Consider the following 56,145-nt stretch of genomic DNA (forward strand, 5'->3'; position numbering starts at 1 on the left):
GCCACCCGCTGCCTCCTGTAACGATTACTTCAGAGAAGATCATATCTGAAATGACTGTTACCGAGCAACGGGCGGGTTAGCTTAACGGGGTGGATCAGCGTGTGGTGCTGGTGGTGGGGTACGACGGTGTCGAACTGCTGGACATCGCCTGTGTGACGTCGTGTCTGGACATCGCCAACCGGATCGGCGCGAGTCCGCCGTACCAGGCTGTGCTGCTGACGCTGGGCGGGCAGGCGGTCACGTGTGACTCGGGTCTGCGGCTGCAGGCCGACGCGGCGCTCGAGCGGTTCAAGGAACCCTTCGACACGCTGCTCGTGTCAGGTGGGCTCGGGCACGAGAAGGCCGCGGCGGATCGGCGCCTGGTCGGGCACGTACGGCGTCTCGCCGCCCTGGCCCGTCGGGTGTCGTCAGCCTGCACCGGCGCGACCGTGCTGGCCGAAGCCGGTCTGCTGACCGGCCGCCGAGCGACGACGCACTGGATGTACGCCGACCAGCTCGCCGCGAACTACCCGGAGGTCCAGGTCGACGCCGACCCGATCTACGTCCGGGACGGGCACGTCGCGACGTCCGGCGGGGTCACGAGTGCGCTGGACCTGACGCTGGCGTTCATCGAGGAGGACCACGGCGAAGCGCTCGCCCGCGGGGTCGCAATGGGCACCGTCGCGTACCTCCAGCGGCCGGGCGGGCAGTCGCAGATGAGCATGTTCGTCGCGACGCGGCTGACCGGGGACCTGCTGGTACGGCGGATCCGGGACCACATCGTCAGCCACCTCGGCAGCGACCTGAGCACGCCGGCGCTGGCCCGCTTCGCCGGTGTCAGCGAGCGGCACCTGTCCCGGCTGTTCCTCACCCACGTGGAGCAGACGCCGGCGCAGTACGTGCGCGGCGTCCGGACCGAGGCGGCCGCGCAGCTCGTGGTGTCGGCCGAGCTCCCACTCGCGGCGGTCGCACGGCAGTGCGGGTTCGGGTCGACCGAGTCGTTGCGCCAGGCGTTCATCGACCGGTACGGCGTACCTCCGTCGACGTACCGGCGGGAGCGAGCCGGCTGACCGCAGGAATCCGGTCCGTTTCCGCAGGGATCCGGACCGGATCAGTGCGTGCCGGACGCCAGGACCGGCGGTGTTCCGGAGGATCGGGCCATGACGAACAGGGGGCTGACGGCCAGGTGGCCGACCGCGCTGGCTCTGGTGACCATCGCCGGCGCACTCGTGCTGATCATCTCGACGGATCGGGAGGCGGAATTCTTCGGACCGGCGGTCGCGACCATGGCCGGGATCTACCTGTTCGCGTACGCGATCGGGCGTCCGTGGACCGCCTGGGTCGCGTTCGCCGTACTGAGTGTGGTGGCGTCGGTCTTCCACACGCTGGACCGGTTGGACGTGTGGCCGGTCGCCCCCGGTGTCGGCATGACAGCCGTGCTGGTCTTGCTGTGGGTATGGGCGATCGTACGGCGCAGCTACGCTGAGCCGACCTTCACGCTCGAGACCGCCGGCATGCTCTTCTTCGGCGCGATGACGATCCTCACTGTCGCCACCGGCTCGGTCGCGCTGGCCGGCCTCGGCTGGCTCTGCCACGGCGCCTGGGACGCGTACCACTTCCGCATCAACAAGGTCGTCAACCGCCCCTGGTCCGAGTACTGCGGCGTCATCGACCTGGCCGTCGGCGCCTCCCTCCTCATCGTCGCCGCCACCTCATGACCGACACCGAGGAACGCAACGTCAAAGCAGCGGCCGGTCGCCGAACTCGGTGAGTGGCGGCAGACCGAGCGCGGTCGCCGCACGCAACCGATCCCAGCCGACAGCACCGAACGGCTCCACGGAATCAGTGAGCTGCTGGAGAAGCCTCAGAGCTGTTCGTACGGCGGCTTCGCGCTCGGCGTCGTCGATGAGACCCGCGCCATGGGCCGCGGCCAGGTCGTCCCAGTCGCGGATGCCGACGGTTCCGCTCGGCCGGCGGAACGGGTCGAGTTCGAGGTCGACGTACACCCACTCGTTGTCGATCAGCCTCGGCGGCGTGCTCACGTCGACGACCAGCCGCCCGCTCTCCAGCCAGGTCGCGAACCACCAGCCGTCCGGCGGCGCGAGGTGGAGTGCATGTTGACCTGGGCCGCCCGGACGCGTCTCCGCGACCTCGCAGAAGGCGCCGTCGTCGCCGCGGTGCGGCGTGTGCTGCGGGGTGAAGAGCCAGGTGCCGTGCGCGTCGGCCTCCAACTGGTACGTCGGCCAGAGTCCCGAGCCTGTGGGTCGTTTGCGCTTGCGGACGTAGGTCACAGGAGTTCGCTGACCGTGTGGATGATCAGGCCGACCAAGGCGCCGACCACGGTGCCGTTGATGCGGATGAACTGGAGGTCGCGGCCGACGTGGAGCTCGATGCGGGCGGCGGCCTCGCGGCCGTCCCAGCGTTCGATGGTGTCGGAGATGACCGAGACGATCTCGCTGCCGTAGGTGCGGATCACGTACCCGACCGCCTCGGCCGCGCGGGCGTCCACCTTCGACCGCAGTCCCTCGTCCTCCTGGAGCCGCTCGCCCAGGTCCTGCAGGGCCTTGGTGCCACGGACCCGCAACGTGCTGGCCGGATCCGCGATCGAGTCGATCAGCGCGGTCCGTACGGCGTCCCACACAGCCGTCAGGCTGGACCCCATGTCCGGATGGGTCAGCATCCGGGCCTTGAACGCCTCGAAGCGACCCATCACCTCCGGATCGTTCTGCAGGTCGTCGGCAAGCTGGCCGAGCAGCCGGTCGATCGCCTTCCGCGCCGCGTGCGACTGGTCGTCCCGGACGTCGGCCAGCCACGCCACCGCCTCGCGGTGGATCCGGTCGATCACCAGCCGGTCGACCCACTGCGGCGACCAGCGCGGCGCCCGCGGACCGACCACCTCGGCCAGCAGGTCCCGGTTGTCGCGCAGCCAGTCGTGCGCCTCGACGATCAGCAGGTCGAACAGCGCGTGGTGGGCGCCGTCGTCGACGACCGACTGCAGGAAGTGGCCGGCGATCGGGCTCAGCGGCTCCTTCACGAACCGCGGCAGCAACGACCCCTGGACGAACGCGGTCACATCCTCGTCACCCAGCCTCGGCAGCGCCGCGCCGATCGTCCGCGCCCCCTCGGCCACGACCCGCTCGGCATGGTTGCCGGAGGCAAGCCACTCACCGGCGCGGCGGCTCACCTCGGCGGTGCGCATCTTCTCCGCCACCACCTCCTCGGACAGGAAGTTCTCGGTGACGAACTGCTCCAGGCTCTCGGCCAGGCTGTCCTTGCGGGTCGGCACGATCGCGGTGTGCGGGATCGGCAGCCCGAGCGGCCGGCGGAACAGCGCGGTGACCGCGAACCAGTCCGCCAGCGCACCCACCATCGCGGCCTCGGCGGCCGCGTTCACGTAGCCCCAGCCGCCGTCGCGGTGCAGCGTGACCAAATAGATCACCGCGGCCAGCACCAGCAACGACAACGCCACCGACCGCATCTGCCGAAGTCCGCGCCGCCGTACCTCGTCGGCCGCGCTCAACGCCAAGGTCGCCATACCCCGATTCAACCAAGTCGCTGGTGATCAGGCCCTCAGGCGACTCCCTTGCCGATCCATGAGACCGGAGATCAGGGCGAGGACGAGGCCGGCCAGGGCGAGGGCCGCGCCCAGGCGGCTGGGCCACTCGTAGCCGTAGCCGGCGGCCAGTACGACGCTGCCGAGCCAGGCACCGAGCGCGTTCGCGATGTTCAGGGTCGAGTGGTTGAGCGAGGCGGCCAGCGACTGGCCTTCGTGCGCGACGTCCATCAGCCGGGTCTGCAGCGCGGGGACCAGGATGCTCGCCGAGAACCCCATCGCGAACACCCCGGCGAGCGCGCCCGGCTTGGTCTGCGCGAGCCAGCCGAAGGTGCCCAGCACGACCATGATCGCGATCAGGCCGCCGTACAGGCTCGGCATCAGCGCCCGGTCGGCGAGCCGGCCGCCGACGACCGTGCCGCACGTCATGCCGACGCCGTACACGGCCAGCACGATGGTGACCGCGGCCTCGGAGAAACCGGCCAGTTCCGTCATCGTCGGGGTGATGTAGGAGTACGTCGCGAACATGCCGCCGAATCCGACCATGCCGACCAGCAGCGCCATCCACACCTGCGGCCGGGACAGCGCGCTGAGCTCGCTGCGGATGTTGACGTCGCTGCCGACCGGCTGCGGCGCCACCCAGAACCACACCGCCGCCAGCGTCAGCAACCCGAGCACACCGACGGCCAGAAAGGGCGCCTGCCAGCCGAGCTTCTGTCCCATCAGCGTGGTCACCGGGACGCCGATGATGTTCGACACCGGCAGGCCGACCATGGTCATCGAGACCGCCCAGGCGCGCCGCGTGGGCACCAGCGAGGCGCCGACCACCGCGCCGATCCCGAAGAACGCGCCGTGCGGCACCCCGGTCAGGAACCGCGCAGCCATCAGGAACTCGTAGCTGGAGGCAACGGCCGACAGCACGTTGCCGAGCACGAAGACCGCCATCAGCCCGAGCAGCAGCCGCTTCCGCCCGGTCCGCGCGCCCAGCGCCGCGATCACCGGCGCCCCGACCACGACCCCGAGCGCGTACGCCGAGATGACGTGCCCGGCGGTCGGGATCGAGATGTTCACCCCGTCGGCGATCTGCGGCAGCAGGCCCATCGTGACGAACTCGGTGGTCCCGATCGCGAACCCACCGGTCGCCAGCGCGAACAACGCCAGCCCGACGTGCCGCGAGGTGGTCCGGGTGTCAGGGGTCACTGTAGCTGTCACACCTGATTGTCGCATGGGGGCCGGACCGCCAGGCCATCACAATTCGCCGGCGCCGGCGGCTGCCCGCGGGTGGCGGCACGGTTCGCGCGGTTGTGATGGCCTGGCGGTCCGCACCATGCAAGGATCCGGCATGGGCAACTTCGGAGACCACCAGTTGGGCATCTACCTGCAGGGCATGCTGCAAGGCATCACGCCGGAGATCACCACCGACCTGGCCCGGCTGGAGTCCCAGGCCGCCGGGAAACTGTCCGCCGAGGCGATGGGGTACATCGTGCCGAGCGCGGGCAGCGGCGCGACCGCGCGGGCGAACCAGGCCGCGTTCGACCGCTGGCGACTGGTGCCGCGGATGCTCCGCGGCAGCACCGAACGCGACCTGTCCTGCACCATCCTCGGTACGCCGATGCCGGCGCCGGTGCTGATCGCGCCGATCGGCATACAGACGCTCGCCCACCCGGACGGCGAGCTCGCGACCGCGCGAGCCGCCGACGCCCTCGGGCTCACCTACACGCACTCGACGCAGGCGAGTCACGCGTTCGAGCAGATCGAGGCGAGCAGCAAGTGGTACCAGCTCTACTGGCCGACCGACCGCGACGTCTGCCTGAGCTTCCTGGAGCGCGCGAAGGCCAGCGGGTACGGCGTACTGGTCGTCACCCTGGACACCGGGACACTCGGCTGGCGTCCCGCCGACCTGGACCGCGGGTTCCTGCCCTTCCTCAAGGGTGAGGGGCTGGCGAACTACTTCAGCGACCCGGCGTTCCAGGCCAAGCTGGTGAAGCCGGTCACCGAGGACCCGGCCGCGGCGGTCATGCACTGGGCCCAGATGTTCCCGAACGTCGGCCTGAGCTGGGACGAGCTGTCGTTCCTGCGCGACAACTGGGACGGCCCGATCGTGCTCAAGGGCATCACCGCGGTCGAGGACGCCAAGCTCGCGGCCGAGAACGGCGTCGACGGCATCGTGGTGTCGAACCACGGCGGCCGCCAGGTCGACGGCGCGATCGCTTCGCTGGACGCGCTGCCCGCGATCGCCGAGGCGGTGGGCGAGCAGCTGACCGTGCTGTTCGACTCAGGTGTCCGCACCGGCGCCGATGCTGCGAAGGCACTCGCCCTCGGCGCGAAGGCGGTGCTGCTCGGGCGACCACTGCTGTACGGGCTCGCGCTCGCCGGGCAGGCCGGCGTCGAGCATGTCCTGCGATGCTTCCTGGCCGAGCTCGATCTCACGCTGGCCCTGTCCGGGTACGCGAACCACCGCGAACTCAACCGCGACTCCCTGGTCCGGGCATGAAGGCGGTCGTCTTCGACCTCGACAACACGCTGTTCGACCACACCGCCTCGACCACGGCGGCGCTCCACGGCTGGGTTCCCGAGCTCGGCGGCACGCCCTCGGACGAGCTGGTCGCGCAGTGGTTCGTCGTCGAGGAACGCAACTTCAACCAATGGCTGAGCGGGGAAGTCAGCCACCAAGGGCAGCGCCGCGGGCGGCTGCGCGACTTCCTGCCGCTGCTCGGGCACCCGGTCCCGGAACTCGACGACGAGCTGGACCTGATCTACTCCGGTTACCTGCGCCACTACCAGGCGAGCTGGACCGCCTTCCCGGATGCCGAGCCCGCACTGGAAGTTGCCCGCAGCAACGGATTCCGGATCGGGGTGCTGACGAACGGGTCGACGAAGCAGCAGAACGCGAAGCTGGCCGCGATCGGGCTGGCCCACCTCGTCGACGTCGTCTGCACGTCGGAGAGCCTCGGGGTCAGCAAGCCCCATCCGCAGGCCTACCTCCAGACCTGCCGGGCGCTGGGCGTCGAGCCCGCCGACACCGTGATGATCGGCGACAACCTCGAGCTAGACGTGCTGGCGGCCCGGCAGGCGGGGCTGGCTGCGCACCACCTGGACCGGGCCGCCGGGATCTCACTGCTCGACCTGCTCAGACTCCGCAGTTAGGCGCGTCCCACACGTTGCTCGTCCTGATGTCGACGTGCGTGTGGTCGTTGTGGCCCGGGTAGCCGGGGCCGAAGATGCCGCCGAAGCCGTGGTTGCGGGCCTGCCTGGCCAGCGTGCAGAGCGAATGTGAACCGACCAGGTCGGCCGACCGGCCGTACAGGTGCTGGCTGTTGCTCGCGCCGCCGACCGCGCTGTTGCACGGGATGCTGCGGAAGCCGCTGGTGACGTTCAGCGGCGCGTCGCCGAGCGCGTGCCGCATAGCCTCCAACTGCCACATGGTCTGCAACGCGTTGGCCTTGGTCGCCGCCTCGCTCAGCGGACCACCGTCGAACCCGGACCCGCCGCAGCCGTCGTCCAGCTCGGCGTAGGTGAAGTGGATCGGTGTGCAGTCGTCGTCCTGCAACGAGTAGATCTTGCTGAACGTGGCCGGCCCGGCGATCCCGTCCGCACCCAGCCCGTACGCCGACTGGAACCGCTGCACGGCCGCCTTCGTGGCCGGCCCGAAAGCACCGTCCGTCGCCAGATGACCGCCGTACCCGGGCCAGCCGGCCACCCGGATCTGCAGCTGACGCACGTCCTCACCACTCATCCCCTGCGACAACGTGCGACCCCACGTGTAACAACCGTCCGCATGGGCCTTGGTGGCGGTCACCACCTGGGTCGTGACCGTCGCGGCCAGCATCGCCGCGAACAACATCAGGATCGCCGCAATGCGCGGCAGGGGTTTGCTGAAGAATCGGGACATCGGACACCTCCGGGGCGGTGAAGGAACCTGTCGCGCCCAGCATTACGGCACAATCCACCCCTTGACCACCCCTCAGCGAAACTTTCTGACAATCGCAGCCAACCAAAGGGCGGTATTAGATCCAGGAGTGCAGGTCCGCTGCGTCTTTGGCCAGGCGGTCCGGGGAGTCGTCGGCGACGAACTCCAGCAGGGCGTTGATCTCCCGGTCCTCGGCGGCCAGGCGGCTGAGGACCGGGCGCCACAGGGACTCGCGGCCGGACAGCGGGAGGCGGGTGTTGGACGGCCACCAGGAGAAGACGTGGACGGTGGTCAGCCACGGCATGAGTGCCTCGAGCTGCGCGAGGCACTCGGCGTCGGACAGGTCGACCGGCGGCTGCCAGTAGGTCTTGAGGTTCGGCGCCCCGACGTCGAGCAGCAGCGTGATGGTCGAGTCGACCTCGTCGGTCAGCGTGTTGCGGTGGAACTCCATCGCGATCTCGATCCCGGAGCCGGCCGCCATGTCGGCGAGCTCGGCCAGGCCGCGGGTCACCGCCATCCGGTCCCCGACCCCGGCGTCCGCCGTACCGACGTTGCCGGCCCAGACCCGGATCCGGGGCGCGCCGAGCGCCTCGGCCGTGGCGACGGCCGACCGCATCTCTTCGCGGTCGACGCTGCCGGCCCGCAGGTAGGAGCCGTACGCCGCGATCGCGAGCCCACGGTCGTCACACAGCGCCTTCACCCGCCGGGCGGAGCCCAGGTTCCCGAGCGGCACGTGCACGTCGCCACCCCACTCGACTGCCGCCAGCCCGGCGCCGGCTGCGACCTCCACCACCTCGGCGGCCGGCAACTGGCGGAACGTCACCGAGACCAGACCGGTCCTCACACCCACGCGTGCCTCCTCGTGTTCACCTCTCTATCCAACCCCATCACGCCAGCCGGTCCGCGGAGACGGCGGCCGATGGCGGTCACCCCGTCTCACGTCATGAGCAAAGCCTTTGGATGCCACTGACTCCAGGCATAGGGTGTAGCACGTGCCAGAGCAGCGGAGAGGGTTCGTCTACGGCCTCACCGCCTATCTGGTCTGGGGCCTGTTCCCGCTGTACTGGAAGCTGCTGGGCAACTCCGGCGCCATCGAGGTGCTCTCCCACCGCGTGCTCTGGTCGATGGTGACCATCGCGCTGCTGGTCGCCGTACTGCGGAAGTTCGGCCAGGTGAGGGCGTTGCTGCGGGAGCCGCGGCGACGGTGGCCGTTGATCGGGGCGGCGGTGCTGATCTCGATCAACTGGGGCACCTACATCTGGGGTGTGCACAACGACCGGATCGTGGAGACGTCCCTCGGGTACTTCATCACTCCGCTGTTCACCGTGCTGCTGGGCGTCCTGGTGCTGAAGGAGAAACTGCGCGGGTGGCAGTGGACCGCGCTCGCGATCGCCTTCCTGGCGGTCATCGGGCTGACCATCGAGAACGGGCGCCCGCCGTGGGTGGCGATCATCCTGACGTTCTCGTTCGGCCTGTACGGGCTGGCGAAGAAGCAGGCCGGCGCGGGAGCGATCGAGGGGATGGCGATCGAGACCGCGACCGTCGCACCGGTCGCGCTGGGGGCGATCGTCGTACTGGGTCTGCAGGGGCAGTCGACAGTGGCGGACCACGGCGCCTGGTACCTGATCGTGGTGCTGCTGGCCGGGCCGATCACCTCGATCCCGCTGATGCTCTTCGGGGCGGCCTCGACCCGGGTGTCGATGACGACGCTCGGGTTGCTGAACTACATCACCCCGAGCATGCAGTTCGCGCTCGCGGTGCTGCTGTACCACGAGGCGATGTCGCCGATGCGCTGGGCCGGGTTCGGGCTGGTCTGGTTCGCGCTGGCGCTGTTCACCTGGGACAGCATGATGCACCGGCGCCGGATCCAGTCGCTGGAGCGGACCGCGCTGACCGCTTCCGCAGTGTGACTGTTCGGCTTCTCCTTGCTACTGAGGGCAACCTAAGCCTTGCGACGTTCATCTGACCTTCACTCAGTCACCGCCTGACCTCCCTAGGGTCCCGGGCGTGACCAAGTTCCTGCCGCTGATCAGCCAGATCGGCACCCGCCACGGTTCCCGAAGCTTCCGCACCTGCGAGCTCAAGTGCGCCAACCAGTGTGACCACCCGGAGCCGAACACCTCCGGCAACGAGCACATCCAGAGCGTGATGCGGTCGGCGTTCTCCCGCCGCAACGTCCTCAAGGTCGGAGCCGCCGGAGTCGCGGCCGCCGGGGTCGGCACGCTCGCGGCCAACCTGACCCCCGCCGCCGCCGACCAGCCCGCCGGCGCCGGCTACGGCGGTGAGCAGGGCAACGGCGCGTTCCCCGGCTTCGGCAAGCCCGGCGCGCTGACGCACGGCGTCGTACCGCCGAACCGCAAGGACGAGATCGTCATCCCGCGCGGCTACGACCAGTCCGTGATCATCGGCTGGGGCGACCCGGTCGAGGCCGGCGCGCCGAAGTTCGACGCCTACAAGCAGACCCCCGAGGCGCAGGCCAAGCAGTTCGGCTACAACAACGACTACACGATGATCGTGCCGCTCCGCGACGACCGGAAGGCGCTGCTCGTGTGCAACCACGAGTACACCGACGAGAACCTGATGTTCCCGACCGGCAAGTACGACCAGAAGACGATCGCGAAGATCGGCCTGGCCGCGCACGGGATGACCGTGGTCCAGATCGAGCGGGTCGGCCGCAGCGGCGAGTGGCGCCGGGACAAGCAGGGCTCGAAGTACAACCGCCGGATCACCGCCACCACCAAGTTCGAGGTCACCGGCCCGGCCGCCGCCGACCCGCGCGTCGGGAAGGTTGCCTACGGCACCTTCGGCAACTGCGCCGGCGGCGTCACCCCGTGGGGCACGATCCTGTCCGGCGAGGAGAACTTCAACGGCTACTACGACGTGACCGGGACCGTCCCGGCGCAGTACGTGGACAGCTACAAGCGGTACGGCGTCCCGACCACGGTGACCAAGTCCGCCCGCGAGTGGAGCACCGTGGACCCGCGGTTCGACCTGACCAAGACGCCGACCGAGGTGTTCCGGTCCGGCTGGATCGTCGAGGTGGACCCGTACGACCCGAAGTCGACGCCGAAGAAGCGCACCATGCTCGGCCGGATGAAGCACGAGGGCGCGACCATCACGATCACCGCCGACGGGCGGGTCGCGGCGTACCTCGGCGACGACGAGAAGGGCGAGTACATCTACAAGTTCGTCTCGTCCGGCAAGTACGACGAGGCCAACCGGGCGAAGAACTTCGGCCTGCTCGACGAGGGCACCCTGTACGTCGCCAAGTTCACCGGTGACGGCGCCGCCGACGGCCTGTACGACGGCACCGGCCAGTGGATCCCGCTGACCACGGACAAGAAGTCGTTCATCGACGGCATGAGCGTGGCCGACGTGCTGATCGACATCCGGACCGCGGCCGACAAGGTCGCGGCGACCCGGATGGACCGGCCCGAGGACATCGAGCGCAACCCGCGCAACGGCCGGATCTACGCCGCGCTGACGAACAACGACAACCGCGGCGCGAAGTTCCCCGCCGACGAGGCGAACCCGATCGTGAAGTCGCACACCCGCGACACCCTGGGCGGGCCGCTGATCGAGAAGGCCGGCAACCGCAACGGCTACATCCTGGAGCTCAGCGAGGAGGGTGACGACGCGGCCAAGACCGGCTTCTTCTGGACCCTGTTCCTGGTCTGCGGCGACCCGGCCGCGCAGGAGACGTACTTCGGCGGGTTCGACAAGACCAAGGTCAGCCCGATCTCCTGCCCGGACAACGTGACCTTCGACGGCTCCGGCAACCTGTGGATCTCCACCGACGGCAACGTGCTCGGCTCCAACGACGGCATCTTCACCGTCCCGGTGGCCGGCCCGAACCGCGGCCAGGTCAAGCAGTTCCTGTCCGTGCCGTTCGCCTCCGAGGCCTGCGGACCGCTGGTGTCTGAGGACGACAAGACCGCGTTCGTCGCCGTCCAGCACCCGGGCGAGACCGACGACGCGACCTTCGAGAAGCCGACCTCGACCTGGCCGCACACGCACAAGTACCCGCGCCCGGCGATCGCCTGCGTGTGGCGTCGCGACGGCGGCCGCGTGGGTAGCTAGCTTCACCCCGGAGGCCCGGCGTCCCGGCGCCGGGCCTCTTGACTCCAGCTATTCAGGACATCTAATATCCAGGATATGAAGATGAACGAGGGCGTCGAGTGGGCGATGCACAGCTGCATCAACCTCAGCTGGCTACCGGGCCAACCCGTCACCGCCAAGCATCTCGCCGCCTTCTACGACCTTCCCACGGCGTACCTGAACAAGCAGCTCCAGGCGCTCACCCGGGCCGGCATCCTGACCTCGGTCTCCGGACCGAAGGGCGGCTTCCAGCTCGCCCGCGACCCGCGCAACATCTCGCTGCTCGACATCGTCGTCGCCATCGACGGGCCGGACGAAGCCTTCCGGTGCATGCAGATCCTCAAAGCAGGCCCGGGCGCCGATGCGAAGGCCGACTACACGAAGGTCTGCCTGGTGTCCCAGGCGATGCGGTCCGCCGAGTTGGCCTACCGCCGCGAGCTGGCCAGCCAGAGCATCGCGGACATCGCCGACCGGGTGGTGAGCCAGAGCCCCGAGGCCCCCGGGAACGCCCGCTCGCGCTTCGCCAACCTCAAGGCCTGAACTCTTCCTTGCCACCGTCAACCGTTTCCGCCGGAGTTGATTCTGGATGTCTGATATCCAAAATAAGGCCTTCGTGCTGGCGCTGCTCGCGTTCGCGCAGCTGATCATCGCGATCGACTACACCATCGTGTTCGTCGCCGTCCCCGACATCGGCCGGGAGCTCGGCTTCGCCGCGCACAGCCTGCAGTGGGTGGTCAGCGGGTACGCGGTCGCGTTCGGCGGCTTCCTGCTGCTCGGCGGCCGGATGTCCGACCTGCTCGGCCGCCGCCGGATGTTCATCCTCGGCCTCTCCCTGTACGGCGTCTCGTCGCTGGCCGGCGGTTTCGCGGCGGAACCCGGGGTGCTGATCGCGGCCCGCGCGATCCAGGGCTTCGGCGGTGCGATTCTGGCCCCCGCCGTACTGTCGCTGATCGGGACGCTCTTCGCCGAGGGGCGGGAACGCAACCGGGCCTTCTCGATCTGGGGCGCCGCCGGGGGCAGCGGGATGGCGCTCGGCTCGCTGTTGGGCGGTGTGCTGACGCAGTCCTTCGGGTGGCCGGCCGTGTTCTTCGTCAACGTGCCGCTGGCCGCGATGGGCGTGGTCGCCGCGTTCGTCCTGCTTCCCGCTGACGTTTCGCTGCGCAGTGGGCGTCGGTTCGACGTACCGGGTGCGGTGACTGCGACAGCGGGGATCACGGCAGTCGTGTTCGCCCTGGTTCAGGGTCCGGCCACGGGATGGGACGTCGTCAGCGTGTTCGCCGCTGCGGTCGGCGCCGTACTGCTCGCGGCGTTCGTCGTGATCGAGTTGCGGTCGCCGGATCCCCTGCTGCCGTTGGGATTGCTGAAGGTGCGGAACCTGCGCACCGGCGTCCTGGTGATCACGATGTTCGCCGCGACGCTTGGTCCGCTGCTGTACTTCGAGACCGTCTACTTCCAGGACATCCACGGCTACAGCGCGCTCGAGACCGGGCTCGCGTACCTTGTCCCCACCGTCGCGATCTTCGTCGGCGCCAACCTCGGTGGCCGGCTGGCGACCCGGTTCGGCCTGCATCGCACGCTCGCCGTCAGTTTCGCGGTCGCGGGCGCCGGCACAGCCTTCCTCGGCCTGGTCGTCTCCACCACGGCGTCGTACGGCGTCCTGGTGCCGGCGCTGTTGATCCTCGGGCTCGGCCAGGGCAGCGCGTTCACCACGATGTACGCCGCCGCGTCGACCGGGGTGGCCGCCGAGCACCAGGGCATCGGGTCCGGGATCGCGTCGACCGGTCAGCAGGTGGGCAACGCGGTCGGCCTCGCCGTCCTGGTGGCCATCGCCAACCGCGGCATCGACGGTCTCACCGGTGACGCCCTGCGTACGGCGACCACGCACGGCCTGCGCGTCGCCGTACTGATCGCTGCCGCCGGCATCGTCCTGACCGCCTTCCTCGCTCTGTCCGCCCGCAAGACCCCGGCACCGGCGCACGCCGATGCCGTCAGCAACTAACTCGTAGGAGAACATCATGAAGCCTGTCCTGATCCGCGCCGCCGAGGCCGAGGTTCTGTCCGCCAGCGGTGTCACGCTCTTCGCCGACGTCCCCGACACGAACGGCCACCTGACCAGCCACCGGTCGGTCTTCAAGCCCGGCAAGGAGGGTGCTCCCCCGCACCTGCACAAGGAGGCCGCCGAGCTGTTCTTCGTGCTGGCCGGCTCGCTCCGGGTGCTCACCGGCGAGGACGTGATCACGCTGGCACAGGGCGACTTCCTCGTCGTACCGCCGAACACACCGCACGCCTTCGAGGCGGCCGGGTCCGAGGACGCCGAGGTCCTCTTCGTCCTCACCCACGCCAAGCCGCGCTTCGACTACTACCGCCTGCTGGAGTCGGTCTACCGCGGCGAGACCGCGCCCGCCGAGCTGGCCAAGACCAGTGACCTCTACGACAACCACTACGTCGACAGCCCCAACTGGCAGAACCGCTAACGGCTGGGGCGCCGGTTCTCGACCTCGCGGGTCAGGTTGGTCGCCAGCGTCTCCAGGCGAGCGCGGTCGGGGAGTCCGAGCGCTTGCGCCTGGTCGGCATCGGCTCGGAGTACGACGTTGTCGATGCGGACCAAGTAGCTGTAGCCGTCCAGGTCCTCGGGCGCACTGGCATCGTCGTCGGTCGTGCGAACGGCGTCGTCGCCGAGTTGCAGGTCGGCGGTGGTGTCGCCGTCGCGACCTGCGTCCTCGCGCTCGGCCTGCAGCCGGGCGGCGGCTGCGCGGGAGTCGTCGTACTTCTTGACGCTGACGTAGAGCGCGGCGGCGTTGCCGTACTCACCTTCGTCGTCGTTGCGCTGCCACTGGCAGGAGATTTCGCTGGAGTAGGCGTTCTTGACCGGGTCCGGAGGGTCCTCGATGAACTCGGCGACGCGGTCCTCCGACAGGATGTCCGACCCGCAGACGTCCGGTACGGCGGTGAAGTCGTCCCTGCTGTCGAGGTAGCGCGACGTGGCGTGGAAGCCGGCGAAGACCGGGAGGACGAGCGCAACGAGGAAGGTCGCGATCGGCGCCCACCGCTTCGCCTGGGGGTTGGGCACGGACCGGATGGCGGGAATCCCCAGCAGCCCGGCGACCAGCACCGCGACGCCGGCGCTGATCAGGAGCGGGGTGATGTAGTCGCCTCCGGCGGTGCTCAGGTGACGCGTCTCCACCAGCACGAAGTACGTGGTCGCGGCGGCGGCGCCGAGCAGCAGTCCGGCGAACCCGGTCACCCGGAAGGTCGTGGTCACCCGGCGGAGGTGCTTCTCCGGCACGATGCGCCCGCGCACCATGCGGGACAGTCGGTGCCAGATCGCGAACGACACCAAGGCGATTGCGGACAGCACGGTGGCCGGGATCGGCTGCTGCGGGTCCACCACCACGCCGGTGGTGACGATCGACTCGCCCATCAGCACCGCGCTTCCGGCCAGCGCCACCGGAAGCCCGAGCCACCGGCCGAGCCCCGGCGCCAACCAGGCACCAAGCCCCGCGCCGGCGGTGATCGCAACAGCCAGAGCCCCGGCAATCCAGAGCGGCATCCCATCGGACAAGGCGTAGACGATCAGAGCCAGCAAAGCCCCGATCGCCAGATTCAGCACCACCGTCAGCCCGACCAGAACACGCAAGACCCGATGACCCCAAACGCCGACCGCAGCCCGGTCCGGCGCGAGAGCGCGGCCCGGCGGGGCATCGTGGTCCGCTCCGCCCGGACGATAGCCCGGGTCCACGCGCGTGCGGCCGTCCGGAAGCGGCTTGGTGGCTCCGGCGTGGCTCTCGGTGGGCTTGTCGGTGTCGGGCAGCTGTTGGGTCGGGTTTTCGAAGGTGGGGTAGCCGCCGGCGATCGCGAGCAGTTGTTGCTTGGCGGTCGCGGCATCCAGGCGCTTGGCCGGATCGCGCTCCATCAGTCCGGCGATGACCGGCGCGAGCGGCCCGGCGTGCTTCGGTGGGTTGGGATCCCGCGTCAGTACGGCGGCGATCATCGCGGGCAGGTCGTCGTAGTCGTACGCGTGCTGTCCTTCGACAGCGAAGTACAGCGTCGCCCCAACAGCCCACAGATCCGCCGCGGGGCCGGGCTCGCCACCGGACAGCCGTTCCGGCGCGATGTAGCCGAGGGTGCCGGTCACGATCCCGGTGCCGGTGAGGGTGCGCGTGGCGCCGGCCACCGAGGCGATGCCGAAGTCGGTCAGCATCCAGCGGCCGTCGCTGCCCAGCATCACGTTCTGCGGCTTCACGTCGCGGTGCAGCACGCCCTTGGCATGCGCGGCCGCGAGCGCCTCGACCAGCCGCACCCCGAGCTCGGCCGCACCGCGCGGGCTCAGGGCCCCGTTGGCCCGCACCCCCTGATCAAGCGACCGGCCAGGCAGCAGCCGCATCACGATCCACGGCCGTCCGCCTTCGTCGATCACGTCGTGAATCGTGACGATCCCCGGATGGTCCAGCCCGGCCGCGGCCCGCGCCTCCCGCAGCGCCCGAGCCCGCAGCTTCTCGCGCTCCTCCGGGTTCAGCCCTTCCGGAATCCGCAGCTCCTTGACCGCAACCTCCCGGTGCAGAACGCGATCGAACGCCTTCCACACCGTCCCCATCCCACCCACGCCAAGCGGCCGATCACTCAGCAAATACCGGCCACCGGCCAGGGTGCGCTCACTCACCCACCAGACCCTAGCCGCGCGCAGGTTCCACAACCCGCCGTTCGCGTGTCGGTCAGACCGAGCGGGTGGCTACCAGGTCGCAGAGGGAGTCGAGGGCTTCGCGGGCGGGGCCTTCGGGGAGGGGGGAGAGGAGTTTGCGGGCGTCGGCCGCGCGGCGGCGGACGTCGTCCTCGGCCTGGCGGAACGCCGGGTGGGCGCGGAGCAGCTCGAGGGTCTCGGCCAGGCGGGCGTCGTCGGACAGGTCCGAGTCGAGGAGCTCGAGCAGGCGGGCGTCGGTGGGGTTGGACGGGTCCGCCTGGGCGCGGAAGATCAGCACCGGCAGGGTCGGCACCCCCTCACGCAGGTCGGTGCCGGGAGTCTTGCCGGACTGGCCGGATTCCGACGCGATGTCGAGGATGTCGTCGGCCAGCTGGAACGCGACGCCGATCTCCTCGCCGAAGGCCCGCAGCGACTCCTGGACCTCGTCGGGCGCACCGGCGTACCGGGCGCCGAAGAGCGCGGACGTCGCGATCAGCGAGCCGGTCTTGTCGGCGACGACGGACAGGTAGTGCGCCAGCGGGTCCTGGCCCTCGCCGACGCCGAGGGTCTCCCGGATCTGGCCCTCGACCAGCCGGCCGAAGGTGCGGGCCTGGATCCGGACCGCCTCCGGGCCGAGGTCGGCGACCAGGTCGGAGGCCCGGGCGAACAGCCAGTCGCCGGACAGGATCGCGACCGAGTTGTCCCAGGCCGCGTTCGCGGTGGACGAGCCACGCCGCAGCGCCGCCTCGTCCATCACGTCGTCGTGGTGCAGTGTCGCGACGTGGGTCAGCTCGACCACGACGGCCGCCTTCACCACGTCGTCAGCAGCCGGCGACGGCCCGAACTCGGCCGCCAGCAGCACCAGCAGCGGCCGGAACCGCTTGCCGCCGGCAACCATGACGTGCTGCGCGGCCGCGGTGACGAACGGCGCCTCGGACTGGGTCGAGTCGCGCAGCGCCTGCTCGACCGACTCCAGCCCGGCACGAACCCGGGCTTCGAGCGCCTCGTCGGCGAATGCGAAGCCCAGGCTCTCGGCCGGCAGCGGTTTCGGACTCAACGGATGAACTCACCCGCGCGGGCCGCCAGCTCGAGCACCGGTCCGGGAACCAGGCCGAGAACCACCGTGGCGGCGAGACCGAGGGCGACTGCGGTCGTGGTCTGCCACCCGGGCAGGGCCACGTCCGGCGCGTCCGCCGGGAGGTCGGAGAAGAACATCAGCACGATCACCCGGACGTAGAAGAACGCGGCGACCAGGCTGCACAGTACGGCGACCACGACCAGCGGCCACGCGTCACCGGACCAGGCCGCGCTGAACACGGCCCACTTCCCGGTGAAGCCGGCGGTCAGCGGGATCCCGGCGAAGGACAGCAGGAAGAACGCGAAGATGCCGGCCAGCAGCGGCGACTTCTTGCCCAGCCCGGCCCACCGGGACAGGTGCGTCGCCTCGCCGCCGGCGTCCCGCACCAGCGTGACGACGGCGAACGCGCCGACCGTGGAGAAGCCGTAGGTGACCAGGTAGAACAGCACCGCCTGGGTCGAGGTGATCCCGCTGGTGACGCCGTTCCCGGCCTGCGCCAGGCCGACGAACGCGGTCAGCAGGAAGCCCGCGTGCGCGATCGACGAGTAGGCCAGCATCCGCTTCACGTCGGTCTGGGTGATCGCGACGATCGAGCCGACCACCATGGTGAGGATCGCGACGATCCACATCATCGGCGCCCAGTCCCAGCGGGTGCCGCCGAGGGCGACGTAGAAGACCCGCATCAGCCCGATGAACGCGGCGATCTTGGTGCAGGCCGCCATGAAGCCGGTGACCGGCGTCGGGGCGCCCTGGTAGACGTCCGGGGTCCAGGAGTGGAACGGCACCGCGCCGACCTTGAACAGCAGGCCGACACCGAGCAGGCCGGTCCCGGCCAGCAGGATCGCGTCGCCACCGGTCTGGGCGGCCAGCGCGTCCGAGATGCCGCCGAGCGACATCGTCCCCGCGTACCCGTAGAGCAGCGCGATCCCGAACAGCAGGAACGCCGACGCGAACGCGCCGAGCAGGAAGTACTTCATCGCCGCTTCCTGCGAGATCAGCCGGCGGCGCCGGGCCAGCCCGCAGAGCAGGTACAGCGGCAGCGAGAACACCTCGAGCGCGACGAACATCAGCAGCAGGTCGTTGGCCGCCGCGAACAGCATCATGCCGCCGACCGCGAACAGCGTCAGCGGGAAGACCTCGGTGTGCTCGACCTTCGCCGCCGTACCCTCACGCTCGGCCTCGGACCCCGGTACGGCGGCCGCCTGGCCGGCGAACGCGGACAGTCCGCCGTCGACCGACCGCTCGGCGAACAGCAGCACGCTGATCAGCGTCAGCGCCAGCAGGACGACCCAGGTGAACAGCGCCGGGCCGTCGACCGCGATCGCGTCCTGCGCCGCCAGCAGCTCCTTGTTGTCGGCCATCAGGATCGCGGTCAGCACCCCGGCCACGACGATCGACACGATCGTGATCGCCAGCTGGACCAGGTGCCGCAGCGGCCGGGGCAGGAACGCCTCGGCGACCACCCCGAGGCAGGCCGCGCCGAACACGACGAACAGTGGCATCAGCTCGCCGTACTCGATCTTCGGCGCGGTGAAGTCCGCCAGCGGCAGCACGTGCGCGATCACTTCTGTCCCTCCGTCACGGGGATCTCCGGAGCCGGGTCAGTGACGCCCACGTGCTGCATCGTCGACTCCACCGCCGGCTTGATGATGTCCACCACCGGCTTCGGGAAGATTCCCAGGCCGATGATCAGTACGGCGAGCGGCGCGATCGCGACCACTTCGCGCACGTTCAGGTCCTTGAGCTTCTCGATCCCGTCGCGGACCGGCCCGGTCATCAGGCGTTGGTACATGATCAGGATGTAGAGCGCGGCCAGCACGATACCGATTACCGCGATCACCGCGAGCGCCTTGTGCCGGCTGAACGTCCCGGCCAGCACCATGAACTCGGAGATGAACGGCGACAGGCCGGGCAGCGCCAGGCTGGACAGGCCGGCGAACAGGAACGTGCCGGCCAGCACCGGCGCCACCTTCTCGACACCGCCGTAGTCGGCGATCCGGGCCGACCCGCGCCGGGAGATCAGGTACCCGGCGACCAGGAACAGCGCCGCCGTGGACAGGCCGTGGTTGAACATGTAGAGCGTCGACCCGGTCAGGCCCTGCGACGTCAGCGCGAAGATGCCCATCACGATGAAGCCGAAGTGCGAGATCGAGGTGTAGGCGATCAGCCGCTTGATGTCGGTCTGGCCGATCGCCACCAGGGCGCCGTACAGGACCGAGATCAGCGCGAGCACCAGCACCACCGGGGTGGCCCACTCGGACGCGTTCGGGAACAGGCTCAGGCAGAACCGGATCATCCCGAAGGTGCCGATCTTGTCCAGGATGCCGACCAGCAGCACCGAGGTACCCGGCGTCGCCTCGGCAGCAGCGTCCGGCAGCCAGGTGTGGAACGGCACCATCGGCGCCTTGACCGCGAAGGCGAAGAAGAAGCCGAGGAACAGCCACCGCTCGGTGTTCTGGCTGATGTCGAGCTTCATCAGGTCGGTCAGCAGGTACGACGGGTCGCCGGCCCGGGCCGACAGCACGTACAGGCCGACCACCGAGGCCAGCATCAGCAGACCGCCGAGCAGCGAGTACAGCAGGAACTTCACCGCGGCGTACGACCGCTGCGCGCCGCCGAACCCGCCGATCAGGAAGTACATCGGGATCAGCGTGGCCTCGAACAGCACGTAGAACAGGAACACGTCGGTGGCGGCGAACACGCCGAGCGACAGCGCCTCCAGGCCGAGGATCCAGGCGAAGAAGGACTTCTCCGACCAGCGGCCGTCCTGCGCGTCGTTCCAGGACGCGATGATCACGATCGGGGTGAGCAGCGCGGTCAGCACCACCAGGACGACACCGACACCGTCGAGGCCGAGCGCGAAGTGCGCGCCGAACGGCTCGATCCAGGTGTGCGTCTCGGCGTAGTCCTCGGCGCCGTTGCGCTGGTAGCCGATCGCGATGATCGCGGTCAGCACCAGCGTGACCAGCGAGAACGCGAGCGCGACCTGCTTGGCCAGCAGCGCCTTCGCCGTCGGCACCAGCATTGTCGCCAGGGCCCCGACGAACGGCAGGAGCAGTAACAGGGTCAGCCAACCGATGTTCACGACAACCTCACCGCGAGGAGGGCGACGACCACGAATGCGGCGCCGAAGACCATGCTGAGTGCGTAGGAACGGACGAAGCCTGTCTGGAACCGGCGGAGCCGGCCGGACATCCCGCCGAACAACGCGGCCAGCCCGTTGACCAGGCCGTCCACGCCGCGGTTGTCCAGCCAGACCAGCGTCCGGGTGAGGTACTGGCCCGGACGCATCAGGACCGCCTCGTTCAGCGCGTCGCCGTACAGGTCACGGCGGGCGAAGGTGGTGACCGGCGAGCCGGCCGGCGCCTCGCGCGGGATGTCCCGGCGGTACATCAGCACCGCGATGGTCAAGCCGACGGCCACCACCGCGAGGGTGATCAGCGTCATCACCAGCGCGCTGACCGGCGGGTGGTGCTCATCCATCCCGACCACCGGCTCCAGCCAGTCGACGATCCAGTGGCCCGCGAAGTACAGCGCACCGCCGGCCAGCGACAGCGCCGCCAGGATGATCAGCGGCCAGGTCATCACCTTGGGCGACTCGTGCGGATGCACGTCGTCGGCCCAGCGCTTCTTGCCGAAGAACGTCATCAGCATCACCCGCGTCATGTAGAACGCGGTGATGCCGGCGCCGAGCAGCGCGCACAGACCGATCACCGTGTTGTCCGCGAACGCGGCCTCGATGATCTTGTCCTTGCTGAAGAAGCCGGCGAACGGCGGGATGCCGAGGATCGCCAGGTAGCCGAACGCGAAGGTGACGAAGGTGATCTTCATCGGCGTCCGGAGGGCTCCGTAGTGCCGCATGTTCACGTCGTCGTTCATGCCGTGCATCACCGAGCCGGCGCCGAGGAACATGTTGGCCTTGAAGAAGCCGTGGGTGAGCAGGTGGAAGATCGCGAACACGTACCCGGCCGGGCCGAGGCCGGCGGCCAGCATCATGTAGCCGATCTGGCTCATGGTCGAACCGGCCAGCGCCTTCTTGATGTCGTCCTTGGCGCAACCGATGATCGCACCGGCCAGCGCGGTCACCGTGCCGACGATCACGACGGCGGTGGAGGCGGCCTCGGTGTGCTCGTAGATCGCGCTCGAGCGGACCACCAGGTAGACGCCGGCGGTGACCATCGTCGCCGCGTGGATCAGCGCCGACACCGGGGTCGGGCCTTCCATCGCGTCCAGCAGCCAGGACTGCAGCGGGACCTGCGCGGACTTGCCACAGGCTGCCAGCAGCAGCATCAGGCCGAGCAGCGTGGCCCAGGTGCTCGACAGTCCCTCGGCGCCCGCGTCGACGGTGACGAACGCGGACGAGCCGAACAGCGCCCACATGCTCATCACCGCGAGCGAGAGGCCGATGTCACCGACCCGGTTCACCACGAACGCCTTCTTCGCGGCGACCGCGGCCGAGTCCTTGTGCTGCCAGAACCCGATCAGCAGGTACGACGCCAGGCCGACACCCTCCCAGCCGACGAACACCAGCAGGTAGTCGGCGGCGAGCACCAGCAGCAGCATCGCCGCGATGAACAGGTTCAGGTACCCGAAGAAGCGGCGCCGTCGCGGGTCGTGCTCCATGTAGCCGATCGAGTAGATGTGGATCAGCGAACCCACACCGGTGATCAGCAGCACGAACAGGATCGACAGCGGGTCGATCAGCAGCGAGAAGTCCACCTTGATGCTGCCGACCGAGAACCACTCGAACAGCCGGACCGTCTCGGACCGCTCCTCGCTGCCCAGGCCGCGCATCTGGAAGAACAGCACAACGCCGAAGGCGAACGAGACCAGCGGCGCCAGCGTCCCCAGCAGGTGACCCCACGCGTTGGTGGCCTTGCCACCGAGCAGCAGGATCGCCGCGGACACGGCCGGGACCGCGACCAGCAGCCACGTCAGCTCATGACTCATCGGTGATTACCTCAGTACTTGAGCAGGTTGGCGTCGTCGACCGAGGCCGAGCGACGGGTGCGGAAGATGGCCATGATGATCGCCAGCCCGATGACCACCTCGGCCGCGGCCACCACCATCACGAAGAAGGCGGCGATCTGGCCGTCGAGGTTGCCGTGCTGGCGGGCGAAGCTGACGAACGCCAGGTTGCAGGCGTTCAGCATCAGCTCGACACACATGAAGACGACGATGGCGTTACGGCGCACCAGCACGCCGAGCGCGCCGATGCTGAACAGGATCGCCGCGAGCACGATGTACGGCTCAGTCGTCACAGCTTGTCTCCTTCGCCGTATCCGGAAAGGTCTGTGCTCTCGGGCCCCGACGGCACCTCGTCACCGACCTCACCCGCGTTGAGCTTGCGGACCTCGTCGACGTCCGCCCGCTCCGCGCTTTCGGGGAACACGGTGCCACGGGCCTGCAGCACCCGCGAAACCGAGGTCGGCGCGATCGACCCGTCCGGCAGCAGCGCCGGCGTGTCGACGGCGTTGTGCCGGGCCAGCACACCGGGAGTCGGCAGCGGACCGGGGTGCACACCGGACTCGGCGTACTTGCGGATCCGCTCCTCGGCGTGGTCGCGCTGGGTGCGCTTCTTGGTCAGCCGCTCGCGGTGCGCCAGCATCATCGCGCCGAGCGCCGCGGTGATCAGCAGCGCCGAGGTCACCTCGAAGGCGAACACGTACTTGCCGAACAGCAGCTGCGCGATCCCCTTCGGGTTGCCGTCCGGCTGCGCGTCGGCCAGCCCGGTCGGGTTGCCGTACACCGCGTTGCCGACCGCCGCGACCAGCAGCGCCCCGAAGCCGAGGAACGCCAGCCCGGCCAGCAGCCGCTGCCCACGGATCGTCTCCACCAGGGAGTCGCTCGCGTCGACACCGACCAGCATCAGCACGAACAGGAACAGCATCAGGATCGCGCCGGTGTAGACGATGATCTGCACGGCGAACAGGAACGGCGCGTCCTGCGCGGCGTACTGCGCGGCCAGGCAGACCATCACGGTGGCCAGCAGCAGCGCGGAGTGCACCGCCTTGCGGACCAGCACCATCCCGATCGCGGCGAGCACCATGATCGGCGCCAGCGTCCAGAACGCCACCTGGGCGCCGGTGACGAGGCCGATCATTTGGCGTCACCGCCCTCGGCCGGCGCGGCGGCGCCGGTCAGCCCGAGGTAGTAGTCCTTCTCGGTGCTGCCGAGCTGCATCTCGTGCGGCGGCTCCTGCATCCCCGGCAGCAGCGGCGCCAGCAGGTCCTTCTTCTCGTAGATGAGGGACTCGCGGGTGCGGTCGGCCAGTTCGTACTCGTTGGTCATGGTGAGCGCCCGGGTCGGGCAGGCCTCGATGCACAGACCGCAGAGGATGCAACGCAGGTAGTTGATCTGGTAGACGCGGCCGTAGCGCTCGCCCGGGGAGAAGCGGCCGCCCTCGGTGTTGTCCGCGCCCTCGACGTAGATCGCGTCCGCCGGGCAGGCCCACGCGCACAGCTCGCAGCCGACGCACTTCTCCAGACCGTCCGGCCAGCGGTTCAGCTGGTGGCGGCCGTGGAAGCGGGGCGCGGTCGGCTTCTTCTCGAACGGGTACTGCTCGGTGAACACCTTCCGGAACATCGTCCGGAAGGTGACCCCGAACCCGGCTACCGGATCCCAGAGGGACTCTTTGACACTAGCCACGGCTGTCTGCCTTCGATTTCGGCTCGGAGGGTTGACTGAGGAGCGGTGGAGGCACCGGGTAGCCACCGGCGAAGGCGTCGAAGTCCTTCGCGCGGTCGTCCTCGGTGAGCTTCTCGGGCTTGGGCTTCTGCGGGATGAACATCGTGATCACCGCGATCACCAGGACCACGGCGGCCGCGACCAGCAGCGTCGTACGGCTGAAGGTGGTCTCCCGGCCGACCGCGCGGACGGTGGCGACCAGCAGGATCCAGCCCAGCGAGACCGGGATCAGGATCTTCCAGCCCAGCTTCATGAACTGGTCGTAGCGCAGCCGCGGCAGCGTTCCGCGCAGCCAGATGTAGAAGAAGATGAAGCACATCATCTTGCCGACGAACCACAGCACCGGCCAGTAGCCGGAGTTCGCGCCGTCCCAGATCGAGATCGGCCACGGCGCCCGCCAGCCGCCCAGGAACAGCGTGGTCGCCAGCGCCGACACGGTCGCCATGTTGATGTACTCGGCCAGGAAGAACATCGCGTACTTCATCGACGAGTACTCGGTCAGGAAGCCGGCCACCAGCTCGCCCTCGGCCTCCGGCAGGTCGAACGGCGCCCGGTTCGTCTCGCCGACCATCGAGATCACGTAGATCACGAACGACGGGAACAGCAGGAACGCGTACCAGCCCGGGATCGGGATGTCCGCCCCGAACAGGTTGATCGACTGGTTCGACCCCTGCGCCGCGACGATGTCCGAGGTGGACATCGAGCCGGCGAACAGGAACACCGTGACCAGCGCGAGGCCCATGCCGACCTCGTAGGAGATCATCTGGGCGCTGGAGCGCAGACCGCCGAGCAGCGAGTACGTCGAGTTGGACGACCAGCCGCCGAGCACGATGCCGTAGATGCCGATCGAGGCGACCGCCATCACGTACAGCACCGAGACCGGCAGGTCGGTGATCTGCAGCCGGGTGTAGGTGTCGGTGAACGGGATCTTCACCGTCGGGCCGAACGGGATCACCGCGAAGGTCAGGAAGGCCGGGATCGACACGATCACCGGGGCGGCGACGAAGACCAGCCTGTCGACGCCCTTCGGCATCAGGTCTTCCTTGAACATCAGCTTCATGCCGTCGGCGAGCGACTGCAGCAGACCGGCCGGGCCGTGCACGTTCGGGCCGATCCGGTGCTGCATCCGGGCCACCACCCGGCGCTCCCACCAGATGTTGAACAGCGTCAGCACGACCAGGAAGACGAAGACCAGCAGCACCTTCAGGCCGATGACCCACCACGGGTCGTTGCCGACACCTGCGTCCGGCGTCGTCGCAAGCGGGATCAAGCTCATCGACGTCCTCGCTTCGCTCCGGGCGCCGATGAGGCACGGTTCGGGCTGTGCTTGATGATGAACTCGCTGCGCTCGTTCATGCGTTCCCTCCGGCGATCGTCACGATCGAGCCATGGTCGGCGTGCAGTGACCGGCGCACGTGCGAGTCGGCCGAGTTGGTCGGCAGCCACACCACGTTGTCGGTCATCGGGCTGATCAGCACCGGCAGCCGGATCGACCCGGCGTCGGTGCTGACCACCAGCTCGTCACCGTCGGCGACACCGACCCGGTGCGCCGTGGTCAGCGAGATCCGGGCCACCGGCTTGCGGGCCGTCGCGGTCAGGTGCGGCTCGCCGTCGTTCGCGCGGCTGTCGTCGATCAGCATCCGCCAGGTCGCCAGCCGGGTGGAGTCGAAGGCGCCGAGCGACGGACCTGCCTGGTACGTCGGCTCCTGCGCGCGGTCGCCGTCCCAGCGGCCGAGCTCGTCGAACTCCTTCTTCGCGCCGGCCGGGGTGGCGAACCCGAGCGAGCGGTCCATCTCCTGGGCGAGCGCGGCCAGCGCACGCACGTCCGGCATCGCGGCCGGGACCTTCAGCACCACCGGGAACGGCCGCTCGCGACCCTCCCAGTTGACGAAGGTGCCGTCCTTCTCCGCCGGCGGAACCACCGGGAAGACGACGTCGGCGTGCTCGGTGACCTGCGAGTTGCGGACCTCGAAGCTGACCACGAACGGCGCGGCCTCCAGCGCGGCCAGGGCCGCCGCCGGGTCCGGCAGGTCGTCGATCTCGACACCCGCGACCACCAGCGCCTGCAGCGAACCCGCTGCCGCGATGATCTCGGTCAGGTCCCGCCCGACGTTCGCCGGCAGGCTGTCGACACCCCACGCGGCCTGCATGTCGACCCGCGCCTGCGGGTCCGACACCAGCCGGCCACCGGGCAGCAGGCCCGGCAGGCAGCCCGCCTCGAGCGCGGCCCGGTCCCCCGCACGACGCGGGATCCAGGCCAGCTGAGCACCCGTGTCCAGGGCCAGCCGCAGGGCCGTCGAGTACCCGCCCGGGGCGCTCGCCAGCCGCTCGCCGACGATGATGATCGAGTCCGGCCCGAGCGCGGCCAGCGCGGCCGCCCCGGTCTCACCGGCGTTGCCCAGATCGGTCAGTACGGCGGCCTCGGTCCCGGGCGACGCCGGTACGACGACACCGTCGAGCTTCTCGACCCCGCGCGAACCGTACGCCGCCACCGTGAAGACCTTGGTGCCGTGCGAGCGGACGCCCTTGCGGAGCCGCAGGAACACCGACGGCGCCTCCTCTTCGGGCTCGAACCCGACGAGCAGCACCGATCCGGCCTTCTCCAGGTCGGCGAACGTCGTACCGAGACCCGTGCCGGCCACCGCGGCAGCGAGGAAGTCCGCCTCCTCGGCGGAGTGCGGCCGGGACCGGAAGTCGATGTCGTTGGTGCCGAGCGCGACCCGCGCGAACTTCGAGTACGCGTAGGCGTCCTCGAGGGTGAGCCGGCCGCCGGTCAGCACCGCCGCGTTGCCGCGGGCCGCGGTCAGCCGCTCCGCCGCGAAGGTCAGCGCCTCCGGCCAGGACGCCGGCCGGAGCTCGCCGTCCTCGCGGATCAGCGGGTGGGTCAGCCGGTCACCGGTGGTCGCGTAGTTGAACGCGAACCGGTCCTTGTCGGAGATCCACTCCTCGTTGACCTCCGGGTCGTCGCCGGCCAGCCGGCGCATCACCTTGCCGCGCCGGTGGTCGACCCGGATCGCCGCGCCGGAGGAGTCGTGCTCCGCCACCGACGGAACCGAGACCAGGTCGAACGGCCGGGACCGGAACCGGTACGCCGCGCTGGTCAGCGCGCCCACCGGGCAGATCTGGATGGTGTTGCCGGAGAAGTAGCTCTCGAACGGCTCCTTCTCGTAGATGCCGACCTGCTGCAGCGCGCCGCGCTCGACCAGCGCGATGAACGGGTCGCCGGCGATCTGCTCGGAGAACCGGGTGCAGCGGGCGCACAGCACACAGCGCTCGCGGTCCAGCAGCACCTCGGCCGAGATGTTGATCGGCTTCGGGTAGGTCCGCTTGACCTCGGTGAACCGGGTCTCGCCACGCCCGTTGGTCATCGCCTGGTTCTGCAGCGGGCACTCGCCGCCCTTGTCGCAGACCGGGCAGTCCAGCGGGTGGTTGATCAGCAGGAACTCCATGATCCCGTGCTGCGCCTTCTCCGCCACCGGCGAGGTCACCTGGGTGCGGACCACCATGCCGTCGGCGACGGTGATCGTGCAGGAGGCCTGCGGCTTCGGCATGCCGCGGCCGTTCCCGGCGTCGGTGATCTCGACCAGGCACTGCCGGCAGGCGCCGACCGGGTCCAGCAGCGGGTGGTCGCAGAACCGCGGGATCTGGATCCCGATCTGCTCCGCGGCCCGGATCAGCAGGGTGTTCTTCGGAACCTTGACCTCGATGTCGTCGATGGTCACGGTCACCAGATCGGTGCGCTCCACCTCCGAGCCGGCCGGCGGGTTCGCTTGGATCGTCATGCGCTTGCTCCAGCGGTAGCGAAGACAGTGCTTGCCATCGGGTCGAACGGGCAGCCGCCGTTCTCGAAGTGCGCCAGGTACTCGTCCTTGAAGTGCTGGATCGAGCTGCTGATCGGCGCGGTCGCACCGTCGGCCAGCGCACAGAACGAACGGCCGGTGATGTTCTCGCACAGGTCGAGCAGCTCGACGAGGTCCTCCTCGGTGCCCTTGCCGTGCTCGAGCCGCTCGAGGATCTGCACCAGCCACCAGGTGCCCTCACGGCACGGGGTGCACTTGCCGCAGGACTCGTGCTTGTAGAACTCCGTCCACCGCAGCACCGAGCGGACCACGCAGGTGGTCTCGTCGAAGATCTGCAGCGCCTTCGTGCCCAGCATCGAGCCGACCGAGCCGACGCCCTCGTAGTCCAGCGGGACGTCAAGGTGCTCGGCGGTGAGCAGCGGGGTCGAGGACCCGCCCGGGGTCCAGAACTTCAGCTCATGACCCTCGCGGATCCCGCCGGCCAGGTCGATCAGCTGCCGCAGCGTGATCCCCATCGGCGCCTCGTACTGGCCCGGCCGGGTGACGTGCCCGGACAGCGAGTACAGCGTCATGCCCTTGGACTTCTCGGTGCCCATCGAGGAGAACCAGTCCGCGCCGTTCTTGATGATGGCGGGAACGGATGCGATCGACTCGACGTTGTTGATCACTGTGGGGCAGCCGTACAGACCGGCCACGGCCGGGAAGGGAGGACGCAGCCGGGGTTGACCGCGACGGCCTTCCAGCGAGTCGAGCAGCGCCGTCTCCTCGCCGCAGATGTACGCGCCGGCGCCGGCGTGCACGATCACGTCCAGGTCGTAGCCGCTGCCGAGGATGTTGGTGCCGATGTAACCGGCCGCCTTCGCCTCCTCGACCGCCTGCTGCAGCCGGCGGATCACGTGCAGCACCTCACCGCGGACGTAGATGAACGCGGTACTCGCGCGGATCGCGTACGACGAGATGATGACGCCCTCGACCAGCGTGTGCGGCGAGGCGAGCATCAGCGGGATGTCCTTGCAGGTGCCCGGCTCGGACTCGTCCGCGTTCACCACCAGGTACTTCGGCTTCGGGTTGTCCTGCGGGATGAACGACCACTTCATCCCGGTCGGGAAGCCCGCGCCGCCACGGCCGCGCAGACCCGAGTCCTTGACCGCGGCGACCACGTCGGCCGGCTGCATCCGCAGCGCGCTCCGCAGCGCGTCGTACCCGCCGGAGCGCTGGTACGACGCCAGCTGCCAGGAGCGGATCTGGTCCCAGTTGTCGGACAGTACCGGGGTCAGCATGGTCAGTCCTCCTTCCGGGAGTCGGGAGTGGCCGGGGACCCGGTGCCGGACTCCCTGCCAGGCTGGTCCTCGGGGCGCGGACCGGGGACGGAGTCGAGCGGGGCCGGGGAACCGCCGCGGCCGCCCGGAGCCGTCCAGTTCCGTTCGCGGGCCAGCCGCAGGCCGGCCAGCGTCGCCTTGCCGCCGGTCGGGCCCTCGTCGGCGCGGCCGTCGGGGAACCCGGCGAGCACCCGCTCGGCCTCGCGCCAGGTGCAGATGGTGGCGCCGCGTGGCGACTTCACCTCGGCGCCCTCGCGCAGGTCGTCGACCAGCTGGGTGGCCGACTCCGGCGTCATGTCGTCGAAGAACTCCCAGTTCACCATCATCACCGGCGCGTAGTCGCAGGCGGCGTTGCACTCCAGGTGCTCGAGGGTGATCTTGCCGTCCTCGGTGGTCTCGTCGTTGCCGACGTCGAGGTGCTGCTTGAGCCGCTCGAAGATCACGTCGCCGCCCATCACCGCGCAGAGCGTGTTGGTGCAGACGCCGACGTGGTAGTCGCCGACCGGGCGGCGCTTGTACATCGTGTAGAAGGTCGCCACCGCGGACACCTCGGCGCCGGTCAGCCCGAGCACCTCGGCACACGCCTCGATGCCCTCCGGGGTGACCCGGCCCTCGACCGACTGCACCAGGTGCAGCATCGGCAGCAGCGCGGACCGGCCCTGCGGGTAGCGGGCGGCCAGCTCGCGCATCTCCGCGATCGTGGTGTCGGTGATGTTCGAGTCACCGGTGCTGTACGGCACCGGCTTGTCGGTCGCAGTCGCGTGGTTCTCGGCCATCTATCGGTCCACTCCACCCATCACCGGGTCAAGGCTGGCGACGGCGACGATCACGTCGGCGACCTGTGCGCCCTCGCACATGATCGGCATCGCCTGCAGGTTTGCGAAGGACGGGTCACGGAAGTGCGCCCGGTACGGCTTGGTGCCGCCGTCGGAGACCACGTGGCAGCCGAGCTCGCCGCGCGGCGACTCGATCCCCACGTAGGCCTGGCCGGCCGGCACCCGGAAGCCCTCGGTGACCAGCTTGAAGTGATGGATCAGGGCTTCCATCGACTCGCCCATGATGTGCTTGATGTGGTCGAGCGAGTTGCCCATCCCGTCGCTGCCGACGGCCAGCTGGCTCGGCCAGCCGATCTTCTTGTCGGCCACCATCACCGGCTCGCCCTCCATCTTTGCCAGCCGGTCGGCGCACTGCTCGACGATCTTCAGCGACTCGTGCATCTCCTGCAGCCGGACCCGGAACCGCCCGTAGGAGTCCGCGGTGTCCCAGGTCGGGACGTCGAAGTCGTACGTCTCGTAGCCGCAGTACGGCTGGGTCTTGCGCAGGTCCATCGCGTACCCGGTCGAGCGCAGCGGCGGGCCGGTGATGCCCAGCGCCATGCAGCCGGTCAGGTCCAGGTAGCCGACGTTCTGCAGCCGGGCCTTGAAGATCGGGTTGGCGTTGCACAGCTCGGCGTACTCGGGCAGGTGCTTGTTCATCCAGGTGATGTACTCGCGGATCTTGTCCAGCGCGCCCGGCGGCAGGTCCTGGGCGACGCCGCCCGGCCGGATGAACGCGTGGTTCATCCGCAGGCCGGTGATCAGCTCGAACAGGTCGAGCGTCATCTCCCGCTCCCGGAAGCCGATCGTCATCACGGTGAGCGCGCCGATCTCCATCCCACCGGTGGCGATGCAGACCAGGTGGCTGCTGATCCGGTTGAGCTCCATCAGGAGCACCCGCATCACGTTCGCCTTCTCCGGGATCTGGTCCTCGATCCCGAGCAGCCGCTCGACCGCGAGGCAGTAGGCGGTCTCGTTGTAGAACGGCGACAGGTAGTCCATCCGGGTGCAGAACGTGACGCCCTGCGTCCAGGAGCGGAACTCCATGTTCTTCTCGATGCCGGTGTGCAGGTAGCCGATGCCGCAGCGGGCCTCGGTCACCGTCTCGCCGTCGAGCTCGAGGATGAGCCGGAGCACGCCGTGGGTGGACGGGTGCTGCGGGCCCATGTTGACGACGACGCGCTCTTCGGGCTCCTCGCCGAGGCCGGCCACGACCGAGTCCCAGTCCTGGCCGGTGACGGTGAAGACCTTGCCCTCGGTGGTGTCGCGAGTGGTCGCGTACGGGTCTGTAGTGGTCATCAGTTGTACGACCTCCGCGTGTCGGGCGGTGGGATGACGGCGCCCTTGTACTCGACGTCGATACCGCCGAGCGGGTAGTCCTTGCGCTGCGGGTGGCCCGGCCAGTCGTCCGGCATCTGGATCCGGGTCAGCGCCGGGTGACCGTCGAAGATGATGCCGAAGAAGTCCCAGGTCTCGCGCTCGTGCCAGTCGTTGGCCGGGTAGACCGAGACGACCGACGGGATGTGCGGGTCGGCGTCCGGGGCGGACACCTCCAGCCGGATCCGCCGGTTGTGGGTCATCGACATCAGGTGGTAGACCGCGTGCAGCTCGCGGCCGGTCTCGTTCGGGTAGTGCACGCCGCTGACGCCGGAGCAGAACTCGAACCGCAGCGCCTCGTCGTCGCGCAGGTGCCGGCAGACCTCGACCAGCCGCTCGCGCTCGACGTGCAGGGTCAGCTCGCCGCGGTCGACCACGACCTTCTCGATCGCGCCGTCGCCGACCAGGCTCTCCAGCCGCTCGGTGGCGCCGTCGAACCAGGAGCCGTACGGCTTCGGCGTACCACCGGGCAGCGCGACCTGGCGGCGCAGGCCGCCGAAGCCGGAGGTGTCGCCGGTGCCGCGGACACCGAACATGCCCTCGCGCTGGTCCACCACCTCGGCCGCCGGGGTCTGAGCGTCACCGGCCGCCGCGGTCGCCGGAAGGTTCTCCGGTTGCGTGTCGCTCATCGCAGCAGCCCCTTCATCTCGAGCGTCGGCGAGGCGGTCAGTGCGGCGGCTTCCCGCTCCGCCTGCAGCGCCTTCTTGTTCGCGCCGAGCTTGCCGCTCTGGATGTCTTCGTGCAGCTTGAGGAACGCGTCCAGCAGCATCTCCGGCCGCGGCGGGCAGCCGGGCAGATACATGTCGACCGGGACCACGTGGTCCACGCCCTGCACGATCGCGTAGTTGTTGAACATGCCGCCCGACGACGCGCAGACACCCATCGCGAGCACCCACTTCGGGTTCGGCATCTGGTCGTAGATCTGGCGCAGCACCGGAGCCATCTTCTGGCTCACCCGGCCGGCCACGATCATCAGGTCGGCCTGCCGCGGCGACGCCCGGAAGACCTCCATGCCGAACCGGGCGGCGTCGTAGCGCGGCGCGCCGGTGGTCATCATCTCGATCGCGCAGCAGGCCAGCCCGAAGGTTGCCGGCCACAACGACGCCTTCCGCATGTAGCCGGACAGGCCCTCGATCGTGGTCAGCAGCACGCCGGCCGGAAGCTGTTCCTCAACACCCATGGCTCAGTCCCATTCCAGTCCGCCGCGGCGCCACACGTAGGCGTACGCGACGAAGACGGTGACGATGAAGATGACCATCTCGATCAGCCCGAACAGCGCCATCTGGTCGAAGGCGACCGCCCACGGGTAGAGGAAGATGATCTCGATGTCGAACACGATGAAGAGCATCGCGGTGATGTAGTACTTCACCGGGAACCGCCCGCCACCGACCGGTTGCGGGGTCGGCTCGATCCCGCACTCGTAGGAGTCGAGCTTGGCCCGGTTGTAGCGCCTGGGTCCGACCAGCGCGCTCGTCACCAAGGTGCCCGCCACGAAGATCGCCGCGAGCACACCGAGAACGAGGATCGGTACGTAAGGGTGCATCGGGTTCGTGCTCCCTCCTTCAGCCGGTGGTCTGTCTGTCTGCGTTTCCGGTCAGCACTGTGTTATCAGTACCGCTGTGGCCCATCTCACTCGCCCCGCCGGTTTCAGGCGGCCGGGGCGACCTTGGTGAGGCCGTTGATGATCTTGTCCATCACGTCGCCGTCGCGCGGGTCGGTGAGGTTGGCCAGCAACTTCAGGGTGAACTTCATCAGCGTGGTGCGCGGCAGACCGTACTTCGTGCACAGCCGCATCACCTCCGGATTTCCGATCAGCTTCACGAAGATCCGGCCCAGCGTGTAGTAGCCGCCGTACTCCTGCTTCAGCGCCTTCGGGTACGCCGACAGCGCACGCTCGCGCTGGTTCGGCTGCCGGTGCAGCGCCTGGGCGGCGACCTCGGCGGCGAACGCCCCGGACTCCATCGCGTACGGGATGCCCTCGCCGTTGAACGGGTTGACCATGCCGCCGGCGTCGCCGAGCAGCATCAGGCCGCGGGTGTAGTGCGGCTGCCGGTTGAAGCCCATCGGCAGCGCCGCCCCGCGGATCGGGACGGTCTGGAACTCGTCCCGGAACTGCCACTCCTCCGGGGTGTTCTTCAGCCACTGCTTCAGCAGGTCGGAGTAGTCGACCTTGCCGAACGCCTCGGACGTGTTCAGGATGCCGAGGCCGACGTTGACGGTGCCGTCGCCCATCCCGAAGATCCAGCCGTAGCCGGGCAGCAGGTTGCGCTGGCCCGGGTTCTGCGGGTCGTCGGCCCACAGCTCCAGCCACGACTCGAGGTAGTCGTCGTCGTGGCGCGGGCTGGTGAAGTAGGTGCGGACGGCGACACCCATCGGGCGGTCGTCGCGCTTGTGCAGGCCCATCGCGATGCTCAGCCGGGACGAGTTGCCGTCGGCGGCCATCACCAGCGGCGCGCGGAACTCGACGTCGGCGCCGGCCCGGCGGCCGTTGTCGTCGACCGGCTTCGCGGTGACGCCGACGATGAAGCCCCGGTCGTCCAGGATCGGGCCGCTCACGTTGGTCCGCTCGCGCAGCCGGGCGCCGGCCTTCACGGCCTGCCGGGCGAGCATGTCGTCGAAGTCCATCCGGTTCCGGGTCAGCCCGTAGTTCGGGTGGCTGGACAGGTCCGGCCAGTCGAGCTGCAGGACGTGCCCGGCGCCCTGGATGCGCAGACCGTAGTTGCGGATCCAGCCGGCCTCTTCGGAGATGTCGATGCCCATGTTGATCAGCTGCTTGGTGCCGCGCGGGGTGAGCCCGTCGCCGCAGACCTTCTCCCGCGGGAACGCGGTCTTCTCCAGCAGCAGGACGTCGAGTCCGGCGTTGGCCAGGTGGTAGGCGGCGGCCGAGCCTGCGGGTCCGGCGCCGACGACGATCACATCGGCGGTCTCCGCCTGCTGCCCGCTCGGCACGCTCTGGCTCATCTCGATTCCCGGCCTGGAAGGTTGATGTGGGCTATGTGCGCTCGTGAAGGGATTCACGAGGCCTCGACACCCGACAGTCTAGGACTGCCTGACTCGGACACGAAACCGGCCCACTTCCCCTTGTCCACAAGCGATTTACGCGCAATTTTCCTTGCGTAATTAAGTGGGCTTGACCGCCCGGTGGATGGCCACCAGACCACCGGTCAGATTGCGCCACTGCACCCGGGTCCAGCCGGAGGCCTCGATGGCCCGCGCGAGCGGCTCCTGCGGCAGCCAGGCCCGGGTCGACTCGGCCAGGTACTCGTACGCCTCCGGGTTCGTCGACACCACCTTCGCGACTGCCGGAACCGCGCGCATCATGTACTCCAGGTACACCACCCGGAACGGCTTCCAGGTCGGGTGCGACTGCTCGAGTACGACGAGCCGCCCGCCCGGCCGGGTCACCCGGAGCATCTCCTGAAGCGCGACGGTGACGTCGTTCACGTTCCGCAGCGCCCACGAGATCGTCACCACGTCGAACGTGTCGTCGGCGAACGGCAGCCGCAGCGCGTCCCCCGCGATCAGGTCCAGGCTCGGGTACCGCCGCTTGCCGACCCGCAGCATGCCGACCGAGAAGTCGCACGACACCACCTCGGCGCCGGCCTCCAGCAGCTTGATGCTCGACGCGCCGGTCCCGGCGGCCAGGTCCAGGATCTTCATGCCCTTCCGGGGCGCGATCTCGGCGAACGTCCGCGGCCGCCAGTACAGCTTCTCCAGACCCATCGTCGCAACCGCGTTCGTCCGGTCGTACCCCTCGGCCACGTTGTCGAACATGGCCGCCACGGCGTGCGGGTCTTTGCTCAGATCTGCGCGGGTCACGTGTCTAGTTGATCACGGGTCCGACAGGCTCCGAAATTCACTGGACATCGGGCAGGCATACGCTTGCATCTCGTGAGTGCATCTCCAGTCAACCGGCCTGCCATCGTGACCCGGGGTCGTGCCGTGAGCGAGGAGTGGTGCGGTGAGCTTGTCTGAGCCGGTCGGGAGCCAGGCTCCCCATCTGGTCATCCGCAGCCAGCGAGTCGACGGGGTGTCGGCCCAGCTGATGGATCATCTGCCCGCCGAGGGCGGTCTGGCCTGGGTACGGCGCGGCGACGGTCACGTCGGCTGGGGTGTCGCCGCCCGCCTCGACGTTGCCGGTGGCAACCGCTTCCAGGAGGCGGTGACCTGGTGGAAGGACCTGGTCGCGGCCGCGGTGGTTCGCGACGAGGTCGGCGTACCAGGGTCCGGACTGGTCTGCTTCGGGTCGTTCGGGTTCACCGACGACGACCCCGGCGAGCTGGTCGTGCCCGAGGTGATCGTCGGCCGCCGCGGCGGGACGACCTGGGTGACCACGATCTCGCCGGCGTCCTCGCTGGCCGTGCCGCCGGAGCTCGCCGTCCACGAGCCGTCACCGGTGTACGACGTCGCGTTCGCCGACGGCGCCCGGTCCGGCACCGACTGGTCGAGCATCGTCGCCGACGCGATCAAGCGGATCACCGCCGGTGAGCTCGACAAGGTGGTGCTGGCCCGCGACCTGATCGCGATCGCCGAGCAGCCGATCGACCTGCGCTGGCCGTTGCGCCGGCTCGCGGCGGCGTACCCGAACTGCTGGACGTTCTCCGTCGACGGCCTGATCGGCGCGACTCCCGAGCTGCTGGTACGCCGGGAGAAGGGCCTGATCACGTCCCGGGTGCTGGCCGGGACCATCCGCCGTACCGGCGACGACGCGCACGACCTCGCGCTCGCCGCGTCGCTGGCCCGGTCGAGCAAGGACCTGGAGGAGCACGAGTTCGCGGTCCGCTCGGTCGCCGACGCCCTAAAGCCGCACTGCAAGTCGATGAACGTCCCGGAGACCCCGTTCGTGCTGCACCTGCCGAACGTGATGCACCTGGCCACCGACGTGGCCGGCGTCGCCAACAACGGCGCGTCCGCGCTCGGCCTGGCCGCCGCGCTGCACCCGTCGGCGGCGGTCTGCGGTACGCCGACCGACCTGGCACGCGACCTGATCGGTGAGATCGAGGGCATGCGGCGTGGCCGGTTCAGCGGACCGGTCGGCTGGATGGACGCGGCCGGCGACGGCGAGTGGTGCATCGCGCTGCGCTGCGGTCAGGCCGACCCGGACGACCCCCGGCGGATGCGCCTGTTCGCCGGCGCCGGCATCGTGGCCGGCTCCGACCCGGTCGCCGAGCTCGCCGAGACGAACGCCAAGCTGGTTCCGATGAGAGACGCGTTGGGAGACTGACTGTGAAGCTCACGAAGTTCGCGCACGCCTGCGTCCGGCTGGAGAAGGACGGCAAGGTCCTGCTCGTCGACCCGGGAACGTTCAGCGAGGACGCGGCTTTCGAGCGCGCCGACGCGGTCCTCGTCACCCACGAGCACCCGGACCACCTGGACGTCGAGCGCATCGCCGCCCTGAACGTCCCCGTCTACACCAACGCCGGCGTCGCCGCCCAGCTCACGGACCTCGGCGACCGCGTCACCGTGGTCGCCGACGGCCAGTCCTTCGAGGCTGCCGGCTACGCAGTGCGTGCCTACGGCAAGGACCACGCGATCATCCTTCCGGAGCTCGGCGTCCCCTGCGAGAACGTCGGCTACCTGATCGAAGACGCCGTCTACCACCCCGGCGACTCCTTCACCCAACCCGACCGCGAGGTCCACACCAACCTGGTCCCCATCTCCGGCCCGTGGTTCTCCCTCCCACCGGCCATCGACTACGCCCGCGCCGTCAAAGCCGAACAAACCGTAGGCATCCACGACGCCCTCCTGAGCCCAGTAGGCCTAGGCATGCTCAAACGCTTCCTCACTGAACGCGGCAACCACCCCTACCTAGCCCTCTCCCCAGGCGACTCCACCGAAATCAGTTGAGCGGCTGCTTCGCGGAGGTGGCGGGAGATCTCGGCTGTCAGGGCGGTGGCGTAGCCGTCATGCGGTGAGCTCGACGTCGATGAAGTCGGCGACTGGGCGGTAGCCGGCCTGGAAGTAGATCTTGTTCGAGGTCGGGTTGGCCAGGTCGGTGTAGAGGCAGGCTTGGTTGCCCTGCGCAAGGATCTCCGCGGACACGTGACTGGTGAGCGCACCGGCGTACCCGTTCCGCCGACGCTCCGGCGGCGTGTAGACCGGCCCGACCCGGCAGGCGCCGTAGAGCGGCAGGTGGTAGCCGACCATGCTCACCGGCTCCCCGCCGGTCTCCCAGATCCACATGGTCCCGTGCTCCAGGTGGTCCTTTGCCCAGTCCAGGTAGTCCCCGCCGAGCTCTTCCGCGAACCCGGCCTTCGCCCAGCTCGCCACCAACTCGACCTCGTCGCCCGTCATCAACCGCGGCGAGCCCTCGGCGGCCAGCGGAGTCAGCGTGCCGAGCCTGTGGAGGCGGGTGCCTTTGGTCTCGGTCGCCGTACCGCCGTGCCGCGCGCACCACCGGTCGGCGAAGCGCAGGGCCGCCAAACGGTCACCTGCGACGCCGTTCAGCTCGGGCAGTACGTCGAGATACGCATCGGCGACCGCTTCGGCGAACTCCGACGGAAGGGCGCCGAGGTACACGTTCCGCCCCGGTGTCCGCATGGCCGCACCGACCACCGCGTCGCCGTCGTGGACGGAGGCGAAGTACGACGGCTCGTCCGCCGTACGACCGCTGGACGCCTGTGCGTGGACGTTGCTCATGATGATCGTGTGCAGGACCGGATCCCGTTGCAGGAAAGGAAAGACCGTCTGCTCGAAGGCGGCCGCGTCACTCGTCACACGCACGTCCATGCCCACGCAGGTTACGCCTCGACCGCCGCCGGCGTCGCGCGGATTTACACTGCGACTATGTCCACCACGCGCTTGCTGCTGCTCGGGGTCGTGCGGATCTTCCAGCCGGCTTACGGGTACCAGCTGCGCCGTGAGCTGCTCACCTGGAACGTGCAGGACTGGGCGAACATCAACCCCGGCTCGATCTACACCGGGCTGCGGACGCTGGCCAAGCACGGGTACCTGCAGGAGCTCGAGGGCGGCGCGGCGAGCCGGCCCGGGCGTACGTCGTACAAGCTGACGACGGACGGTGAGACGGAGTACTTCTCCCTGCTGCGGCAGATGCTGTGGACCGTGGACGGCTTCCACCCCGACCGGATGATGGTGACCCTGAGCTTCCTGTGGTCGCTGCAGCGGGACGAGGTGCTGGCCGCGCTGGAGGCGCGCATCACGCAGCTCGAGCAACGGCAGAAGGCCGAGCCGTTCGCGGAGCGGCAGGTGTTCGAGGACCCCGGTACGCCGAACCACATCGTCGAGATGTTCCGCATCACCGCCGCCCGCGACCGCGGCGAGCTCGACTGGACCCGCGCCTTCCACGAACGCGTCACCAACGGCGACTACTCCTTCGCCGGCGAACCCGCCGACTGGGCCCCGTACCCGGGCATGATCACCCACTGGGGCCAGATCCCTGCGCCGCCGGCTGAGTGAATTCTTCCCCACGCGTGCTGCGCAGTCGCTCCTTCGTCGCGCCCCCTACGCGCGCTGCCCGCCCACCCGGTACTTCAGGCTGGCGCCCGGGATTTGCGGCTGCCGCCGCGACTTGCGGGCTGCCGCCCGCGGTGACGGCTGGGCTGACGCCACTCGTCGGCCGCTGGCGTGGTCGGGGGGCTCCTGGACGGCCGCACGCTCGGGCGTGAAATCAAAGGACGGCCAGCGCTTGCCGCGGTAGGGTCCCGGCACGTGGGGGCGGGGCACGCCGCTTCGGTGCTGCTCGGAAGCGCAGCAGCACGTGCACCACGTGATGTCGGTGGTCAGCGCAGCCGTGGCCCGCCGGCGTCCGTCCAGCTGGTGCGCGACAGCCCTCGCGCGAGCTGGCTCGACCGCGAGTTGGCTCGACCGCGAGTTGGCTCGACCGCGAGTTGGCGGCGACCACGAGGCGGTCGAGGCGCGCGGCAGCGCGCAACTGCGGGCGGCAGCCCGCAAGGAACTCCGGGTGGGCGGGCAGCGCGCGTAGTGGGTGCGACGAGGAGCGCAGCGACGAGGAGTGCCCGCGGAGCACGCGTGGGGGAGATACATCTAATCAATGTTGACTATTCAAAGTTGATCACCGAGACTGTTCGCATGATGATCGAAGCGCGTGGATTGGCGCGCACTTTCAAGACCAAGCGCGGTCCGGTGGAGGCCGTGCAGGGGGTTGATCTGGAGGTGGCCGACGGGGAGATCGTCGGTTTTCTGGGGCCCAACGGGGCCGGCAAGACCACGACGATGCGGATGCTGGCGACGCTGATCAAGCCGACCGCGGGCACCGCGACGGTGGCTGGGTACGACCTGGCCAAGGACCCGGTCGGCGTACGGCGTGGCATCGGGTACGTGCCGCAGAGCGGTTCGACCCTGCCGGAGGCGATCGCGGGCGACGAGGTCGTCGATCATGCTCGGCTGTACGGCGTACCGAAGGCCAAAGCGGCCGCGGACGGGCAGCGGTTGTTCGAGGAGCTCGACCTGCCGGGCCTGTGGCGGCGGCAGTGCAAGACGCTGTCCGGCGGCCAGCGGCGCCGGCTGGACATCGTGATGGGGTTGATCCACGACCCGCGGCTGGTGTTCCTGGACGAGCCGACCACCGGCCTCGACCCGCAGGCCCGGGCGAACCTCTGGCAGCACATCCGCGGTCTCCGCGACCGCGGCGCGACCATCTTCCTCACCACGCACTACCTGGACGAGGCGGACGCGCTCTGCGACCGGATCCTGGTCATCGACCATGGCAAGATCGTTGCCTCCGGCACCCCGGACACCCTGAAGCAGCAGGTCTCCGGCGACGCGGTCCGGCTCAGCCTCGCCGACGCCGGCCACGCGCCCACGGTGACCAAGATCGTCCAGGAGCTGGACGGCGCGACCGAGTTCGAGACCGACGGTGACGTGGTCGGGTTCCGGATCCCGCGCGGCGGTTCCGTCCTGCCCGGCCTGCTCCGCCAGATCGATGCCCAGGGCATCGAGCTGAACGGCGTCGAGGTGCACCGCCCGACGCTGGACGATGTGTTCCTGACCATGACCGGCCGCTCGCTGCGTGACGAGGAAGCCCCGGCCCAGCAGGAGAAGGAGGTCGTGGCATGACCGTGCTCCGGGAGACCTGGATCGTGTTCCACCGGGCGATGCGGCTGACGCTGCGGAACCCGATGTGGGCGATCCTGATGCTCAGCCAGCCGCTGATGTACCTGTTCCTGTTCGGCCCGCTGCTGAAGCCGATCACCGCGCAGATCAGCGAGGGCGCGACCACGAACGCCTACCAGGTGTTCATCCCCGGCCTGATCGTCCAGCTCGGCATGTTCGGCGCGATGTTCGTCGGCTTCGGTCTGATCGCCGAGTACCGGGCGGGCGTGATCGAGGCCGACCGCGTCACCCCGGCGTCCCGGATGGCCCTGATGGCAGGGCGGGTACTGCGGGATGTCGTCGTACTCGTCGTGCAGACGCTGGTGCTGCTGATCGCCGCGATCCCGCTCGGCCTGCGGGCGCCGTGGGGCGGCGTGCTGTTGTCGCTGGTGATCGTGGCCCTGCTCGGCGCGACGTTCGCGTCGCTGTCGTACTCCGTCGCGCTCATCACGAAGAGCGAGGACGCGCTGGCCCCGCTGCTGAACGGGATCGCCATGCCGCTCCTGCTGCTGTCCGGCATCCTGCTGCCGATGCAGATCGGTCCGACCTGGCTGCAGCGGCTGTCCGACATCAGCCCGCTGAAGCACGTGGTGAACGGTGTGCGGGCGCTGTTCCGCGGCGACATCGACAACAGCTCGTCGCTGTGGGGCCTGTTCTGGGTGGTGCTGCTGACGATCGTCGGCCTGACCGTCGGGGCCCGGACCTTCCGCAAGGAATCCGCCTGACGCAAGCCGCTGTTCATCGGGGTGTCGCCCACGGCGGTTAGCTTCCGCTCATGCGCTCGCCGATGGTCCGTGGGGTGGTCGGCTCCGTCGTAGTCGCCATGGCGAGCCTGGTGACCTCGGTGGTGCCGCCCTCCTCGTGGGTGGCGTCGTTCCCGATCACCGGCGAACTGCGGGCCTCGCTGCCCGGCCGGATGGTCGGACTGTCTTTCATGGTGGCCGGGCTCGGGCTGATGGCCTGGGCCTGGCTGTCCGTGGGCCGGCACGTGATGGCCGGCGAACGACTGCCGCTGCTGCGCATGACGGCGTCCTGGACCGCTCCCCTGCTGCTGATCCCGCCGTTGTTCAGCCGGGACGCGTGGAGCTACGCCGCGCAGGGTGCACTCGTGGCCGAGGGCTACAACCCGTACGACGTGGGGCCCGGGGTGCTGTCCGGTCACATCGTCGAGGCAGTCGACCCAATGTGGATGCAGACGCCGGCGCCGTACGGCCCACTACCTCTCGCGTACGGCGGTCTGGTCGCACACCTGACCCTGGACCCGTACGTCCTGATGCTCGCCCACCGACTGCTGGCCGTGGTCGGCCTGCTGCTGATCGCTTGGGCTGTGCCGCGACTGGCGACCGCCTGCCGGGTCGACCCAGTGGTAGCGACCTGGCTCGTCGTCGCCAACCCGATGCTGATCATGCACGGCATCGGCGCGGCGCATAACGACGTACTGATGCTCGGACTGGCCTGTAGCGCGTTTGCTCTCGCTCTGACGGGCCATTGGGGTACGGCGGCAGTCGTAGCAGGCGCTGCGGCCGCGGTGAAGCTGCCTGGCGGGCTGGTGGTGATCGCGATCGCCGCAGTGATGAGTCCGCGCGCTGGGCGGGCGCTGCGGTTCGCCAGTCTGGCGATCGCCGGTGCGGTGTCGGTGCTCACGCTGGTGACCATCGGCGAGCTGACCGGCGTGGGGTCCGGGTGGCTGAGTGCGCTCGATGTGCCCGGGCTGGTGCGCTCGCCGTTCTCCATCGCGAACCTGATCGGCATGGCGGCATCCGGCGTACTGGCGTGGCTGGGTGAGGACACGGCTGCCGAGCAAGCACTACAGCTGGTGCGCCTCGCCGGGATGCTGCTGGCGATCGGTCTGATCGCCGTACTGAGTCTGCGGTCGTCGATCCACCACGCGGCGCGGGCAGTGGGCATCGCTCTGCTCGCGGTGGTGCTGCTAGGCCCCAGTGCGCACGACTGGTACTTCCTGTGGTGCCTGCCGTTCCTGGCCGTCGCTCGGCCCGGCCGACGGCTAACCACCACCATCACGGCGGTCAGCCTGATCTTCACCATCGCGGCGCCGCTCAACTCCTCGTTGCGCGGCGCCACCATTCCGATCCTCACCACGACGGCACTGGCCATCGCGACCATCGCACCGCTGCTCAATCACCTGCGCAAGCTGCAGCCCGCCAAGAAGACCCGGGTCCCCGTCACTGCTGCTTGAGCGCCGCCACCAGCGCTTCGCTCAGCGGTCGGTGGCCGGTGCGGGACACGCGCGCCTCCACCACGTCCAGACCGGCGACTGTCGGGCTGAGCGCCGTACGCAGGGCGTCCGGGGTTTCGGCCAGCGTGTAGGGGGTGTTGGTGGCTGCGCACAGGGCCGACAGGTCGGTGTTGTGCGGCGTACCGAAGACTCGCTCGAAGTGGGTGGCGTGGGTCGGGTCGCCCTGTTCGAGGGTGGAGAAGATGCCGCCGCCGTTGTCGTTGACCACGATGATGCGCAGGTCGGGACGGGCCTCGTCCGGACCGATGATCAGGCCGTTGGCGTCGTGCAGGAAGGCCAGGTCGCCGATCAGCGCGTACGTCGGTCCCGCATTGGCCAGCGCGGCTCCGACAGCCGTCGAGACGGTGCCGTCGATCCCCGCCAGGCCACGGTTGGCGATGGTTCGGATCGGGACGACGGGAGCGAGGTCGAGGTCGCGGACCGGGTTCGAGGACGCGACCACGAGCATGCCGTCGGCGCCGACCGCCTCGCCGACGATCGCAGCGATGCCCGGGCCGGTCAGACCGTCCGCGAGCGCCTTGTCGATGACCGGACGGGCCAGCTGGTCCGCATGCTGCCAGCGCTCGAGCCAGTCCGTCGTGTCGGCTCCGGCCACCTCCAGCCCGGTGACGACCGACGACGCACGCCGGGCCGGGTCCGGCCACAGCCCGGCCGGTGACACCACGATCACCTCGACGTCGGGCCGCGCGAGCAGCTTGGCGATCGGCCGCGACAGCGTCGGGTGCCCGTACACCAGGATCCGCTCGATCTCCGCGGCCAAAGAGTTTGCCTGCAGCAACAGCCGGTACGCCGAGATGACCGAAGGACCGGTCCGCGCCCGGCTGGACGGCTCGGCGAACAACGGCCACTGACCCGCCTCGGCCGCCAACCGCGCCGCCTGTGACGCACCGTCGCCCGCGACGACGACAGTCTTCGGCCCAGGCTGGACGGCCGACGGCTGCCCGGCGGCAGCATGCACTGCAGTCCACGGCCCACTACTGCGACCGTCCAACGACTCAGGCCACTCCGGTCCATCGGTAGGCACCAGTGGCTCGGCTAGTGGGCAGTTGAGCTGCACCGGCCCCGGGTCCGCCGACCGTGCACCGACCGCGTTGGCCACGGCCCGGGCGACCTGCGACCGCCAGTACGCCACCTGGCCGACCTCACGCACCGGAGTGCCCATCTCGTGGAACAGCCGCACCGCAGAGCCGAACACCTTGAGTTGGTCCGTCGTCTGGTTGGCGCCGCTCCCGCGCAACGCCGGCGGCCGGTCGGCGCTCAGCACGATCAGGGGTAACCCGCTGTGCGAGGCCTCCAGCACGGCCGGGTGCAGGTTGGCCACCGCCGTACCGGACGTGGTCACTACAGGCACCGGTAGTCCGGTCCCCCGGATCAGGCCGATTGCCAGGAAGCCCGCCGTACGTTCGTCGATCCGGACGTGCAGCCGCAGCCGGCCGTCACGGTCCGCTGCAGCGAGTGCGAGCGCCAGTGGCGCGCTGCGGGAGCCCGGTGCCACTACGGCTTCCCGTACGCCGTTGCGGATCAGTTCGTCGACCACCACAGTCGCAAACGCCGTGGACGGGTTCATCCGGCACTCCTCATCTGCACTCGGCTCATGCGCTCTTCCCACACCGCAGTACGGGCTGCATCCGCCCGGGCAGCGTCCAGCAACGTCGGGTCCGGCTGCACCCGGCGTACCGGCAGGAATCCGTCCACCGGTAGCAGCGGCTGGGCAACGACCTCGCTGGTAAACATCGACACCGTGGCCAGCCCGCACGCGTAGGGCAGCTCCGGAAGCGCGGCAGCGAGCGCAACGCCCGCAGCGATGCCCACTGACGTCTCGAGCGCTGACGACACCACCACAGGGAGGCCGATCTGCTCAGCGATGTCCAGGCATGCACGCACTCCGCCGATGGGCTGGACCTTCAGTACGGCGATGTCCGCAGCGTCCAGCTTCTTCACCAGCAAATGGTCCTCGGCCCGCCGGATCGACTCGTCCGCAGCCACGGGCACGTCAGTACGGCGTCTGACGGCCGCGAGATCCTCTACCCGCGCGCACGGCTGCTCGACGTACTCCAAGTCGAAGCGCCGGAGCTCTCGTAGTGCTTGCACTGCCTCATCCACAGACCAGGCGCCGTTCGCGTCAACGCGCACACGCCCGGCTCCGATCGCATCCAGGACCGCCTCCACGCGGTCTAGGTCGTCTGTGAGCGACTGGCCAGGCTCAGCCACCTTCACCTTGGCTGTGCGACAGCCGGACGCCCGCACGATCTCGGCCGCCCGCTCGGGACCGACAGCAGGCACAGTGCAGTTGACCGGTACGGCGTCCCGCACCGGCGCCGGCCACCCGTCGACGGCCGCCTCCCGCGCCGCCCGCAGCCAGGACACGCAGGTCGCGTCGTCGTAATCCAGGAACGGGCTCCACTCGGCCCAGCCCGCCGGTCCTTCGAAGAGCATGCCCTCGCGCACGGTGATGCCTCGGAACTTGTTCTTGAGGCCGATCGAGTACGTGATCACCGCACGCCCTCCTGCAGCGCCTGGCGATCAACCTTGCCCGAGGCAAGCATCGGCAACGCGGGCAGCTGGATCACTTCACGCGGCGCCCAGGTCCGCGGCAGCACCTCGGCCACGAAGTCCCGCAGCTCGTCGCGGCCGGGTTCACCCACGACGAACGCGACCACCCGAGTCCCCCACTCCGCGTCGGGCACGCCGAGCACGACCGCATCCTTCAGCCGCGGATGCTCGAGCAACCGGGCCTGGACGGTCGGCAGCGTGATGTTGACGCCGCCGGAGATCACCACGTCATCCACTCGGCCGATCACCCGCAGCCGGCCGTCGACGAGCTCGCCGCGGTCCTGCGTGCGGAACCACCCGTCCTGGAGCACCTCGGCCGTCAACGCGGGCCGCCGTCGGTAACCGGAGAACAGTGTCGGGCCTTTGATCAGGATCCGGCCGGCGTCGAAGGCGATCGCCGTACCCTCCAGCGACTCGCCGGCGTAGACGCACCCGCTGCCGGTCTCTGTCATCCCGTACGCCGGGATGGCGGTGACTCCGGCCTCGGCCGCGCGGGCCTTCAGCGGGGCCGGCGTCGCGGCGCCACCGATGATGATCGCGTCGAACTCGCGCAGGGCGTCGGCGTCGGTGTCCAGGTAGCGCGCGAGCTGGGTCGGGACCATCGCGGTGTAGCGGCGCGGGCCGGTCATCGCTGCTGTTGCTTCGCTGAAGCTCTCTTCGGCGACTACAGGGGAAAGGCCGGCGACTACGGATCGGGTGAGGATCTGCAGGCCGCCGACGAAGTACGGCTTCATCGGCAGCAGCCACTGGCCCGGACCGCCGAGGCGGTCGTGCGTGGCGGTCGCGGAGGCGAGCAGTGCCTCACGGGACAGCAGCACGCCCTTTGGCTCGCCGGACGACCCTGATGTGGTGAGCACCACAGCGCAGTCGTCCTCCAGCGGCTCGTCCGGCGCGGCCGCCTGCCGGACCCGGGCCGCGGCCGCCGGATCCGACGGGACCGGCGCGAACGCCGTACCCGTGCCATCCAGTACGGCGGCAAGCGCGGACAACACGGCATCCGGCGTACCGGGGACCAGGCGCAACGTAGACATGTCAGCAACGAGCGTACGGCGTGGGTGTGGCTGCCCTGCTCGCGGCTGGTGTGGGTGTGGCTGACACAATCGGCAGTCATGGCCACACCTGCCCAGTGGATCGAAGGCGCGCGCCCACGCACGCTGCCCGCCGCGATCGCTCCCGTCCTCGTCGGAACCGGTGCAGCCGCCTACCTGGACGGCTTCGTCTGGTGGAAGGCCCTGCTCGCCCTCGGCGTCGCCCTGACCCTACAGATCGGGGTCAACTACGCCAACGACTACAGCGACGGCATCCGCGGCACCGACGAGAACCGCGTCGGCCCACTGCGCCTGGTTGGCTCCAAGGTCGCCACACCGGGACAGGTGAAGACCGCAGCGTTCACCTGCTTCGGTGTAGGCGCCGTACTCGGAGTCATCCTCTGCGCCACGTCCAACTGGTGGCTGCTGATCGCCGGCGCGGCCTCACTGGTCGGCGCGTGGTTCTACACAGGCGGCAAGCGCCCGTACGGCTACCGCGCCCTCGGCGAGGTCAGCGTCTTCCTGTTCTTCGGCCTGGTCGCCGTATTGGGCACCACCTACGTGCAGGCAGAAACCCTCCACTGGACGGCGCTCGCCGGAGCCGTAGCCATCGGCTCAATCGCCTGCGCCCTCCTGGTAGCCAACAACCTCCGCGACATCCCGACCGACACCGTCACCGGGAAGCGCACGCTGGCCGTCGTACTAGGCGCCCCCCGCTCCCGCCACCTGTACACCGCCCTGATCGCACTCGCCTTCATCCTCGCGATCGTCTCGGCGCTAGCGACCCCGTGGGCCTTGCTGGCCCTAATCGCCCTCCCCCTGGCCGCCAAAGCAGTCCGCGTAGTCACCAGCGACGCCGTAGGCCCAGCCCTGATCCCCGTCCTAAAAGCCACCGGCCTCACCGAACTCGCCTACGCAGCAGGCCTAGCCCTCGGCCTCACCCTCGGCAGCTAGTCCTTCCACGCGTGCTACGCAGTCCCTCCTTCATCGGGCCAGCTACGCGCGCTCCCGCCCGCCCATAGCATCCTTTCCGGCTATCGCCGGTGTTTGCGGGCTGCCGCCCGCGATCGACTGCCCGGCCGGCGCTCGCCGTCGAGCCGACTGCGCTCGCGATGACCCCAGCCCGCACCGCACTGCTACTGCGAGGTCTTGGCGAAGAAGGCCGCGGCTTTTTCAGGAACTCGTTCTCCAGCCGCAACCGGCGCACCTCCGCCTCGAGTTCTTCCTCCCGAGACCGCGGCACACCCGACGCCGGCCCCGGCGCGCGGGGAAACGGCTCACTGCGGCCCAGATGGGCGCGCTGGTAGTCGTTCACCCACTTGTTCAGCGTCTGCCGCTCGATCCCAGATCCCGCGCCACATCACTGATCGCCCGCCCCGACCCGATCACCATCTGCACGGCCTCAGCCTTGAACTGCGGGCTGAACCGGCGACGCTTCTCAGCCATGAACAAATCCTCTCAACCAAGAGCACCTGTCCAACAACCCTGGTACACCCCAGTGGGTGGGAGCCCGCGCAGTACGCGCGGGAAAGATCTACGCGCCTGGTTCGCGCCAGCGGCCGTTGGTGGCGAAGGTTTCGAGGGTGGTCATGTAGGGGGTGATGTCGATGCCGTTGGTGCGGAGCCAGGCGTCGTCGTAGTAGGTGTTGCCGTAGCGTTCGCCGCTGTCGCAGAGGAGGGTGACGATGCTGCCTCGGGTGCCGGTGCGGCGCATCTCCTCGGCGAGGCGGAGGGCGCCCCAGAGGTTGGTGCCGGTGGAGCCGCCGACCAGGCGGCCGGTGACGCGGGAGCAGAAGCGCATCGCGGCGATCGAGGCGGCGTCGGGGACCGAGATCATCCGGTCGACCACGCCGAGGACGAACGACGGCTCGACGCGCGGGCGGCCGATGCCTTCGATGCGGGACGGGCGGCCGGTGGAGAAGTCGTCGTCCGCGGCTTCGTAGCCGGGGAAGAAGGCCGAGTTCTCCGGGTCGACCACGCAGACCGAGGTGTCGTAGCGCTGGTAGCGGACGTAGCGGCCGATGGTGGCCGACGTGCCGCCGGTGCCGGCGCCGACCACGACCCAGGTGGGGATCGGGTGCTGCTCGAGCTTCAGCTGGCCGAAGATCGACTCGGCGATGTTGTTGTTGCCACGCCAGTCGGTGGCGCGCTCGGCGTACGTGAACTGGTCCATGTAGTGGCCGCCGGTCTCCTCGGCCAGCCGCTTCGCCTCGCCGTAGATCTGGCCGGACCGTTCGACGAAGTGGCAGCGGCCGCCGTAGAACTCGATCAGCTCGACCTTCTCCGGGCTGGTCGAGCGCGGCATCACCGCGATGAACGGGAGGCCGAGCAGGCGGGCGAAGTACGCCTCGCTGACCGCGGTCGATCCGCTGGACGCCTCGATCACCGTGGTGCCCTCGCGGATCCAGCCGTTGCACAGCGCGTACAGGAACAGCGAGCGCGCCAGCCGGTGCTTGAGCGAGCCGGTCGGGTGGACGGACTCGTCCTTCAGGTACAGGTCGACCCCGGTGAGGTCCGGCATCGGGAACACGTGCAGGTGCGTGTCCGCGCTCCTGTTCGCGTCCGCGTCGACGATCCGGATCGCCTCGGCCACCCAGGCCCGAGCCTTCTCGTCGCGCCGATCAATCTCGCGACACACCCCATCAACCTCACTCATGCGGGCCAGGCTAGATGCTAAGGCCCACATTTGAGTATTCCTACGCTCGGTCACGGGGCGCCGCGCCGGAACGATGAGGCGCATGGTGCTCATGGGTTCGGACCAGCTCTTGCCGTACGGCGTCGCGGTGCTGCTCGGCGTCTCCGCCGTACTCGCCACCCTGCTGAAGGTCTTCCTCGCGCTGGGCCGCACACCGCGCCACGCCCCGGCTCCCGCGGAGCGGGTGAATCTCTGGGTTCGGGTGGGCGACCCTGGGGGCGAGCTAGGTTGTGGGGAGATGGTGTCGACTGGCAGGGGGAGTGATGAGCGGGCACGATGAGCGGCCGACTCGGCAGCGGGCGACGTTGACGGATATCAGTTCGCGGGCGTGGGAGCACCCGGCGGACCGGGGTGCGCTGGTGGCGTTGCGGCAGCTGAAGGGGTTCGACTTCGTGCTGCGGAAGCTGTCCGGGCTGATCAACGAGCGGGCCTTCCGGCTGCAGTTCCTCGGCTCGGCGATCCGGGTCGACGAGCGGCAGTTCCCCACCGTGCACCGGCTGTTCACCGAGGCCGGCGTGACGCTCGACGTACGCCAGCTGCCTGAGCTGTACGTCACCAACAGCCCGATCTGGAACGCCGTCACGATCGGCATGGACAGGCCGTTCATCGTCGTCAACAGCGCGCTGCTGCAGGGCCTGGACGAGGAGGAGCTCCGGTTCATCCTCGGTCACGAGCTCGGCCACGCGCAGAGCGGGCACGCGCTCTACCAGTCGCTGCTGTTCTGGCTGATGCGGCTCACCGGCGCGGTGAACTGGGTGCCGATCGGCGCGCTCGGCATCCGCGCGATCATCGCCGCCCTGCACGAGTGGTCCCGCAAGGCCGAGCTGTCCGGCGACCGGGCCGGCCTGCTCGCCGTACAGGACCCGGCGGTCGCGCTGCGCGTCCAGATGAAGCTGGCCAGCGGCGGTCAGCTCGGCGAGCTCGACACGACCGCGTTCCTTGCGCAGGGCACGGAGTACGAGAGCGCCGGCGACCTGCGCGACAGCGTGCTCAAGCTGCTGCTGCTCGAGGCCCAGTCGCACCCGTTGGCCGTCATCCGGGCGCACGAGCTGCGGCGCTGGGTGGACGAGGGTGAGTACACCACGATCGTCTCCGGCACCTACCCGAAGCGGCAGGACGACGCCACCGCGTCGATGTCGCAGGAGGCGAAGAACGCGGCCAAGTCCTACTCCGAGGCCTTCGCCCGGTCCCAGGACCCGCTGGCCAAACTGCTTCGCGACATGGGCGACGGCCTGGGCGGCGTCCGCGACTGGGTCTCCTCCAGGTTCCCGCCGCGTCCCTGACCGCAGACAGCCGAAGGGCCCGCTTCCCCCCTCCCGGGAAGCGGGCCCTTCGAGTTTCGAGGCTCAGCCCACGTGGACCGGGCCGGACTGCCCGTCGGTGGCCAGGTCCTTGTGCTTGATGGACAGGCCGACGATCGTGACCACGGCCGCGCCCAGCATCAGGAACGTCGACCACAGGAACGCGCGGGTGAACCCGTGCGTGGTCGCCACCGCGGTGAACTGCCCCTCGAGCTGCTTCAGCTGCTCCGGCGTCGAGCCGGACTGCGCCGCCTTCTGCAGACCCGGGGCCAGCTCGGTGAACCGGTCCTTGATCGCGCTGGTCGAGATCGTGCCGAGCAACGCCAGGCCGACCGCGCCACCGATCTGCTGGACCGTGTTCAGTACGGCGGAGCCGACACCGGAGTCCTCGTTCGCCACACCGCTGACCGCGGTCAGCGTGAGCGGCACGAAGATCAGACCCATGCCGAACGACAGCAGCAGGATGAACGGCAGCAGGTGGGTCCAGTACGTCGAGTCCACCTCGAGCTGGCTGAAGCCGAGCATCCCGCCGGCCGCCAGCACGCCACCGGCGCCGGAGATCCAGCGCGGGTCCATCCGCGCCACGAGCGACGAGGCGACCTGCGCCGCGACCACGATGCCCAGGCTGAACGGCAGGAACGCGAAACCGGTCCTGATCGCGCTGTAGCCCATGATGTTCTGCACGTAGATGCCCAGGAAGTAGAACATCGAGAACATCGCGGCGCCGACGACCAGCATCACGAAGAAGCTGACCCCGCGGGTCCGGTTGGCCAGGATCCGGAACGGCATCAGCGCGTGCCGGGACCGGGCCTCGATGCCGAGGAAGATCGCGATCAGCGCCAGACCGCCGAGGATGTAGGTCAGCGTCAGCGTGTCACCCCAGCCCTCGGTGGCCGCGTGGGTCAGACCGTAGACCAGCGAGGTCAGACCGGCCGTGCCGGTGATCGCGCCGGGCAGGTCGAACTTGCCGGTCTGCCGCGGCGACTCCCCCAGGAACCGGAAGGCCAGTACGGCGACGATCAGGCCGATCGGCGTGTTGATGAAGAAGGTCCACCGCCAGTCGGCCTCGGTCAGCGCGCCGCCCAGGATCAGGCCGACGGCCGCACCGGCGCCGGACATCGCGGCGTACACGCCCATCGCGCGGTTGCGCTCCTTGCCGGCCGGGAAGGTGGTGGTGATCAGCGCCAGCGCGTTCGGTGAGGCCGCCGCGGCTGCGACACCCTGCAGGATCCGGCTGGCCAACAGCACGCCCTCGCTCTGGGCGATACCGCCGACGAACGAGGCCAGACCGAACAGCACGACACCGAAGACGAACACCTTGCGGCGGCCGATGATGTCCCCGATGCGGCCGCCGAGCAGCAGCAGACCGCCGAAGGCGAGCGCGTAGGCGTTCACCACCCACGGCAGGTTGGCGTTGCTGAAGCCGAGCTCGGTCTGGATGTGCGGCAACGCGATGTTGACGATGGTGCCGTCCAGCACCACCATCAGCTGCGCCATGCTGATCAGCGCGAGCGCGATGCCGAGATGACGGTGACCGTGGCCGTTGCCTGCCTCCGCGGCAGCCTGGCCAGGCACCGTGTCGGCCGGCCGCCGGTCCGGCGGATCGGCCTTGACGACGTCTTCGGACATGAAAAGTTTCCCCTCTTGGGCGTAGTTGCGTTGTTCGATCGCGGACCGGCCCCTCAACCGGTCAGCTCGCCTGCGACCCCCGCGCCGCAGGCAGGATCACGTTGTCGATCACTCGGAGGATCAGGTCGTCGGTCGGCTCGACGCCGAGGATGTAGGCGTGGTGGATGATCACCGCCGGCAGCGTGGTCGACAGCAGCTGCACGTCGACGTCCGGCGCGATCTCACCCCGCTCCACGGCCCGCTGGTAGACCGCGCGGGTCACGTCGAGCCGAGGCGCCAGGAACCGCTCCTGGAACGCCCGCTGCAGGTCGTCGTCGCGGTGCAACGCGGTCAGCAGGCCGGCGATCACCGACATCGGAAGCTCGTCGGTGAAACCGCCGTCGCCGCACGACATCGAGATCAGGTCACCCCGCAGGCTGCCGGTGTCGACGTCCTCCGGCAGCGGGCAGCCCTTCGCCCGGCTGATCGCGTCGACGACCAGGTCGGCCTTGGTGGACCAGCGCCGGTACAGCGTCGCCTTGCTGGCCTTGGCGGCCGTCGCCACCGCGTCCATGGTCAGCCGGTCGTACCCCAGCTCGGCCACCACGGCCACGGTCGCGTCGAGGATCTCCTCCTCGCGACCGCCCTCGACCCGAGGACGCTGCCGGACCCCTGCTGACTCCACCATTCATCACCCTGCGTAAACGACTAGTCACCGATAGAACGAAACGGTTTCGTTTCATCCATCACTCTACGACTCATGTGAAGGAACGCACAAAGGATTTTCCGCAGATTGCTGGAGTGGCCTACGTCACTCTCCGTACCAGTGGTCCCGGTGGTACGCCGCACCCAAAGAAACAGCCTCCACGGGATCCGTGGAGGCTGTTCGTGGTTCGGAGGGTCAGTCGTCGTCTTCGGCGGTGCGGGCCTGCTCGATCCGGTGCGAGATCTTCTCGGCGCGCTGCTCGATCTTGCCGGCCAGCCGGTCCCGGGCGGCGCGGAGCACGAAGATCGACAGGATCGAGGAGACGATCAGCGCCACCAGGGCGATCGGCCAGATCGTCAGCCAGCTCCGGAAGGCGAACCACAGCACGGCCAGGCAGACGGCGAACAGGGCCGCCCGCAGGCCGGTGTAGATGGCGAACTCCTTCATCTCAGATCCCAGCGTAGGAGTGCAGGCCGGACACCAACAGGTTCACTCCGACGAAGTTGAAAAGGAAGACGAACCAGCCGACGATCGCGATCACCGCGGCCCGGCGGCCCCGCCAGCCCGCCGTCGCGCGGGCGTGCAGGTAGGCGGCGTACACGACCCAGGTGACCAGCGACCAGACCTCCTTCGGGTCCCAGCCCCAGTAGCGGCCCCAGGCGTACTCGGCCCAGATCGGGCCGGCCACCAGTACGCCGAACGTCCACAGCGGGAACGCGAACGCGAGCACCTTGTACGCCGTGCCGTCCATCGCCTCGGCGCTCGGCAGCCGGCGCAGCGACGCCGACATGGTGCCCCCGGCAAGCACGCGTCGCTCGGCGCGGGCCTTGATCAGGTACAGCACCGAGACCAGGCCGCCGACGGTGAACGCGCCGCCGGAGATCGCGGCCGCGGACACGTGGATGACGAGCCAGTACGAGTGCAGGGCCGGCACGAGCGGACCGGCCGGTGTGTAGAGCGCGAGCGTCGCCAGGCCGAGTACGGCGGCCACGACCAGCGTCACGCCGAGGCCGAGCCACTGCAGCTTGTAGCGGTGCACGAAGATCAGGTAGACCGCGGCGACCGCCAGGGACGCCGTGATCGAGAACTCGTACATGTTGCCCCACGGCACCCGCTCCGCCGCCAGACCACGGGTCAGCACACCACCCAGGTGCAGGACGAACGCCAACCAAGTCAGCAACACACCGACACGGCTCGCAGCCGCCATCCGCTCAGACCGAGCGGCGCCGTCGGCGCCGATGGTGGAGGAGGAGCCGGCAGCCGGCGCGTCAGAAGAGCCAGAGCCCGCCGAGCCGGAGGCGGATGCGAGCGAGGCGGTGGTGACCAGGGCCTCGGTCGGGGCTTCTGCCTCGGTGGTCTCGCGAACGACCGCGGCGCGGCCCAGCGCCCATTCCAGGGCATGGGAGACCATGGCGAGGGCGTAGATGACCGTGGCGGTCGGGATCAGCAGGTTGGAGACTTGCGCGTAGGTCTCCGGGCTCATGGTTTCTCCTGCGTGCTCGAACGGTCTGGTTGTAGTGCCTTGCTGATGGCCTGGAGCTCGTCACCGAGGCCGCGCTCGGGTCCGCGGTCCAGTCCGGCGACCTCGACCACGGTACGCCCGTCCTCGGTCCGGACCCGCACCCAGGTACGGCGTGGGTGCACGAACAGCGACCCCATCAGCCCGAGGATCGCCAGCAGGATGCCCGCCAGCGCGAGGTCGGTGCCGGGAGTGTGGCTGACCTGCAGCTTCACCCAGCGGCTGTACCCGTCGAAGGTGATCGAGCCCATCTTGTCCGGCAGCGTGGTGGTCTGCCCCGGCGCCATCTGGAACCGCAGCTTGTCGCCGTCCTTCTCGAACTGGGTCAGCTTCGACTTGTCCAGCTGGTACACCGACTCCGGCTTCCCGGTCTCCGGCTGCGGCCGGCCGTAGTACGCCGTCATCACGAGCTCGGGGTTGAGGTCGTCGGGGAACACCGAGACCGGCCCGCGCTGGTCGATCACCGCGGTCGGCAGGAAGAACCCTTCGAACCCGAGCTGGGCCGGCCGGGCGTCCGGCGCCTTGATCACACCGAAGGACGAGAAGTTGCCGTCCTGCGGCAGGAACGGCGCCGGCCCGGAGAACGCGACCTGCCCGTTCCCGTCCTTCACCGTCACCCGCGGCGCGTAGCCGTGGCCGAGCAGGTAGACGCTGCTGCCGTCCAGCTTGAGCGGGTGGTTGACCTTCAGGTCGTACGACTTCTCCGGCGCGTCCGGCGTCTCCTGGTAGGTCAGCTGCGCGTTGAACTCGCGCGCCGCGCCCCGCTGCGGCCCGTCCTCCTGGAACTTCACCTGGAAGTCCTTCACGGTCAGCGAGAACGGCGGCAGGCCGTCCTCGCTGAACACGCGGCCCGGCACGAAGTCGTCGTACTGCGCCAGGGAGTTGGAGAAACCGTTGCCGACGACAACCAGCACGGTGCCGCGGTAGCCGAACAGAGAGCCCCAGGCGACCCCGATCAGGGCCAGGATCAGGGAGAAGTGGAAGAGCAGGTTGCCGGCCTCGCGCAGGTAACCACGCTCGGCCCCGACGGCGCCGTCGTAGGCCTGCACCCGGAACCGCCGCTTGCGAAGCTCGCGGGTGGCGACCTCCAGGACGTCACCGGGCTCGTCGACGGTGAAGCTCTGGTAGCCGGGCAGCCGGTTGAGGTTGCGCGGCGGCTTCGGCGGGCGGGCCCGGAGGGCCTTCAGGTACACGCCGAGCCGGGGCACGACGCACCCGATCAGCGAGATGAACAGCAGCAGGTAGATGGCCGAGAACCAGGCCGACTTGTAGACGTCGAAGAGCCCGAGCTTGTCGTAGAGCGGCCCGAGCTTCGGGTGCGCCTCGAGGAAGTCCGCCACCTTGATCGGGTCGATCGCCGTCTGCGGGATCAGCGATCCGGGGACGGCGCCGAGCGCGAGCAGGAAGAGCAGCACCAGCGCCGTCTTCATCGACGTGAGCTGCCGCCAGGTCCAGCGCAGCCAGCCCACGAATCCCAGTGCCGGCGGCGCCGGGGGCTCCGGCGGCGCGGTGACGCGGTCCTTGACGTCGGTCATGTCACACCGCCGACCCGAAGTTGCTGACCCACTGCCGCAGATCGGCGGTCATCGAATCCCACACTCCCGTCAGCAGCAGCAGTCCCACCGCGATCATCAGCACACCGCCGATCCGGATGACCAGCACCTGGTGGGCCCGGACCCACGCCACCGCGCTCAGCATCCGCCGGAACGCCAGCGCCGCGACGATGAACGGAATCCCCAGCCCGAGGCTGAACACGACCGCCAGCGCCGCGCCCCGCCCGGCGCTGCCCTCGGTCGCGGCCAGCGTCATCACGGTCCCGAGCGTCGGTCCGATGCACGGCGTCCAGCCGAATCCGAACAGTACGCCGAGCAGCGGCGCCGCCGCGATCCCGACCGCCGGCACCCGGTGCACCCGCAGGTCCTTCTGCAGAAACCCGAAACCGCCGAGGAACACCAGGCCCAGTACGACGGTCGCCGCGCCGAGCACCCGGGTGATCACAGTCTGGTGCTCGAGCAGCGCGTCACCGGCCGCGCCGAACACCACCCCGGTCAGGATGAACACGGCCGAGAACCCGGCCACGAACAAGGCCGTCCCGGCCAGCATCCGCCCGCG

At 69.4% G+C, this 56,145-nt stretch carries 53 protein-coding genes and 1 pseudogene (1 of these 54 only partly in view); 19 read left to right on the top strand and 35 right to left on the bottom strand.

Annotation, left to right across the window (positions count from 1 at the left end):
• The first annotated feature begins 89 nt into the window (after window positions 1-89).
• Window positions 90-1,049, top strand: a complete 960-nt coding sequence (locus tag ACWCOV_RS04310) for a GlxA family transcriptional regulator (protein ID WP_449827788.1) — start codon at window positions 90-92, stop codon at window positions 1,047-1,049.
• A 90-nt stretch (window positions 1,050-1,139) separates the two neighbouring features.
• On the top strand, window positions 1,140-1,697 hold the full coding sequence (locus tag ACWCOV_RS04315; RefSeq protein ID WP_449827789.1) for a hypothetical protein: 558 nt from the start codon (window positions 1,140-1,142) through the stop codon (window positions 1,695-1,697).
• Between the two features lie 21 nt (window positions 1,698-1,718).
• On the opposite strand, the gene ACWCOV_RS04320 is transcribed toward ACWCOV_RS04315, so the two are convergent.
• The 3 genes from ACWCOV_RS04320 to ACWCOV_RS04330 are packed head-to-tail and all read right to left on the bottom strand — an operon-like array spanning window position 1,719 to window position 4,732.
• A complete protein-coding gene (locus ACWCOV_RS04320; RefSeq protein ID WP_449827790.1) occupies window positions 1,719-2,270 on the bottom strand; it encodes a DUF402 domain-containing protein in 552 nt (183 codons plus the stop codon).
• Window positions 2,267-3,514, bottom strand: coding sequence for a DUF445 domain-containing protein (locus ACWCOV_RS04325; RefSeq protein ID WP_449827791.1), 1,248 nt, complete (start codon window positions 3,512-3,514; stop codon window positions 2,267-2,269). The genes ACWCOV_RS04320 and ACWCOV_RS04325 overlap by 4 nt, the downstream gene beginning before the upstream one ends.
• A gap of 27 nt (window positions 3,515-3,541) precedes the next feature.
• Window positions 3,542-4,732, bottom strand: coding sequence for an MFS transporter (locus ACWCOV_RS04330; RefSeq protein ID WP_449827792.1), 1,191 nt, complete (start codon window positions 4,730-4,732; stop codon window positions 3,542-3,544).
• 142 nt (window positions 4,733-4,874) lie between these two features.
• Between ACWCOV_RS04330 and ACWCOV_RS04335 the strand changes: the two genes are divergently transcribed.
• Window positions 4,875-6,026: an alpha-hydroxy-acid oxidizing protein gene (locus tag ACWCOV_RS04335; protein ID WP_449827793.1), complete on the top strand. Its 1,152-nt coding sequence runs from the start codon at window positions 4,875-4,877 to the stop codon at window positions 6,024-6,026.
• Window positions 6,023-6,679 (top strand): HAD family hydrolase, encoded by a 657-nt coding sequence (locus ACWCOV_RS04340; protein WP_449827794.1) that lies wholly within the window; start codon window positions 6,023-6,025, stop codon window positions 6,677-6,679. The genes ACWCOV_RS04335 and ACWCOV_RS04340 overlap by 4 nt, the downstream gene beginning before the upstream one ends.
• Here the strand turns inward: ACWCOV_RS04340 and ACWCOV_RS04345 are convergent.
• Window positions 6,663-7,424: a D-Ala-D-Ala carboxypeptidase family metallohydrolase gene (locus ACWCOV_RS04345; protein WP_449827795.1), complete on the bottom strand. Its 762-nt coding sequence runs from the start codon at window positions 7,422-7,424 to the stop codon at window positions 6,663-6,665. The genes ACWCOV_RS04340 and ACWCOV_RS04345 overlap by 17 nt on opposite strands.
• Before the next feature lie 115 nt (window positions 7,425-7,539).
• A complete protein-coding gene (locus tag ACWCOV_RS04350) occupies window positions 7,540-8,292 on the bottom strand; it encodes a sugar phosphate isomerase/epimerase family protein (protein WP_449827796.1) in 753 nt (250 codons plus the stop codon).
• A gap of 142 nt (window positions 8,293-8,434) precedes the next feature.
• Between ACWCOV_RS04350 and rarD the strand changes: the two genes are divergently transcribed.
• From rarD to ACWCOV_RS04375, 5 genes are all read left to right on the top strand, one after another.
• A complete protein-coding gene (rarD, locus tag ACWCOV_RS04355; RefSeq protein WP_449827797.1) occupies window positions 8,435-9,352 on the top strand; it encodes an EamA family transporter RarD in 918 nt (305 codons plus the stop codon).
• Window positions 9,353-9,449: 97 nt separating this feature from the next.
• Window positions 9,450-11,522, top strand: coding sequence for a PhoX family protein (locus ACWCOV_RS04360; RefSeq protein WP_449827798.1), 2,073 nt, complete (start codon window positions 9,450-9,452; stop codon window positions 11,520-11,522).
• Between the two features lie 75 nt (window positions 11,523-11,597).
• Window positions 11,598-12,080, top strand: coding sequence for an RrF2 family transcriptional regulator (locus tag ACWCOV_RS04365; protein WP_449827799.1), 483 nt, complete (start codon window positions 11,598-11,600; stop codon window positions 12,078-12,080).
• A gap of 46 nt (window positions 12,081-12,126) precedes the next feature.
• Window positions 12,127-13,539 carry an MFS transporter gene (locus ACWCOV_RS04370; RefSeq protein WP_449827800.1) on the top strand — a complete coding sequence of 471 codons (1,413 nt, stop codon included), beginning with the start codon at window positions 12,127-12,129 and terminating at the stop codon, window positions 13,537-13,539.
• A gap of 16 nt (window positions 13,540-13,555) precedes the next feature.
• A complete protein-coding gene (locus ACWCOV_RS04375) occupies window positions 13,556-14,014 on the top strand; it encodes a cupin domain-containing protein (RefSeq protein WP_449827801.1) in 459 nt (152 codons plus the stop codon).
• Here the strand turns inward: ACWCOV_RS04375 and ACWCOV_RS04380 are convergent.
• The 18 genes from ACWCOV_RS04380 to ACWCOV_RS04465 form a co-directional block, all read right to left on the bottom strand.
• Window positions 14,011-16,200: a protein kinase domain-containing protein gene (locus tag ACWCOV_RS04380; RefSeq protein ID WP_449827802.1), complete on the bottom strand. Its 2,190-nt coding sequence runs from the start codon at window positions 16,198-16,200 to the stop codon at window positions 14,011-14,013. The two genes, ACWCOV_RS04375 and ACWCOV_RS04380, sit on opposite strands and share 4 nt — an antisense overlap.
• 52 nt (window positions 16,201-16,252) lie before the next feature.
• A complete protein-coding gene (locus ACWCOV_RS04385) occupies window positions 16,253-17,275 on the bottom strand; it encodes a polyprenyl synthetase family protein (RefSeq protein ID WP_449827803.1) in 1,023 nt (340 codons plus the stop codon).
• Window positions 17,272-18,798, bottom strand: coding sequence for an NADH-quinone oxidoreductase subunit NuoN (gene nuoN, locus ACWCOV_RS04390; protein ID WP_449827991.1), 1,527 nt, complete (start codon window positions 18,796-18,798; stop codon window positions 17,272-17,274). Before nuoN ends, ACWCOV_RS04385 begins: the two co-directional genes overlap by 4 nt.
• Before the next feature lie 59 nt (window positions 18,799-18,857).
• Complete coding sequence (locus ACWCOV_RS04395; RefSeq protein WP_449827804.1) at window positions 18,858-20,381, bottom strand: NADH-quinone oxidoreductase subunit M; 1,524 nt, start codon at window positions 20,379-20,381, stop codon at window positions 18,858-18,860.
• Window positions 20,378-22,246, bottom strand: a complete 1,869-nt coding sequence (gene nuoL / locus ACWCOV_RS04400; protein ID WP_449827805.1) for an NADH-quinone oxidoreductase subunit L — start codon at window positions 22,244-22,246, stop codon at window positions 20,378-20,380. Before nuoL ends, ACWCOV_RS04395 begins: the two co-directional genes overlap by 4 nt.
• Window positions 22,247-22,257: 11 nt before the next feature.
• Complete coding sequence (gene nuoK, locus ACWCOV_RS04405) at window positions 22,258-22,557, bottom strand: NADH-quinone oxidoreductase subunit NuoK (protein WP_360172083.1); 300 nt, start codon at window positions 22,555-22,557, stop codon at window positions 22,258-22,260.
• Window positions 22,554-23,399, bottom strand: coding sequence for an NADH-quinone oxidoreductase subunit J (locus ACWCOV_RS04410; RefSeq protein WP_449827806.1), 846 nt, complete (start codon window positions 23,397-23,399; stop codon window positions 22,554-22,556). The genes nuoK and ACWCOV_RS04410 overlap by 4 nt, the downstream gene beginning before the upstream one ends.
• Window positions 23,396-23,944, bottom strand: a complete 549-nt coding sequence (gene nuoI, locus ACWCOV_RS04415) for an NADH-quinone oxidoreductase subunit NuoI (RefSeq protein ID WP_449827807.1) — start codon at window positions 23,942-23,944, stop codon at window positions 23,396-23,398. The genes ACWCOV_RS04410 and nuoI overlap by 4 nt, the downstream gene beginning before the upstream one ends.
• Window positions 23,937-25,259 (bottom strand): NADH-quinone oxidoreductase subunit NuoH, encoded by a 1,323-nt coding sequence (gene nuoH / locus ACWCOV_RS04420; RefSeq protein WP_449827808.1) that lies wholly within the window; start codon window positions 25,257-25,259, stop codon window positions 23,937-23,939. Before nuoH ends, nuoI begins: the two co-directional genes overlap by 8 nt.
• Window positions 25,260-25,335: 76 nt before the next feature.
• The gene (locus ACWCOV_RS04425; RefSeq protein WP_449827809.1) at window positions 25,336-27,765 is read right to left on the bottom strand and encodes an NADH-quinone oxidoreductase subunit G; all 2,430 of its coding nucleotides are present in this window, start codon (window positions 27,763-27,765) and stop codon (window positions 25,336-25,338) included.
• Window positions 27,762-29,063: an NADH-quinone oxidoreductase subunit NuoF gene (gene nuoF, locus ACWCOV_RS04430; protein WP_449827810.1), complete on the bottom strand. Its 1,302-nt coding sequence runs from the start codon at window positions 29,061-29,063 to the stop codon at window positions 27,762-27,764. Before nuoF ends, ACWCOV_RS04425 begins: the two co-directional genes overlap by 4 nt.
• Window positions 29,064-29,065: 2 nt before the next feature.
• Window positions 29,066-29,878: an NADH-quinone oxidoreductase subunit NuoE gene (gene nuoE / locus ACWCOV_RS04435; RefSeq protein ID WP_449827811.1), complete on the bottom strand. Its 813-nt coding sequence runs from the start codon at window positions 29,876-29,878 to the stop codon at window positions 29,066-29,068.
• Window positions 29,879-31,216 carry an NADH-quinone oxidoreductase subunit D gene (locus ACWCOV_RS04440; RefSeq protein ID WP_449827812.1) on the bottom strand — a complete coding sequence of 446 codons (1,338 nt, stop codon included), beginning with the start codon at window positions 31,214-31,216 and terminating at the stop codon, window positions 29,879-29,881.
• Entirely contained in the window at window positions 31,216-31,923 is a 708-nt protein-coding gene (locus tag ACWCOV_RS04445) for an NADH-quinone oxidoreductase subunit C (protein ID WP_449827813.1), read from the bottom strand. Before ACWCOV_RS04445 ends, ACWCOV_RS04440 begins: the two co-directional genes overlap by 1 nt.
• On the bottom strand, window positions 31,920-32,474 hold the full coding sequence (locus tag ACWCOV_RS04450; RefSeq protein ID WP_449827814.1) for a NuoB/complex I 20 kDa subunit family protein: 555 nt from the start codon (window positions 32,472-32,474) through the stop codon (window positions 31,920-31,922). Before ACWCOV_RS04450 ends, ACWCOV_RS04445 begins: the two co-directional genes overlap by 4 nt.
• Window positions 32,475-32,477: 3 nt before the next feature.
• Window positions 32,478-32,837 (bottom strand): NADH-quinone oxidoreductase subunit A, encoded by a 360-nt coding sequence (locus tag ACWCOV_RS04455; RefSeq protein WP_132209850.1) that lies wholly within the window; start codon window positions 32,835-32,837, stop codon window positions 32,478-32,480.
• 104 nt (window positions 32,838-32,941) lie between these two features.
• The gene (locus ACWCOV_RS04460) at window positions 32,942-34,255 is read right to left on the bottom strand and encodes a geranylgeranyl reductase family protein (RefSeq protein WP_449827815.1); all 1,314 of its coding nucleotides are present in this window, start codon (window positions 34,253-34,255) and stop codon (window positions 32,942-32,944) included.
• A 159-nt stretch (window positions 34,256-34,414) separates the two neighbouring features.
• Window positions 34,415-35,113: a demethylmenaquinone methyltransferase gene (locus ACWCOV_RS04465; protein ID WP_449827816.1), complete on the bottom strand. Its 699-nt coding sequence runs from the start codon at window positions 35,111-35,113 to the stop codon at window positions 34,415-34,417.
• Window positions 35,114-35,255: 142 nt separating this feature from the next.
• Here ACWCOV_RS04465 and ACWCOV_RS04470 point away from each other — a divergent pair, with 142 nt between their 5' ends.
• Window positions 35,256-36,518: an isochorismate synthase gene (locus ACWCOV_RS04470; RefSeq protein ID WP_449827817.1), complete on the top strand. Its 1,263-nt coding sequence runs from the start codon at window positions 35,256-35,258 to the stop codon at window positions 36,516-36,518.
• A gap of 2 nt (window positions 36,519-36,520) precedes the next feature.
• Window positions 36,521-37,141 carry an MBL fold metallo-hydrolase gene (locus tag ACWCOV_RS04475; RefSeq protein WP_449827818.1) on the top strand — a complete coding sequence of 207 codons (621 nt, stop codon included), beginning with the start codon at window positions 36,521-36,523 and terminating at the stop codon, window positions 37,139-37,141.
• 57 nt (window positions 37,142-37,198) lie between these two features.
• Here ACWCOV_RS04475 and ACWCOV_RS04480 read toward each other — a convergent pair whose 3' ends face one another.
• Window positions 37,199-38,023: a GNAT family N-acetyltransferase gene (locus tag ACWCOV_RS04480; protein WP_449827819.1), complete on the bottom strand. Its 825-nt coding sequence runs from the start codon at window positions 38,021-38,023 to the stop codon at window positions 37,199-37,201.
• Between the two features lie 57 nt (window positions 38,024-38,080).
• Here ACWCOV_RS04480 and ACWCOV_RS04485 point away from each other — a divergent pair, with 57 nt between their 5' ends.
• The 5 genes from ACWCOV_RS04485 to mptB all read left to right on the top strand — a co-directional run bounded on the left by ACWCOV_RS04485 (window position 38,081) and on the right by mptB (window position 42,563).
• Window positions 38,081-38,710, top strand: a complete 630-nt coding sequence (locus ACWCOV_RS04485; protein ID WP_449827820.1) for a PadR family transcriptional regulator — start codon at window positions 38,081-38,083, stop codon at window positions 38,708-38,710.
• Window positions 38,711-39,011: 301 nt separating this feature from the next.
• The gene (locus ACWCOV_RS04490) at window positions 39,012-39,236 is read left to right on the top strand and encodes a hypothetical protein (RefSeq protein ID WP_449827821.1); all 225 of its coding nucleotides are present in this window, start codon (window positions 39,012-39,014) and stop codon (window positions 39,234-39,236) included.
• Window positions 39,237-39,343: 107 nt separating this feature from the next.
• The gene (locus ACWCOV_RS04495; protein ID WP_449827822.1) at window positions 39,344-40,330 is read left to right on the top strand and encodes an ATP-binding cassette domain-containing protein; all 987 of its coding nucleotides are present in this window, start codon (window positions 39,344-39,346) and stop codon (window positions 40,328-40,330) included.
• The gene (locus tag ACWCOV_RS04500) at window positions 40,327-41,091 is read left to right on the top strand and encodes an ABC transporter permease (RefSeq protein WP_360525725.1); all 765 of its coding nucleotides are present in this window, start codon (window positions 40,327-40,329) and stop codon (window positions 41,089-41,091) included. The genes ACWCOV_RS04495 and ACWCOV_RS04500 overlap by 4 nt, the downstream gene beginning before the upstream one ends.
• Window positions 41,092-41,141: 50 nt before the next feature.
• Window positions 41,142-42,563 (top strand): polyprenol phosphomannose-dependent alpha 1,6 mannosyltransferase MptB, encoded by a 1,422-nt coding sequence (gene mptB / locus ACWCOV_RS04505; RefSeq protein ID WP_449827823.1) that lies wholly within the window; start codon window positions 41,142-41,144, stop codon window positions 42,561-42,563.
• Here mptB and menD read toward each other — a convergent pair.
• From menD to menE, 3 genes are read right to left on the bottom strand one after another with little or no spacing between them, the layout of a single operon-like run.
• Window positions 42,550-44,190, bottom strand: coding sequence for a 2-succinyl-5-enolpyruvyl-6-hydroxy-3-cyclohexene-1-carboxylic-acid synthase (gene menD / locus ACWCOV_RS04510; RefSeq protein WP_449827824.1), 1,641 nt, complete (start codon window positions 44,188-44,190; stop codon window positions 42,550-42,552). The two genes, mptB and menD, sit on opposite strands and share 14 nt — an antisense overlap.
• Window positions 44,187-45,119: an o-succinylbenzoate synthase gene (locus ACWCOV_RS04515; protein ID WP_449827825.1), complete on the bottom strand. Its 933-nt coding sequence runs from the start codon at window positions 45,117-45,119 to the stop codon at window positions 44,187-44,189. The genes menD and ACWCOV_RS04515 overlap by 4 nt, the downstream gene beginning before the upstream one ends.
• Entirely contained in the window at window positions 45,116-46,207 is a 1,092-nt protein-coding gene (menE, locus tag ACWCOV_RS04520; protein ID WP_449827826.1) for an o-succinylbenzoate--CoA ligase, read from the bottom strand. Before menE ends, ACWCOV_RS04515 begins: the two co-directional genes overlap by 4 nt.
• Window positions 46,208-46,285: 78 nt before the next feature.
• On the opposite strand from menE, the gene ACWCOV_RS04525 reads away from it, so the two are divergent.
• Complete coding sequence (locus ACWCOV_RS04525) at window positions 46,286-47,158, top strand: 1,4-dihydroxy-2-naphthoate polyprenyltransferase (RefSeq protein WP_449827827.1); 873 nt, start codon at window positions 46,286-46,288, stop codon at window positions 47,156-47,158.
• A 375-nt stretch (window positions 47,159-47,533) separates the two neighbouring features.
• Here ACWCOV_RS04525 and ACWCOV_RS04530 read toward each other — a convergent pair.
• Together ACWCOV_RS04530 and ACWCOV_RS04535 are read right to left on the bottom strand one after the other, a co-directional pair.
• Window positions 47,534-47,650, bottom strand: a pseudogene (locus ACWCOV_RS04530) (transposase); the annotation flags it as partial.
• Between the two features lie 88 nt (window positions 47,651-47,738).
• Entirely contained in the window at window positions 47,739-48,860 is a 1,122-nt protein-coding gene (locus tag ACWCOV_RS04535; protein WP_449827828.1) for a PLP-dependent cysteine synthase family protein, read from the bottom strand.
• A gap of 82 nt (window positions 48,861-48,942) precedes the next feature.
• On the opposite strand from ACWCOV_RS04535, the gene ACWCOV_RS04540 reads away from it, so the two are divergent.
• Together ACWCOV_RS04540 and ACWCOV_RS04545 are read left to right on the top strand one after the other, a co-directional pair.
• Window positions 48,943-49,179, top strand: coding sequence for a hypothetical protein (locus ACWCOV_RS04540; RefSeq protein WP_449827829.1), 237 nt, complete (start codon window positions 48,943-48,945; stop codon window positions 49,177-49,179).
• Entirely contained in the window at window positions 49,163-50,182 is a 1,020-nt protein-coding gene (locus ACWCOV_RS04545) for a M48 family metallopeptidase (RefSeq protein WP_449827830.1), read from the top strand. Before ACWCOV_RS04540 ends, ACWCOV_RS04545 begins: the two co-directional genes overlap by 17 nt.
• Before the next feature lie 63 nt (window positions 50,183-50,245).
• Here ACWCOV_RS04545 and ACWCOV_RS04550 read toward each other — a convergent pair whose 3' ends face one another.
• The 6 genes from ACWCOV_RS04550 to ACWCOV_RS04575 all read right to left on the bottom strand — a co-directional run.
• Window positions 50,246-51,829 carry an MFS transporter gene (locus tag ACWCOV_RS04550; protein WP_449827831.1) on the bottom strand — a complete coding sequence of 528 codons (1,584 nt, stop codon included), beginning with the start codon at window positions 51,827-51,829 and terminating at the stop codon, window positions 50,246-50,248.
• 61 nt (window positions 51,830-51,890) lie between these two features.
• Window positions 51,891-52,496 carry a TetR-like C-terminal domain-containing protein gene (locus ACWCOV_RS04555; protein WP_360525758.1) on the bottom strand — a complete coding sequence of 202 codons (606 nt, stop codon included), beginning with the start codon at window positions 52,494-52,496 and terminating at the stop codon, window positions 51,891-51,893.
• A gap of 213 nt (window positions 52,497-52,709) precedes the next feature.
• A complete protein-coding gene (locus ACWCOV_RS04560; protein WP_360525761.1) occupies window positions 52,710-52,961 on the bottom strand; it encodes a DUF4229 domain-containing protein in 252 nt (83 codons plus the stop codon).
• A 1-nt stretch (window position 52,962) separates the two neighbouring features.
• Window positions 52,963-53,997: a c-type cytochrome biogenesis protein CcsB gene (ccsB, locus tag ACWCOV_RS04565; protein WP_449827832.1), complete on the bottom strand. Its 1,035-nt coding sequence runs from the start codon at window positions 53,995-53,997 to the stop codon at window positions 52,963-52,965.
• Complete coding sequence (gene resB / locus ACWCOV_RS04570) at window positions 53,994-55,568, bottom strand: cytochrome c biogenesis protein ResB (protein WP_449827833.1); 1,575 nt, start codon at window positions 55,566-55,568, stop codon at window positions 53,994-53,996. The genes ccsB and resB overlap by 4 nt, the downstream gene beginning before the upstream one ends.
• A 1-nt stretch (window position 55,569) precedes the next feature.
• Window positions 55,570-56,145, bottom strand: partial view of a cytochrome c biogenesis CcdA family protein gene (locus tag ACWCOV_RS04575; protein ID WP_449827834.1) — the 3' portion only. It continues 168 nt past the right edge of the window; 576 of the gene's 744 nt are visible here — the last part of the coding sequence; the start codon falls outside the window, past its right edge — the gene reads right to left on this strand; the stop codon is at window positions 55,570-55,572.

This window comes from Kribbella sp. NPDC002412 (assembly GCF_053592935.1).

Excerpts from the sequence above, each read along its gene's own strand:
- ACWCOV_RS04315 (WP_449827789.1), top strand. The coding sequence starts at position 1,140 with ATGACGAACAGGGGGCTGACGGCCAGGTGGCCGACCGCGCTGGCTCTG.
- ACWCOV_RS04325 (WP_449827791.1), bottom strand. The coding sequence starts at position 3,514 with ATGGCGACCTTGGCGTTGAGCGCGGCCGACGAGGTACGGCGGCGCGGA.
- ACWCOV_RS04335 (WP_449827793.1), top strand. The coding sequence starts at position 4,875 with ATGGGCAACTTCGGAGACCACCAGTTGGGCATCTACCTGCAGGGCATG.
- ACWCOV_RS04340 (WP_449827794.1), top strand. The coding sequence starts at position 6,023 with ATGAAGGCGGTCGTCTTCGACCTCGACAACACGCTGTTCGACCACACC.
- ACWCOV_RS04345 (WP_449827795.1), bottom strand. The coding sequence starts at position 7,424 with ATGTCCCGATTCTTCAGCAAACCCCTGCCGCGCATTGCGGCGATCCTG.
- ACWCOV_RS04365 (WP_449827799.1), top strand. The coding sequence starts at position 11,598 with ATGAAGATGAACGAGGGCGTCGAGTGGGCGATGCACAGCTGCATCAAC.
- ACWCOV_RS04370 (WP_449827800.1), top strand. The coding sequence starts at position 12,127 with ATGTCTGATATCCAAAATAAGGCCTTCGTGCTGGCGCTGCTCGCGTTC.
- ACWCOV_RS04375 (WP_449827801.1), top strand. The coding sequence starts at position 13,556 with ATGAAGCCTGTCCTGATCCGCGCCGCCGAGGCCGAGGTTCTGTCCGCC.
- nuoN (WP_449827991.1), bottom strand. The coding sequence starts at position 18,798 with ATGCCACTGTTCGTCGTGTTCGGCGCGGCCTGCCTCGGGGTGGTCGCC.
- nuoL (WP_449827805.1), bottom strand. The coding sequence starts at position 22,246 with ATGAGTCATGAGCTGACGTGGCTGCTGGTCGCGGTCCCGGCCGTGTCC.
- ACWCOV_RS04410 (WP_449827806.1), bottom strand. The coding sequence starts at position 23,399 with ATGATCGGCCTCGTCACCGGCGCCCAGGTGGCGTTCTGGACGCTGGCG.
- nuoH (WP_449827808.1), bottom strand. The coding sequence starts at position 25,259 with ATGAGCTTGATCCCGCTTGCGACGACGCCGGACGCAGGTGTCGGCAAC.
- ACWCOV_RS04425 (WP_449827809.1), bottom strand. The coding sequence starts at position 27,765 with ATGACGATCCAAGCGAACCCGCCGGCCGGCTCGGAGGTGGAGCGCACC.
- nuoF (WP_449827810.1), bottom strand. The coding sequence starts at position 29,063 with ATGCTGACCCCGGTACTGTCCGACAACTGGGACCAGATCCGCTCCTGG.
- nuoE (WP_449827811.1), bottom strand. The coding sequence starts at position 29,878 with ATGGCCGAGAACCACGCGACTGCGACCGACAAGCCGGTGCCGTACAGC.
- ACWCOV_RS04440 (WP_449827812.1), bottom strand. The coding sequence starts at position 31,216 with ATGACCACTACAGACCCGTACGCGACCACTCGCGACACCACCGAGGGC.
- ACWCOV_RS04445 (WP_449827813.1), bottom strand. The coding sequence starts at position 31,923 with ATGAGCGACACGCAACCGGAGAACCTTCCGGCGACCGCGGCGGCCGGT.
- ACWCOV_RS04450 (WP_449827814.1), bottom strand. The coding sequence starts at position 32,474 with ATGGGTGTTGAGGAACAGCTTCCGGCCGGCGTGCTGCTGACCACGATC.
- ACWCOV_RS04455 (WP_132209850.1), bottom strand. The coding sequence starts at position 32,837 with ATGCACCCTTACGTACCGATCCTCGTTCTCGGTGTGCTCGCGGCGATC.
- ACWCOV_RS04460 (WP_449827815.1), bottom strand. The coding sequence starts at position 34,255 with ATGAGCCAGAGCGTGCCGAGCGGGCAGCAGGCGGAGACCGCCGATGTG.
- ACWCOV_RS04480 (WP_449827819.1), bottom strand. The coding sequence starts at position 38,023 with ATGGACGTGCGTGTGACGAGTGACGCGGCCGCCTTCGAGCAGACGGTC.
- ACWCOV_RS04485 (WP_449827820.1), top strand. The coding sequence starts at position 38,081 with ATGTCCACCACGCGCTTGCTGCTGCTCGGGGTCGTGCGGATCTTCCAG.
- ACWCOV_RS04495 (WP_449827822.1), top strand. The coding sequence starts at position 39,344 with ATGATGATCGAAGCGCGTGGATTGGCGCGCACTTTCAAGACCAAGCGC.
- ACWCOV_RS04500 (WP_360525725.1), top strand. The coding sequence starts at position 40,327 with ATGACCGTGCTCCGGGAGACCTGGATCGTGTTCCACCGGGCGATGCGG.
- mptB (WP_449827823.1), top strand. The coding sequence starts at position 41,142 with ATGCGCTCGCCGATGGTCCGTGGGGTGGTCGGCTCCGTCGTAGTCGCC.
- menD (WP_449827824.1), bottom strand. The coding sequence starts at position 44,190 with ATGAACCCGTCCACGGCGTTTGCGACTGTGGTGGTCGACGAACTGATC.
- menE (WP_449827826.1), bottom strand. The coding sequence starts at position 46,207 with ATGTCTACGTTGCGCCTGGTCCCCGGTACGCCGGATGCCGTGTTGTCC.
- ACWCOV_RS04525 (WP_449827827.1), top strand. The coding sequence starts at position 46,286 with ATGGCCACACCTGCCCAGTGGATCGAAGGCGCGCGCCCACGCACGCTG.
- ACWCOV_RS04535 (WP_449827828.1), bottom strand. The coding sequence starts at position 48,860 with ATGAGTGAGGTTGATGGGGTGTGTCGCGAGATTGATCGGCGCGACGAG.
- ACWCOV_RS04540 (WP_449827829.1), top strand. The coding sequence starts at position 48,943 with ATGGTGCTCATGGGTTCGGACCAGCTCTTGCCGTACGGCGTCGCGGTG.
- ACWCOV_RS04545 (WP_449827830.1), top strand. The coding sequence starts at position 49,163 with ATGAGCGGGCACGATGAGCGGCCGACTCGGCAGCGGGCGACGTTGACG.
- ACWCOV_RS04550 (WP_449827831.1), bottom strand. The coding sequence starts at position 51,829 with ATGTCCGAAGACGTCGTCAAGGCCGATCCGCCGGACCGGCGGCCGGCC.
- ACWCOV_RS04555 (WP_360525758.1), bottom strand. The coding sequence starts at position 52,496 with ATGGTGGAGTCAGCAGGGGTCCGGCAGCGTCCTCGGGTCGAGGGCGGT.
- ACWCOV_RS04560 (WP_360525761.1), bottom strand. The coding sequence starts at position 52,961 with ATGAAGGAGTTCGCCATCTACACCGGCCTGCGGGCGGCCCTGTTCGCC.
- ccsB (WP_449827832.1), bottom strand. The coding sequence starts at position 53,997 with ATGAGCCCGGAGACCTACGCGCAAGTCTCCAACCTGCTGATCCCGACC.
- resB (WP_449827833.1), bottom strand. The coding sequence starts at position 55,568 with ATGACCGACGTCAAGGACCGCGTCACCGCGCCGCCGGAGCCCCCGGCG.